General features: G+C 60.6%; 53 protein-coding genes, 2 tRNA genes and 1 pseudogene (2 of these 56 cut by a window edge). 27 read left to right on the forward strand and 29 right to left on the reverse strand.

Features of this window, described 5'->3' with window-relative positions; translation table 11 throughout:
• On the forward strand, window positions 1-453 hold the 3' portion of the coding sequence (locus tag HJD22_RS09570; protein WP_208654108.1) for an IclR family transcriptional regulator. 363 nt of this gene lie to the left of the window's left edge; the window shows 453 of its 816 coding nt (coding positions 364-816); its start codon lies beyond the left edge, outside the window; the stop codon is at window positions 451-453.
• 24 nt (window positions 454-477) lie between these two features.
• Here HJD22_RS09570 and lhgO read toward each other — a convergent pair whose 3' ends face one another.
• Window positions 478-1,677, reverse strand: coding sequence for an L-2-hydroxyglutarate oxidase (gene lhgO / locus HJD22_RS09575; RefSeq protein ID WP_208654107.1), 1,200 nt, complete (start codon window positions 1,675-1,677; stop codon window positions 478-480).
• Between the two features lie 147 nt (window positions 1,678-1,824).
• Here lhgO and csiR point away from each other — a divergent pair, with 147 nt between their 5' ends.
• Window positions 1,825-2,511 carry a DNA-binding transcriptional regulator CsiR gene (gene csiR, locus HJD22_RS09580; RefSeq protein WP_208656738.1) on the forward strand — a complete coding sequence of 229 codons (687 nt, stop codon included), beginning with the start codon at window positions 1,825-1,827 and terminating at the stop codon, window positions 2,509-2,511.
• Here csiR and HJD22_RS09585 read toward each other — a convergent pair.
• The 9 genes from HJD22_RS09585 to HJD22_RS09625 all read right to left on the reverse strand — a co-directional run bounded on the left by HJD22_RS09585 (window position 2,506) and on the right by HJD22_RS09625 (window position 12,984).
• Complete coding sequence (locus HJD22_RS09585) at window positions 2,506-4,353, reverse strand: protein kinase (RefSeq protein ID WP_208654106.1); 1,848 nt, start codon at window positions 4,351-4,353, stop codon at window positions 2,506-2,508. The two genes, csiR and HJD22_RS09585, sit on opposite strands and share 6 nt — an antisense overlap.
• Window positions 4,354-4,358: 5 nt before the next feature.
• A complete protein-coding gene (locus HJD22_RS09590; RefSeq protein WP_208654105.1) occupies window positions 4,359-5,663 on the reverse strand; it encodes a 2-oxo acid dehydrogenase subunit E2 in 1,305 nt (434 codons plus the stop codon).
• A gap of 27 nt (window positions 5,664-5,690) precedes the next feature.
• Window positions 5,691-6,668: an alpha-ketoacid dehydrogenase subunit beta gene (locus HJD22_RS09595; RefSeq protein WP_208654104.1), complete on the reverse strand. Its 978-nt coding sequence runs from the start codon at window positions 6,666-6,668 to the stop codon at window positions 5,691-5,693.
• The gene (locus HJD22_RS09600; protein ID WP_208654103.1) at window positions 6,668-7,873 is read right to left on the reverse strand and encodes a thiamine pyrophosphate-dependent dehydrogenase E1 component subunit alpha; all 1,206 of its coding nucleotides are present in this window, start codon (window positions 7,871-7,873) and stop codon (window positions 6,668-6,670) included. The genes HJD22_RS09595 and HJD22_RS09600 overlap by 1 nt, the downstream gene beginning before the upstream one ends.
• Before the next feature lie 117 nt (window positions 7,874-7,990).
• Window positions 7,991-8,680 carry an ABC transporter permease gene (locus tag HJD22_RS09605; protein ID WP_208656737.1) on the reverse strand — a complete coding sequence of 230 codons (690 nt, stop codon included), beginning with the start codon at window positions 8,678-8,680 and terminating at the stop codon, window positions 7,991-7,993.
• 44 nt (window positions 8,681-8,724) lie between these two features.
• On the reverse strand, window positions 8,725-9,681 hold the full coding sequence (locus HJD22_RS09610) for an ABC transporter ATP-binding protein (protein WP_208656736.1): 957 nt from the start codon (window positions 9,679-9,681) through the stop codon (window positions 8,725-8,727).
• A gap of 16 nt (window positions 9,682-9,697) precedes the next feature.
• Window positions 9,698-10,873 carry an ABC transporter permease gene (locus HJD22_RS09615; protein ID WP_208654102.1) on the reverse strand — a complete coding sequence of 392 codons (1,176 nt, stop codon included), beginning with the start codon at window positions 10,871-10,873 and terminating at the stop codon, window positions 9,698-9,700.
• Between the two features lie 25 nt (window positions 10,874-10,898).
• Window positions 10,899-11,789, reverse strand: a complete 891-nt coding sequence (locus HJD22_RS09620) for an ABC transporter substrate-binding protein (protein WP_283101626.1) — start codon at window positions 11,787-11,789, stop codon at window positions 10,899-10,901.
• A 94-nt stretch (window positions 11,790-11,883) separates the two neighbouring features.
• A complete protein-coding gene (locus tag HJD22_RS09625; RefSeq protein WP_208654100.1) occupies window positions 11,884-12,984 on the reverse strand; it encodes a methyl-accepting chemotaxis protein in 1,101 nt (366 codons plus the stop codon).
• A 183-nt stretch (window positions 12,985-13,167) separates the two neighbouring features.
• On the opposite strand from HJD22_RS09625, the gene HJD22_RS09630 reads away from it, so the two are divergent.
• Entirely contained in the window at window positions 13,168-14,196 is a 1,029-nt protein-coding gene (locus HJD22_RS09630; RefSeq protein WP_208654099.1) for a DUF1853 family protein, read from the forward strand.
• Here the strand turns inward: HJD22_RS09630 and cysS are convergent.
• Window positions 14,186-15,583, reverse strand: a complete 1,398-nt coding sequence (cysS, locus tag HJD22_RS09635; protein WP_208654098.1) for a cysteine--tRNA ligase — start codon at window positions 15,581-15,583, stop codon at window positions 14,186-14,188. The genes HJD22_RS09630 and cysS overlap by 11 nt on opposite strands.
• Before the next feature lie 14 nt (window positions 15,584-15,597).
• Entirely contained in the window at window positions 15,598-17,292 is a 1,695-nt protein-coding gene (locus tag HJD22_RS09640; RefSeq protein ID WP_208654097.1) for a glutamine--tRNA ligase/YqeY domain fusion protein, read from the reverse strand.
• Window positions 17,293-17,456: 164 nt separating this feature from the next.
• Between HJD22_RS09640 and HJD22_RS09645 the strand changes: the two genes are divergently transcribed.
• Complete coding sequence (locus HJD22_RS09645; protein ID WP_208654096.1) at window positions 17,457-17,954, forward strand: peptidylprolyl isomerase; 498 nt, start codon at window positions 17,457-17,459, stop codon at window positions 17,952-17,954.
• Window positions 17,955-18,021: 67 nt separating this feature from the next.
• The gene (locus HJD22_RS09650) at window positions 18,022-18,780 is read left to right on the forward strand and encodes a UDP-2,3-diacylglucosamine diphosphatase (protein ID WP_208654095.1); all 759 of its coding nucleotides are present in this window, start codon (window positions 18,022-18,024) and stop codon (window positions 18,778-18,780) included.
• A 44-nt stretch (window positions 18,781-18,824) separates the two neighbouring features.
• On the opposite strand, the gene HJD22_RS09655 is transcribed toward HJD22_RS09650, so the two are convergent.
• The 7 genes from HJD22_RS09655 to tig all read right to left on the reverse strand — a co-directional run bounded on the left by HJD22_RS09655 (window position 18,825) and on the right by tig (window position 28,442).
• Window positions 18,825-19,883: a GTP-binding protein gene (locus HJD22_RS09655; protein ID WP_208654094.1), complete on the reverse strand. Its 1,059-nt coding sequence runs from the start codon at window positions 19,881-19,883 to the stop codon at window positions 18,825-18,827.
• A gap of 76 nt (window positions 19,884-19,959) precedes the next feature.
• Entirely contained in the window at window positions 19,960-21,774 is a 1,815-nt protein-coding gene (locus tag HJD22_RS09660; RefSeq protein WP_208654093.1) for a SurA N-terminal domain-containing protein, read from the reverse strand.
• Between the two features lie 181 nt (window positions 21,775-21,955).
• Complete coding sequence (gene hupB / locus HJD22_RS09665) at window positions 21,956-22,228, reverse strand: nucleoid-associated protein HU-beta (RefSeq protein WP_208654092.1); 273 nt, start codon at window positions 22,226-22,228, stop codon at window positions 21,956-21,958.
• Between the two features lie 176 nt (window positions 22,229-22,404).
• Complete coding sequence (lon, locus tag HJD22_RS09670) at window positions 22,405-24,813, reverse strand: endopeptidase La (RefSeq protein ID WP_208654091.1); 2,409 nt, start codon at window positions 24,811-24,813, stop codon at window positions 22,405-22,407.
• A gap of 139 nt (window positions 24,814-24,952) precedes the next feature.
• Complete coding sequence (gene clpX, locus HJD22_RS09675; protein WP_208654090.1) at window positions 24,953-26,233, reverse strand: ATP-dependent Clp protease ATP-binding subunit ClpX; 1,281 nt, start codon at window positions 26,231-26,233, stop codon at window positions 24,953-24,955.
• 76 nt (window positions 26,234-26,309) lie between these two features.
• Window positions 26,310-26,930, reverse strand: coding sequence for an ATP-dependent Clp endopeptidase proteolytic subunit ClpP (gene clpP / locus HJD22_RS09680; RefSeq protein WP_208654089.1), 621 nt, complete (start codon window positions 26,928-26,930; stop codon window positions 26,310-26,312).
• Between the two features lie 150 nt (window positions 26,931-27,080).
• Entirely contained in the window at window positions 27,081-28,442 is a 1,362-nt protein-coding gene (gene tig / locus HJD22_RS09685; protein WP_208654088.1) for a trigger factor, read from the reverse strand.
• Window positions 28,443-28,748: 306 nt separating this feature from the next.
• On the opposite strand from tig, the gene HJD22_RS18095 reads away from it, so the two are divergent.
• From HJD22_RS18095 to HJD22_RS09700, 3 genes are all read left to right on the forward strand, one after another.
• Window positions 28,749-28,907 carry a SelB C-terminal domain-containing protein gene (locus HJD22_RS18095; protein ID WP_367947666.1) on the forward strand — a complete coding sequence of 53 codons (159 nt, stop codon included), beginning with the start codon at window positions 28,749-28,751 and terminating at the stop codon, window positions 28,905-28,907.
• 26 nt (window positions 28,908-28,933) lie between these two features.
• A tRNA-Sec gene (locus HJD22_RS09695) sits at window positions 28,934-29,029 on the forward strand.
• Window positions 29,030-29,165: 136 nt separating this feature from the next.
• A complete protein-coding gene (locus tag HJD22_RS09700) occupies window positions 29,166-30,005 on the forward strand; it encodes a 3-keto-5-aminohexanoate cleavage protein (protein ID WP_208655431.1) in 840 nt (279 codons plus the stop codon).
• A 266-nt stretch (window positions 30,006-30,271) separates the two neighbouring features.
• Here HJD22_RS09700 and HJD22_RS09705 read toward each other — a convergent pair whose 3' ends face one another.
• Entirely contained in the window at window positions 30,272-31,276 is a 1,005-nt protein-coding gene (locus HJD22_RS09705) for a 2-hydroxyacid dehydrogenase (RefSeq protein WP_208655430.1), read from the reverse strand.
• Between the two features lie 131 nt (window positions 31,277-31,407).
• On the opposite strand from HJD22_RS09705, the gene HJD22_RS09710 reads away from it, so the two are divergent.
• Both HJD22_RS09710 and HJD22_RS09715 read left to right on the forward strand, forming a co-directional pair.
• A complete protein-coding gene (locus tag HJD22_RS09710; protein WP_208655429.1) occupies window positions 31,408-32,280 on the forward strand; it encodes a sirohydrochlorin chelatase in 873 nt (290 codons plus the stop codon).
• Between the two features lie 83 nt (window positions 32,281-32,363).
• Window positions 32,364-33,620, forward strand: a complete 1,257-nt coding sequence (locus HJD22_RS09715) for a M20/M25/M40 family metallo-hydrolase (RefSeq protein ID WP_208655428.1) — start codon at window positions 32,364-32,366, stop codon at window positions 33,618-33,620.
• A 35-nt stretch (window positions 33,621-33,655) separates the two neighbouring features.
• On the opposite strand, the gene HJD22_RS09720 is transcribed toward HJD22_RS09715, so the two are convergent.
• Entirely contained in the window at window positions 33,656-35,746 is a 2,091-nt protein-coding gene (locus tag HJD22_RS09720) for an acyltransferase family protein (protein ID WP_208655427.1), read from the reverse strand.
• A 206-nt stretch (window positions 35,747-35,952) separates the two neighbouring features.
• Here HJD22_RS09720 and HJD22_RS09725 point away from each other — a divergent pair, with 206 nt between their 5' ends.
• Window positions 35,953-36,345, forward strand: a complete 393-nt coding sequence (locus HJD22_RS09725; protein ID WP_208655426.1) for an MAPEG family protein — start codon at window positions 35,953-35,955, stop codon at window positions 36,343-36,345.
• A 105-nt stretch (window positions 36,346-36,450) separates the two neighbouring features.
• On the opposite strand, the gene HJD22_RS09730 is transcribed toward HJD22_RS09725, so the two are convergent.
• Window positions 36,451-36,527 (reverse strand) — tRNA-Arg (locus tag HJD22_RS09730).
• Window positions 36,528-36,780: 253 nt separating this feature from the next.
• Between HJD22_RS09730 and HJD22_RS09735 the strand changes: the two genes are divergently transcribed.
• The gene (locus HJD22_RS09735) at window positions 36,781-37,596 is read left to right on the forward strand and encodes a cytochrome c5 family protein (protein WP_208655425.1); all 816 of its coding nucleotides are present in this window, start codon (window positions 36,781-36,783) and stop codon (window positions 37,594-37,596) included.
• A gap of 90 nt (window positions 37,597-37,686) precedes the next feature.
• Here the strand turns inward: HJD22_RS09735 and rep are convergent, their stop codons facing one another.
• The 4 genes from rep to pyrE form a co-directional block, all read right to left on the reverse strand.
• Window positions 37,687-39,750, reverse strand: coding sequence for a DNA helicase Rep (gene rep, locus HJD22_RS09740; RefSeq protein ID WP_208655424.1), 2,064 nt, complete (start codon window positions 39,748-39,750; stop codon window positions 37,687-37,689).
• A gap of 2 nt (window positions 39,751-39,752) precedes the next feature.
• A complete protein-coding gene (gene trmL, locus HJD22_RS09745) occupies window positions 39,753-40,241 on the reverse strand; it encodes a tRNA (uridine(34)/cytosine(34)/5-carboxymethylaminomethyluridine(34)-2'-O)-methyltransferase TrmL (protein ID WP_208655423.1) in 489 nt (162 codons plus the stop codon).
• Window positions 40,242-40,331: 90 nt separating this feature from the next.
• Window positions 40,332-40,886, reverse strand: a complete 555-nt coding sequence (locus tag HJD22_RS09750; protein ID WP_208655422.1) for a YfaZ family outer membrane protein — start codon at window positions 40,884-40,886, stop codon at window positions 40,332-40,334.
• A gap of 35 nt (window positions 40,887-40,921) precedes the next feature.
• Window positions 40,922-41,572 carry an orotate phosphoribosyltransferase gene (gene pyrE, locus HJD22_RS09755; RefSeq protein ID WP_208656864.1) on the reverse strand — a complete coding sequence of 217 codons (651 nt, stop codon included), beginning with the start codon at window positions 41,570-41,572 and terminating at the stop codon, window positions 40,922-40,924.
• A 117-nt stretch (window positions 41,573-41,689) separates the two neighbouring features.
• On the opposite strand from pyrE, the gene HJD22_RS09760 reads away from it, so the two are divergent.
• Complete coding sequence (locus tag HJD22_RS09760) at window positions 41,690-42,457, forward strand: exodeoxyribonuclease III (protein ID WP_208655421.1); 768 nt, start codon at window positions 41,690-41,692, stop codon at window positions 42,455-42,457.
• A 76-nt stretch (window positions 42,458-42,533) separates the two neighbouring features.
• Here the strand turns inward: HJD22_RS09760 and rph are convergent, their stop codons facing one another.
• Window positions 42,534-43,256 carry a ribonuclease PH gene (rph, locus tag HJD22_RS09765; protein WP_208655420.1) on the reverse strand — a complete coding sequence of 241 codons (723 nt, stop codon included), beginning with the start codon at window positions 43,254-43,256 and terminating at the stop codon, window positions 42,534-42,536.
• Window positions 43,257-43,400: 144 nt separating this feature from the next.
• On the opposite strand from rph, the gene HJD22_RS09770 reads away from it, so the two are divergent.
• On the forward strand, window positions 43,401-44,264 hold the full coding sequence (locus HJD22_RS09770) for a YicC/YloC family endoribonuclease (protein WP_208655419.1): 864 nt from the start codon (window positions 43,401-43,403) through the stop codon (window positions 44,262-44,264).
• Between the two features lie 744 nt (window positions 44,265-45,008).
• Here the strand turns inward: HJD22_RS09770 and HJD22_RS09775 are convergent.
• The gene (locus HJD22_RS09775; protein WP_208655418.1) at window positions 45,009-45,746 is read right to left on the reverse strand and encodes a FadR/GntR family transcriptional regulator; all 738 of its coding nucleotides are present in this window, start codon (window positions 45,744-45,746) and stop codon (window positions 45,009-45,011) included.
• Window positions 45,747-45,978: 232 nt separating this feature from the next.
• On the opposite strand from HJD22_RS09775, the gene HJD22_RS09780 reads away from it, so the two are divergent.
• From HJD22_RS09780 to HJD22_RS09825, 13 genes and pseudogenes are all read left to right on the forward strand, one after another.
• Window positions 45,979-46,983 (forward strand): asparaginase, encoded by a 1,005-nt coding sequence (locus tag HJD22_RS09780; RefSeq protein WP_208656863.1) that lies wholly within the window; start codon window positions 45,979-45,981, stop codon window positions 46,981-46,983.
• Window positions 46,984-47,116: 133 nt separating this feature from the next.
• The gene (locus tag HJD22_RS09785; RefSeq protein WP_208655417.1) at window positions 47,117-48,118 is read left to right on the forward strand and encodes a TRAP transporter substrate-binding protein; all 1,002 of its coding nucleotides are present in this window, start codon (window positions 47,117-47,119) and stop codon (window positions 48,116-48,118) included.
• 42 nt (window positions 48,119-48,160) lie between these two features.
• Complete coding sequence (locus tag HJD22_RS09790; RefSeq protein ID WP_208655416.1) at window positions 48,161-48,682, forward strand: TRAP transporter small permease; 522 nt, start codon at window positions 48,161-48,163, stop codon at window positions 48,680-48,682.
• A 15-nt stretch (window positions 48,683-48,697) separates the two neighbouring features.
• Complete coding sequence (locus HJD22_RS09795) at window positions 48,698-49,972, forward strand: TRAP transporter large permease (protein ID WP_208655415.1); 1,275 nt, start codon at window positions 48,698-48,700, stop codon at window positions 49,970-49,972.
• Between the two features lie 10 nt (window positions 49,973-49,982).
• Window positions 49,983-51,248 (forward strand): M20 family metallo-hydrolase, encoded by a 1,266-nt coding sequence (locus HJD22_RS09800; protein ID WP_208655414.1) that lies wholly within the window; start codon window positions 49,983-49,985, stop codon window positions 51,246-51,248.
• 1 nt (window position 51,249) lies between these two features.
• Window positions 51,250-51,720 carry a RidA family protein gene (locus HJD22_RS09805; RefSeq protein ID WP_208655413.1) on the forward strand — a complete coding sequence of 157 codons (471 nt, stop codon included), beginning with the start codon at window positions 51,250-51,252 and terminating at the stop codon, window positions 51,718-51,720.
• A 15-nt stretch (window positions 51,721-51,735) separates the two neighbouring features.
• Window positions 51,736-52,592: pseudogene (locus HJD22_RS17810) on the forward strand (amidase); the annotation flags it as partial.
• 104 nt (window positions 52,593-52,696) lie between these two features.
• Complete coding sequence (locus tag HJD22_RS17815) at window positions 52,697-53,134, forward strand: amidase family protein (protein ID WP_248730197.1); 438 nt, start codon at window positions 52,697-52,699, stop codon at window positions 53,132-53,134.
• A 147-nt stretch (window positions 53,135-53,281) separates the two neighbouring features.
• A complete protein-coding gene (locus HJD22_RS09815) occupies window positions 53,282-54,463 on the forward strand; it encodes an amidase (RefSeq protein WP_248730224.1) in 1,182 nt (393 codons plus the stop codon).
• Window positions 54,464-54,491: 28 nt separating this feature from the next.
• Window positions 54,492-54,926, forward strand: a complete 435-nt coding sequence (locus tag HJD22_RS17820) for an acetamidase/formamidase family protein (protein ID WP_248730198.1) — start codon at window positions 54,492-54,494, stop codon at window positions 54,924-54,926.
• A 133-nt stretch (window positions 54,927-55,059) separates the two neighbouring features.
• Window positions 55,060-55,200 (forward strand): acetamidase/formamidase family protein, encoded by a 141-nt coding sequence (locus tag HJD22_RS17825; RefSeq protein WP_254280834.1) that lies wholly within the window; start codon window positions 55,060-55,062, stop codon window positions 55,198-55,200.
• Window positions 55,170-55,436 carry an acetamidase/formamidase family protein gene (locus tag HJD22_RS17830; protein ID WP_254280819.1) on the forward strand — a complete coding sequence of 89 codons (267 nt, stop codon included), beginning with the start codon at window positions 55,170-55,172 and terminating at the stop codon, window positions 55,434-55,436. The genes HJD22_RS17825 and HJD22_RS17830 overlap by 31 nt, the downstream gene beginning before the upstream one ends.
• 124 nt (window positions 55,437-55,560) lie before the next feature.
• Entirely contained in the window at window positions 55,561-55,980 is a 420-nt protein-coding gene (locus HJD22_RS09825; RefSeq protein ID WP_248730199.1) for a DUF932 domain-containing protein, read from the forward strand.
• Window positions 55,981-56,387: 407 nt separating this feature from the next.
• Here the strand turns inward: HJD22_RS09825 and HJD22_RS09830 are convergent, their stop codons facing one another.
• Window positions 56,388-56,893, reverse strand: the 3' portion of a protein-coding gene (locus tag HJD22_RS09830; protein WP_208655411.1) for an oxaloacetate decarboxylase. 361 nt of this gene lie beyond the right edge of the window; 506 of the gene's 867 nt are visible here — the last part of the coding sequence; its start codon lies off the right edge, out of view; the stop codon is at window positions 56,388-56,390.

The following is a 56,893-nucleotide window of genomic DNA, read 5'->3' on the forward strand; positions in this document are numbered from 1 at the left end:
GCCGACAAGACCTCAATGGTCTATCTCGAGGCGTGTCACGGTAGCGGACCGTTGATAATACGGCTGGAAACAGGATCACGCCTACCCATGGCGACGTCTGCCATCGGCCGTGCCTGGCTATGCGGACTCCACGAAGAGCGCCGCGACGCCGTCATGAGGGAGCTCGCACAGGCGTATGGAGAGGAGTGGGCAACGCTAGAAGCGGGAATTCTAAAGAGTCAGGAGGAGTACGACCGCTATGGCTTCTGTCTCTCGGAAGGGGACTGGCAGACTGACATCAGTGCGGTAGCAATGCCGCTGATCCTTGAAGACGGTGCCGAAGTCATGGCGATCAACTGCGGCGGAGCCTCGGCTAGACTCAGCCATGACATATTAGTCAATAAGCTCGGCCCGCGCCTGAAGGGGATAGTGCAGCAGATCATAGCCGAACTCAAGCATGGCAGCCCGCGTTAGCCCTTTCCCACTCCACGCGCCTCGCTAGTTACCCTCCACCTGAGCCCTGACCTTGGCGACGATATAGGCGCCGATCGGCAGCGCCGAGGTGGCGGCAGGCGACGGCGCATTACAGACATTCACCGTGCGCGGCGTGTTGACGAACAGAAAGTCGTCGATGAGCCTGCCATCTGACGAGACGGCTTGGGCACGTACACCCGCCGGGTAGGGCTTCAGGTCATCGAGGGTCAGCATGGGGCAGTACTTGCGCACTTCATCGAGATAGCCCCGCTTGTAGAACGAGTTCTTCATCTCCACCAATCCTGGCCTCAGGTTGGCGCGCAAAACCTTGAGGATACCCGGATTGCTGAACATACTGGCCATGTCGGTCAGCGAGATATCACCCTTGCGATAGCCTTCGCGCTTGAAGGCCAGTACCGCATTTGGCCCCACCGTGACGCTGCCGTCGATCATGCGCGTCAGGTGCACGCCCAGAAACGGCATGGAGGGATCGGGGATCGGGTAGATCAAGTGGTTGACGATTCGGTCATGCTCGGCTGGCAGGCGATAATACTCGCCGCGGAACGGGCAGATGGTAAAGCCTGGCTGCTTGCCCAGCATTCTCACTACGCGGTCGGCCATCAGACCCGAACATGACACCAGGTAGCGGCTGACGAGCTCACCTTCACTGGTCTTGACGATGACTTCATTGAGGCGCTCCTGAATGCCGGTCACTTCAGTTGAAAAGCGAAGCACACCTCCCAGTCGCTCGAACTCTCTTCCCATTGCCCGGGCCACTTCAGCGTAATCGACGATGCCACTAGAGGGCACGAAGATCGCCCCCAAGCCAACGATATTGGGCTCTCGCTCTTGCAGCTCCTCGCCGGTCAGCCATTCGCGCTCGAGGCCATTGGCTTCGGTGCGCTCCCACAGCGTCTTCATGCGCTGCATCTCGAGGCTGCTGGTGGCGACAAGCAGCTTGCCGCACTGCTCATAAGCGATGCCATGCTCGTCACAGAATGTCTTGGTGGCGCGATTGCCCTCCAGGCAGAATCTGGCCTTGAGACTCCCGGGGGTGTAGTAGACCCCCGCATGAATCACACCGCTGTTATGGCCTGTCTGGTGACGCGCCAGGCTCGCCTCCTTCTCGACGACCACGATCCTGCGTTCGGGGTAGGCCTTGATCAGCTGCATGGCGGTGGACATGCCGAGAATGCCGCCCCCGATGATGATGAAATCGTTCATGCGTGCCTCGCCGAACTCAGGTAGAAGGCCGAAAATCAGAATGTTGATATTTTGTCACAATATCAGATCAACCGACCATCTTTCGCCAGCTGCGTCGCGATTGGTTATGATGCCGTCATACTCATATGGACCCCGTGCATGACAGCGATGACGGACACCCCACGTCAGAACCTTGGCATCAGCGCCTACCGGTGGCTCAAGCAAGACATCACTCGCGGCCACTTTCGCCCCGGTGAAAAGCTCCTGATGAGTGGGCTCAAGGAGCGTTACGCGTTGGGCGTCGGCCCCTTGCGCGAAGCGCTATCTCAACTGGTCGCCGACCGGCTGGTGGTGGCCATCAGTCAGCGTGGTTACCGAGTCGCGCCGATGTCGCTCGCCGAGCTCAATGACATCTACGATGCCCGCTCGCAACTCGAGGCGATGATGCTGACACTGGCCATCGAGCGCGGCGACGATGCTTGGGAGGCAGAAGTGCTGGCCAAGGCGCATACGCTCTCCAAGGTCATGGAAATCAAGAGTACCGATGACATGCTCGATGTCTGGGACGCCCGCCACAAGGCCTTCCACACTGCCATGGTGGCTGGCTGCAACTCTCCTCACTTGATGCAGATCCGTGAAACGCTCTTCGATCAGGTGGAGCGCTATCGTCACCTGTGGTTGCGCGAAACGGTCTTTTCGGAGCAGGCGCTCGAGACCAAGCGCCGGGAGCACGCTGCGCTGATCGACAAGGTGCTTACCCGTGATGCCAAGGGCGCCAGCGAAATGATGCGCGAGCATTTGATGACACCGGTGCCGATCATTACTCAAGCAATGCGCCAGCAAGGGTTGCTATAGATCGAAGGTGGCTCTCGGGTTACGGGGATAGTAGCGCTCGGGCATGCTCTGCACCCGAGTAAAGAACTTGGTGTCCTTGTAGGGCATCTTCATGAACCCCGAGACGCCCAACCCCTCGATCTGATCCACCACCGACAGAATATCGTCCAGACGCCTTCTGAACTCGATCTCGCGGGCGGGATCGAGCAGCCGGTAGTAGCTGTGGATCTTCAGGTGGATAGGCAGCGCCTCGAAGATGATCATGCCGGTGTGGTGGATGGCATTGAGCGCCGTCAACGAAGCAATAATGGCGGGAGGCAGCACCAGCAGTTCCTCCGGGTCGGGTCCATCCTCGAAGTAGGAGTGCACCCGGGTCTGGTCCTCCAGCTCGGGGGCGACACTGACCTCATAGGGCAGGCGCATCCCCGCACCGAGCGTGAATGGCTGCGCCGGTCCGTCGCGGTCGATGTGCAGCGTATCGCGCGCGTTGAACAGGCAGCTCTTGAAGATTCCTTGGCGATAGATCGCCCTGGCCAGATTGACCATGTTGTTGACCGACGCCACGAACGCGGTCTTGAGCGCTGGGTTGTGAAGGTTCAGTGAGGTATCGATATAGACGCCATCGCGCTCCCAGCGCACCGCCAGACCACCGACCACCGGATAGCGTCCCAGGCGGCTGACTGCCGCCAGGAAGGCCTTCTCCGTCTCGCCCATGCCCTGCATGAAGTTCTTGTAGTAGCGGTCGAGCTGCACATCGTTGACATCATTGAGCGTCTCTGGCGCGCCCTCTTCACGCAGGAAGGCCTTGCGCGAGCTGTAGACGACGGTATCGATCTCGCGTTCGGCGCGCCGCACCCATACCGGCACCTGCGGCACGAGAGGGGGCGATGGCAAATCGATCATCACGGTACGCGCCATGCGTGCCATATGAGCAATGAAGTAGTCGCCGGCGCGGGCCCGGGTCTGCGCATCGCTTGCCAGCATGCCATCCAGCACACGGGCGAACTCGCGAGGCAGCCCCAGGGACGCTGCCGGAATTGCACCGGCCCCGAAACGGCACGACTGCCCCGAAGCAAGAGCATAGAGCGTGGCGGCGGCGCCCTGTTCATCGAAGCGCGGCGACGAGAGCGCGCCGTTGAGCTGCTCCTCGCCAATGAAGTAGACATCCCCCAGCCGCGCGTTGGTCTGCTGCAGATTGTCCGACATCAGTTCCATGACGCATGTCGTAACGAACTGCTGCTGGGTGTCGAGCTGCGCGAAGACCGACGAACCCCAGTCGATCAGCGCGATGGACTCGCTTTTAGGATCGAACACCAGGTTGGAGGGCTTGATGTCCCCATGCACCAGCGGTCGACCCGCTGGGCTCGCCTCGCGACGCAGAGCACGCAGAATATCGGCCAACTGCGCGGCGATGCGCACCACCAGTCGTGGCGAGAGCGGCCCTTCTTGCAGTGACACCTCCTCCAGATTCAGGCCCGGGGCGCGCTCCATGACGAGGATCGACTGATTGCGCACCCGTTGGTAGGCGATCAGTCTCGGCACCCGCGGATGATCGACCTGCTCGAGCATGAAGGCTTCCTCTTCAAGCCTCTCCTGCAGGTGCGAGGGCAGCGTCACGCGGGTGAACTTGAACACATACCCCGGCCCGCCATTCATGGCCGTATCTCCTGCGCCCGCGAGGCCGCCGAACACGAAGCCGTAGGCCCCCTTGCCGATCAGCGTTATTTCTCGATAACCCAACTGCTCGAGCTGAGTCTTGCACAGGGCGACCCAATCCTTGAGCTTCTTGGCATCATGATGGCTGAGCAGGTAGATCGACTGCTCTTCGGGAATATAGAACTGCTGGAGCGACTGGGGCGCCATGCCCGCTATCCGAGTCTGAGCAGCATGGTATGTGGCGCCTCGAGGTACGCCTTCCAGCAGTTGCAGAAGCGCGCGATGGTACCGCCGTCCAGTACCCGATGGTCCCCCGACCAGGTGATGGTCATGATCGCCCGCGACACGACCTGCCCCTGCTCGTCGAAGCGCGGCAGCCACTGGGTTCGACCGATAGCGACGATCGCCACCTCCGGCGCGTTGATGATCGGCGTGGCGTATGTCCCGCCCAGGGCACCGATATTGGAGATGCTGATGGTACCCTCCTTGAGGTCACCCTGCTCGACCCGCCCCTGCCGCGCGGCCTCGGTCAGCCTTGCCACTTCCGCAGCGATCTCGAGAAGTGTCAGACGCTCCGTTCGCTTGACGTTGGGTACCATCAGCCCGGCCTGTCCATCCACCGCCATGCCGATATTGCAGTGTGGCTGATAGCGAATCTCGGATGCCTCTTCGTCCAGTCTGGCATTGAGCAGCGGGTAATCCTGAACCGCCAGTGCCATGGCCTTCAGCAGCAGCGGCATCAGGGTGAGGCGTACACCGTAGGTCTCTGCCTGTACCTTGAGCTGCTCTCGCAGCGTCAGCAGCGCCGTGACATCGATCTCGTCACCGTAGGCGAAGTGGGGAATGGTGCTTGACGACTCCACCATGCGCCGGGCCATCACCGCGCGCATGCCCTTGAGCGGTTCGACCCGCGCGCTCAGCCGTGGAGCGCCCCCCCCGCCTCGCTCATCGGGCGATGGCTGCTTCGGCCGTTCGTCACCCTGGAAAATGGCGTTAGCCCGCTGCCAGGCCAGCACATCCTCCTTGAGTACCCGCCCCTCCTTGCCCGAGCCGGGAATCCGCTCAAGCGACACCCCGAGTTCTCGTACCAGTCGCCGGACCGCCGGACTTGCCGGTATGCGCGCAGAGGATCCCGCACCGCCGCTTTGGGAAGCTCGCAGCACGTCGGCATCGGCATGGCGAACGTCAGCGTCGTGAGGTGCGGCCGGCACCTCGTTGGCTGCGCGCTCGCTGGCCTCATTGTCACGCGCGGCGTGCGATCCCGTGCCCGGCGCAGACTCATGGAGCGACTCATAGGCAAACAGCGCCGAATGAACCTTGGCGCTCTCGCCCTGGGCATAATAGAGCCGTGTGACCTGGCCAGGCTCCGGGGCGGTGATCTCGACCAGCGCCTTGTCGGTCATCACCTCGACCACCGGCTGATCCTCCTCGATGGTCTCGCCCTCGGCGACCAGCCATTTCACCACCTCGCACTCCACGATACCTTCGCCGATATCGGGCAGCATAAAATCGCTCATCGTTGCTCTCCTCTGCAGATATCGGCGTCAGAATTCGACGCTACGCTTGATCGCTTCGAAAATCTTCAACGCATCGGGGAGATACTCCTTCTCCAGCGCCAGCGGGAAAGGGGTATCGAGGCCGGTGACTCGTACGATCGGAGACTCCAGATAGAGGAAACAGCGCTCCTGCATCGTGGCGGCAATCTCGCCGGCAAAGCCGCCGGTGAGCGGTGCCTCATGGCTGATCAACAAGCGCCCGGTCTTGAGCACCGAGCGCTCTACGCTTGCCACGTCCCAGGGCAAGATGGTGCGCAGGTCGATCAGCTCGCAGGAGATGCCTGCCTTTTCCGCCAGCTCCGCAGCCTGCTGCAGTACCTCCATCTGCGCCCCCCATCCCAGCAGCGTGATATCGCGTCCCTCCTTGATCACCTCCGCCTCGCCTAGCGGAAGCTGGTAGTCGCTGTCGGGGACGTCGCCGGTGGAGGCGCGATAGAGGCGCTTGGGCTCGAAGAACAGTACCGGATCGGGATCTCGTATGGCGGCCAGCAGTAGACCCTTGGTCTGGTGAGGGTTGCGTGGCACCACCACCTTGAGCCCAGGCGTATGCGCGAAGTAGGCCTCAGGCGACTGGGAGTGGTAGAGACCTCCGGAGATGCCGCCGCCGTAGGGCGTACGAATGGTCAGGCTGCCGACATTGAACAGGTTTCCCGAACGGTAGCGGAACTTGGCCGTCTCGTTGACGATCTGGTCGAAGGCGGGAAAGATGTAATCGGCAAACTGGATCTCGGCGATCGGCGTGGAGCCTTGAGCCGCGAGGCCATTGGCGAAGCCGATGATGCCCTGTTCAACCAAGGGGGTGTTGAAGCAGCGCGCCCGTCCATACTTCTCTTGAAGGTGGCTGGTGGCGCGGAAGACCCCGCCGAAGATGCCCACGTCCTCACCGAAGCAGACCACCCTGTCGTTGGCGGCCATGGCAATATCCAGTGCGTTATTGATCGCCTGGAGCATGTTCATCTGGGTCATCAGGCTTCCTCCCCACCGGTTGTGCGCTGGGTCTCCAGCGAACGCGCTCCCCGCGGGTAGTGCTCGGGATAGCGGCGGATGTGCGCCTTGAGATGTTCAAGCTGCCGCGCAAGCACCGGTGGTACGTCATGGTAGACGTCGGTCACCAGGCTATCGAGCGACGGCGGTGGACGCTTCTCGGCGCGCTTCATGGTCTCCAGCACCTCGCGCCGCAACGCCTCCTGCAGGGCTTTCTCCTCAGCCTCGCTCCACCACTGCTGGGAGATCATCCAGCGCTGCATGCGCAGGATCGGATCCTTCTCGCGCCACGCCTCCTCTTCCTTCTTGCTGCGATAGCCAGAGGGATCGTCTGACGAGGAGTGCGCCGCCAAACGGTAGGTCATCGCCTCGATCAGCACCGGCTGGTTGAGCTCGACGGCGATACGGCGCGCTTCACGCGTCGCCGCATAGACTGCCAGAAGGTCATTGCCATCGACGCGGATCACTCGCATCTTGTAGCCGAAGGCACGCGGAGCGATACCATCGGCAGCGAACTGCTCAGAGGCCGGCGTGGAGATCGCATAGCCATTGTTGCGACAGAAGAAGATCACCGGTACCTGGTGTACCGCGGCCATGTTCAATGCGGCATGGAAGTCACCCTCGGAGGCGGCCCCCTCGCCGAAATAGGTGATGGTGCAGCGCCCTTCGCCGGCCAGTTTCTGGCCGTAGGCGTAGCCGGCCGCCTGAGGGATCTGGGTAGCCAGAGGTGAGGAAATGGTCATGTAGTTGAGCTTGGCCGAGCCATAGTGCACCGGCATCTGGCGCCCCTTGCCGTAATCGAGCTCATTACCGAACAGCTGGTTCATGAACTCCTCGCAAGAGAAGCCGCGGTAGGCCAGTGCCCCCTGCTCGCGATACTGCGCCATGATCATGTCGGCATCGTCGAGAGCAGCAGTACTGCCGATGATTGCCGCCTCCTCGCCAGTGCACTGCATGTAGAAGCTCAGTCGTCCCTGGCGTTGCGCCGCCATCATGCGCTCGTCGAGTACGCGGGTGAAGATCATCGTCTGATAGATTCGCCGCGCGGTCTCCCTGTCGATATCGGGTGCCTTGGCCCCATCGTAAAGGGTGCCCTCCTGAGCCAGTAGCATGAAGGTAGGGATAGTGAATTCGTCACCGTTCATAAAGGTCGGGCTATGAACGGCAGATCCCGGCGTTGTTGTCATGATCCTCTCCGTCGGCTCCATTTAACGTTAACGTAAGATTGAGCCAAACAGGTCGGCATTACCAGAACAGAACACTACGACAATAGTCGAGCCAGGGAGAATTCTCTGTCAGATACCTCAGTGGCGCTGCATTCTCTCGAAAAGACTATCGACACACAGCGCCAATAGCGCAATCAGCAAGGCGCCCTGGAGAATGAAGGCCGTATTGCCATTGACGATCCCGGCAATGATCGGATCGCCCAAGGTTTGTGCGCCGATGGTCGAACCAATGGCCGCAGTGGCGATATTGATGGTCACCGAAGTACGAATGCCTGCGAGTATCACATGCCGAGCCAGAGGCAACTCGACCTGCCAGAGGATCTGGCGCTCGGTCATCCCCATGCCACGTGCCGCCTCGAGTACCGAAGGGGCCACCCCCTCGATGCCGACCAGGGTATTGCGCACGATGGGCAACAGCCCGTAAAGCACCAGCGCCACGACGGTGGGCAACGTGCCGAACCCCAGTGCCGGTACTGCCAGGGCAAGTACCGCGACTGGCGGGAAGGTCTGGCCGATCGAGGCGAGCTGGCTGACCAGCGGCAGAAAGTCGCGCCCCCAGCGCCGTGTCACCAGGATCGCCGCGCTCATGCCGACCACCGTCGCCAGTAGCGAAGCGACGCTCACCACCAGCAGGTGGCTAATCAACAGGGCGGCGAAGGTATCCCGTGAATAGATGACCACCCGGGTGTTGGGCTGCACCCATCGAAACACTCCTTCGAGGTGCGGCAGCGTCAGCACCAGCAGCGCGAGCAGGGCGCACCAGAGCATCGGCAGCAGGAGCGAACGTCCCCCCGATTCGACAAGCCAAGCCTTCAAGCATTCTCTCCCATGACCAGATCATGCAGCCCCAGGGTACCGACGACTTCACCATGACCATCGACCACCGTCACGCTATCGATGGCGTGCCACAGCATCAGCGACATCGCCTCGCGCAAGCTCGCCTGCTCCGATACCGTGATGGTGCCACCGGGCGGACCACCTGCCGACAGCTTCGCCAGGGGTCGCATGCGCTCGGCTACGCGCAACAGTGCCGCCTGCTTCAGGCCACGGTCGCTCCCTCCCAGCAGCGACTCGACGAATTCATCCGCCGGGGCTCTGAGCAGTTCATCAGGAGTGCCCTGCTGCACGATACGGCCAGCGTTCATGACCACGATACGGTCGGCGAGCTTGAGCGCTTCATCCATGTCGTGGGTGACGAAGACGATGGTCTTGTGCAGCCCTCCCTGAAGCCGCAGCAACTCCTCCTGTAGATGGGTGCGGGTGATGGGATCCAGTGCCCCGAACGGCTCGTCCATCAACAGGATCTCTGGATCGGCCGCCAGCGCCCGGGCCACGCCGACACGCTGCGCCTGGCCACCCGACAGCTGATGCGGAAACTTGTCGGCGAACTCGTCTTCGGGCATGCCCAGCAGCGCCATCAACTCGCTGACTCGCGCCGCGATTCGCTCCTTGGGCCAGTCCAGCAGACGCGGCACCAGCCCGATATTGCGTGCCACGCTCCAGTGGGGGAACAACCCGGTACTCTGGATGACGTAGCCGATACGCCGCCGCAACCGCTGCTCGTTGAAGCTGCGTATCTGCTTCCCCTCGATACGTATCTCTCCGTCGCTATGCTCGATCAGGCGATTGATCATGCGCAGCGTCGTGGATTTGCCACAGCCCGAGGTTCCCACCAGCACGCACAGCTCACCGCGCGGAATGGCAAGTGAAATGGTGTCCACCGCCAGCTCCTCGCCAAAGCGCTTGCTCACCCCATCCAGCTCGATCATCGCCGCTTCGGCACCGTCATGCATGTGCACGCCCTCGTCGCAGGTAGGTGGCCAGGCCATTCATCGCGGCATCGACGATCAGCGCCATGAAGATGATCGGCAGGGCGCCGAGCAGCACCAGGTCCATCGCCGCCTGGCCCAGGCCCTGAAAGATGAAGGTGCCAAGCCCGCCGGCACCGATCAGTGCCGCGACCGCCGCCAGGCCTATCGCCTGTACCGCCGTGATGCGGATACCTTCGAGCATCACCGGCAATGCCAGTGGAAGGCGAACCTGCCAGAAGACCTGCAAGGGACTCATGCCCATGCCCCGGGCGGATTCGATGATGCCCGGTGCCACGCCCTCGAGCGCCACGAAGGTATTGCGGGTCATCGGCAGCAGGCTATAGCCGATCAGGGCAATCAGCGCCGGCGCCCAGCCGATGCCGCGCACGCCGAGATCCGCAAGCCAGTCGAAGCGCGCCGCAAGGTAGGCAAGCGGGGCCAGCAGCAGGCCGAACAGCGCCAGGCTGGGGATGGTCTGAATCACGCTCAAGAGCCCGAAGACGCCCTTCTGCAGGCTAGTCCAGCGACGCATGCTCAAGGCCAGCAATGCTGCCACGGCAAGGCTGATCCCCACGGCAGCGCCGACCAGCCCCAAATGGTAGCGCACGGCGGCACCGAACTGTCCGCTACGGCCATGGTACTCGCGAACCAGCGACAGCGCGTCGAGCCCGCCACTGGCGATGGCAAGCATCAAGGAGACAAGCAGTGAGAGGCCCAGCAGCCAGCGCCACTTCATGGTAAGCGTCAGGCGGTTCCAGAGTTCGACGAGGGCAAGCAGCAGCACGAAAAGCAGTCCCCAGGTCCCGGAACCAATGCCAAGGCGTGCATGGGGCAATTCGGGATCGATCAGCAAAGCGGCCGTCGCACTCATTGCCCATGGCAGGAGCAGCAAGCCAGCGGCAGCCATCGCAAGCAGTGCGCGCAGCTGCGCACGGCGAGGCCGCCAGGCAAGCGCCATGCCCGCCAAGGGCAACGCCGTCACAAGCGCTGCCCCACCTGGCCCAGCCACGCCGAGCAGCCCGACACCCTCGCCCGGGGCAATGCGATTGGGTTGAACGCTGACCAGATCGAGCATCCAGAGCGCCATCAGTCCCAACGTCATCAACACCAGAATGACACTATTGGCCGGAGGGATTGCCTCGTCGCGCATCGTGCCGCCCTGCCTGGGGCTGCTCTCAGTCAAGCGAATCGAGGAAGTCGGAAGCGACCTGGCTGGGGTCGGCGCCATTGACGGCCACATCGCCATTGAGCCGCTGCAACGTCTCAATATCGAGCGCGTCGAACACCGGTTCGAGCAGCGACTCGATCTCGGGATAGGCCTCGTACACGCTCTCGCGTATCACCGGCGCCGGCTGGTAGACCGGCTGTACGCCCAGGGTGTCCTCGAGAACCACCATATCCAGCGCACTCAGACCGCCATCGGTACCGTAGGCCATCGCTGAGTTCACGCCACTGGTCTGCTGTGCGGCGGCACGCAGTGTTGCCGCAGTATTACCTCCGGAGAGTACCACCAACTGGTCGGATGAGAGCGTAAAACCATATGCCTCATGGAAGGCAGGCAGCGCGGCCTCGGAATCGACGAACTCGGCACTGGCAGCGAAAATGAAGTCGCCCCCCCGCTCAAGATAGTCGGCCAGATCCTCAAGCGTCTCGAGCCCATGTTCGCGTGCTAGGTCGCCCCGCACGCTCATCGCCCAGGTGTTGTTGGCATTGGCCGGCGCCAGCCACACCAGGCGATTGGCCTCGAGATCTCGCTGCTTGACCTCGGCATGCGCCTCTTCGGCATCCTTCCAGACATCGCTATCGGCCATGTCGAAGAAGAAGGCGCCGTTACCGGTGTACTCCGGATAGAGATCGATCTCGCCGGCGATGATCGCTTCACGCACGATACTGGTGCCCCCCAGCTGCAGGCGATTCTCCACCTCGATGCCGCCCCGCTCGAGGGCCTGCATGATCAATTCGCCAAGCACCGCTCCTTCGGTATCGATCTTCGACGATACCACCACCGGATCGTCGGCCTGTGCCACGCCCAGCGTCAGTACTCCCCCTGTCACTACCGCGCTCATCCACCTCAACGTCCTGTTCATCGATACCGCTCCGGTGTCTTATGGGTGTGAGCTCAGTATAAGGAATGCAAGCGTATGTGTCAGACGCGCATTGTCACGTTGCCAATCCAAGTCGGTGAATCAACTCGGCCTCCTTCTCGTTACGCTGTACCACGACGCCAAACCAGCCAAGCCCGTCGTACTCTTGATAGCCGAGCGTCCGGGCGAAGGACACGGTATTGCCTAGGTCGTCCTCATAGCTGCCACTGGCACGCCCATCTTCCTTGAGCGGCCACTGCGTGAACATGAGTTCGGGAGAGGTCGAGGCGATCACCCGCCGATCGCCATCAAGCAGCAGGATGGTGGTGCGCTGCTTGATCTCGGGAGGTAACGCCGCCTCGGTGTCGACAATGGTCGCCCCTTGACGCTCCCAGTCGAAATAGACGCCAAGCGTGCCCAGCACCTTGCCATTCACGTCGCCCTTCTCGCGCACTGCGGCGGCATAGACCAGCACCTTGCGCTGCTGATGTGCCTTACTGGGCTTCACACTATCGACAACGTAATCGTCGCCTGACGAGGTCTGCCGGGCCCGCTGCCACCAACCCTCCTGCGCCAGAGAAGTCCCGCGCAGCTGGCCGCGAAACTCGGGATTGGCGGAAGCGATCACCAGCCCCTGGCTGTCGGTCAATAGCAGGTCGCTATAGACCGAATAGTAGCGACTGATGGTTTCGAGTCGTCTGGAGGCGTGGGCAATCGAGGCGGGACTCTGCTCATTGAGCGCCTGCCACAGCGCGGAATCGGTCGCCCACCAGCGCACGTCTGCGGTGCGCTCATACAGGTTGCGCACGATGAGCTGAACGAGGGTTCTGGCCAGATCGACCTGCCTCACTCCCTCCAGCTCGCTCACCAGGCTCTCCGCCATGCAGCGAGTCATCTCGATGCGCCCAAGAACATTGGCTCGAAATTCCGAAGCCGCCGTGGCGGCACTGCCGGCCAGGCGCTGCACCTCGTTGGCCACCACGGCGAAGCTGCGTCCCGCTTCACCGGCGCGGGATGCCTCGATGATGGCATTGACGGCCAAGAGCCGCGTCTGACGCACGATCAGCTCACTGGTCGAGGTGTAACGCTGCAGCTCACTGCTGATGGCATCGAGCACCACACGCATGGCGCGTGGTGATACATTGATGCCTTGCTTATCCCTGACAGATGATGGCATTTATTGTTTTCCTTCTTGAGGTTTGCCGACCTGATACATGGGTTTGTTCCACCTGACGAACATGTAGGCAGTCGGCGAATAATCATTGTTATCGAGTGTCTTTCGGACAGTCCGCTGCGCTACTGGCTGACCTCAGCATCATCATCGGCATCTGGCATGAAAACATGAGGATATTGCAGCGCCATGATCTCTTCAGGCGATACAGACGAGCGCTACTCCCATCCTCTGGTACGGGATCTGGAGTGGCTATTGTCGGCGCCCGACCTGCTGGCCATGCCCTGCGGTGCTCGCCCCAATCATCGCGAGCTAGGGCTGAATGGCGAATCCCAAAGAAGCCTGCTGGACGATCTCGAGCGTGATCCGCTTGCGCTCGAAACATTCATGGCAGCAGCCAGGCAGGCTCGGCTGGGTCTCTACCACGAGCGCCTATGGCAGTTTCTGCTGAGCAAGGCGCCAGGCACTCAGTTGCTGGCCCATAATCTTGCCATACGGCGCGAGAAACGCACCCTGGGCGAGCTGGACATGCTCTATCGGCGACGCAGTGATGGCGGTCTGGTGCATCTGGAAGTGGCGATCAAGTTCTATCTAGGTCTGACGTCAGGGCCTGGCGAGCCGACCAGCCAGGCACGCTGGATCGGTCCGGGCAGTCTCGACAGCCTGGCCATCAAGCGCGAGCGCCTGCAGCGCCATCAGCTGCCACTGCTTGAGCTGGACGAGACGCAAGCCGCACTGCAGGCGCTGCGTATAGAGCAAGGATGGGACAAGGGCGGGCGAGCGGAGGTGAGAATCGAGCAGCGGGTGGCACTGCCTGGCGTGCTCTTCTACCCTTGGCAGGGTATCGCCGGTCCAGACAGTTCTGCCTCACAGCCACGGTGGATGGCGCCTCCTGACGAAGCCACATTAAATCATCTACGTGGCACTTGGCTTGCATGGTCGCAGTGGCCAAACTTCATTGATCATGCTTCCACCCGCATACGCGGCGCCCAGCTCAGCAAGCCGCACTGGCTGGCGCCACCGATCAAAAGCACCCTCGTGTCGCTGGATACCTTGAACGGCACACTTTGCAAGTACTTCAAGCAGAGTGAACGGCCTGTACCGCTAGTGCTGTTCGATGCCGCAGAACCAACATGGCAACGGATCTTTGTGGTGGGAGACGGCTGGCCGCGCCAGGTGTCACTGCCGCCCTGGACGGCCAGATCGCTCACTCGCTAGCGGATACCTTCTCGACGACCCAGGTCGTTCCCTCCCGCGAGTCCTTGAGCACGATTCCAAGTGCCGCCAGTTCGTCACGGATCTGGTCGGCACGCGAGAAGTCCTTGGACTTCTTGGCTTCGGTGCGTTCGGTGATCAATGCCTCCACCTCCGACTCGGAGAGCGGCAGGGCCGATACACCGGCCTGAAGGAAGGCTTCCGGGATCTGCTCGAAAAGCCCAAGCAATCCCCCCAAGCGCTTGAGTTCGAAAGCCATTGCCGGTGCCTGTTCGGGTGCCTCCTTGCGGGCACGATTGAGCTCGCGGGCAAGGTCGAAAAGCGCGGCCAGCGCTACCGGCGTGTTGAAATCGTCATCCATGGCGGCGATGAATCGCTCATGGAAACGTGCATCCACCGCCCCTTGAACGGGACTGATTCCATCCAAGGCGTTATAGAAGCGCTCCAGCGACTTGCGCGCCTCATCGAGGGCATCCGGGGCGTAATTGATCGGGCTGCGGTAGTGGCTGGCCACCAGCAGGAAGCGCACCACTTCCGGGTCGTGGTGCTCGAGCACCTCGCGAATGGTAAAGAAGTTGCCCAATGACTTGGACATCTTCTCCTGATTCACGCGTACCGCACCGGCATGCATCCAGGTGTTGACGTAGGGTTTGCCGGTCGCCGCCTCGCTCTGAGCGATCTCGTTCTCGTGGTGGGGAAAGGTCAGGTCAGGTCCGCCGCCATGAATGTCAAAGGTGTCGCCCAGGCAGCAGGTGGACATCGCAGAGCACTCGATATGCCAGCCCGGCCGCCCCTCGCCCCAGGGGGAGGACCAACTCGCCTCGCCGGGCTTGGCCGCCTTCCACAGCACGAAGTCCAGCGGGTCCTCCTTGTGTGCATCGACCTCGACCCGCGCACCGCTGCGCATCTCGTCGAGATCGCGATTGTTGAGCTTGCCGTAGCCCTCGAAGCGTCGCACGCGGTAGTAGACATCGCCATTGTCGGCCGCATAGGCGAAACCCTTGGCGATCAGCGTTTCGATCATCGCCACGATCTCGGCAATATGCCCGGTGGCACGCGGCTCGTGGTCGGGGCGCAACACGCCAAGCCGCGTCTCGTCCTCATGCATGGCCGCGATCATACGCTCGGTCAGAACATCGAAAGACTCGCCATTCTCCTCGGCGCGCTTGAGGATCTTGTCGTCGATGTCGGTGATGTTGCGCACATAGGTGACATCGTATTCCCGCCAGCGCAGATAGCGAGTGATCACGTCGAAGGCGACCATGACCCTGGCATGACCGATATGACAGAAGTCATAGACGGTGATGCCGCACACGTACATGCGCACCTTGCCCGGCTCGAGTGGCGTGAAGGGCTCCTTGCGCCGCGTCAGCGTATTGTAGATCTGCATCGTGCTCTCCCGGCTTAGCCCTTCTTCTGTTCGTCTTTCTTCTGAATACGGGCCCAGCTGTCCTTCAAGCCTACGGTACGGTTGAACACCAGCTTACCGTCCGCGCAGGCATGGCGATCGGCGCAGAAGTACCCCACCCGCTCGAACTGGAAGCGCGATTCGGGCCCGGCCTCGGCCAGGCTCGGCTCGCCGATGCCCTGTACTACCGTCAACGAGTCGGGATTGAGGTGCTCGAGAAAGTCGATGTCCTTGTCCCGATCCGGCTGCTCGACCTGGAACAGATTGTCGTAGAGGCGCACCTCCACCGGCACGCCACGGGTTGCACTGACCCAGTGGATGACCCCCTTCACCTTGCGCCCTTCGGGATTCTTGCCCAGGGTGTCGAAGTCCACAGAGCAGTGCAGCGCCTCTATACTGCCGTCGCTCCCCTTGATCACCTCGTCGCAGCGGATCACATAGGAGTTGCGCAACCGCACCTCCTGGCCAGGTGCCAGCCGGAAGAACTTCTTCGGCGGCTCCTCCATGAAATCCTCGGCGTCGATGTAGAGCTCACGGGTAAATGGGATCTGGCGCATTCCCATATCCTCTCGGGCCGGATGCCCTGGGACCTCATAGACCTCGTCATGGGCCTCGGGAACGTTGGTCAGCACCACCTTGATCGGGTTGAGCACGCACATCGCACGCGGCGCGTTGTCCTCGAGGTCGGCACGTATCGCGTGGTAAAGCATAGCGATATCGACCAGTCCACCGTCGGCCCGGGTCACACCGATCATGTCGCAGAACTTGCGCAGCGAGGCTGGCGTGTAGCCCCGCCGACGCATCCCGGAGATGGTGGGCATGCGGGGGTCGTCCCAGCCATCGACGATCCCTTCGTCCACCAGCAGCTTGAGTTTACGCTTGGAGGTCAGGGTGTAGTTGAGATTCAGTCGTGCGAACTCGATCTGGCGAGGCTTGCAAGGCACCGGCAGATTATTCAGGAACCACTCATAGAGGGGGCGGTGATCCTCGAACTCCAGCGTGCAGATCGAATGCGTGACACCCTCGATGGCATCGGATTGGCCATGGGTGAAGTCATAGGAGGGGTAGATGTTCCACTTGTCTCCGGTCTGATGATGATGAGCATGGCGGATACGATAGAGAATCGGGTCGCGCAGGTTGATGTTCGGGGAGGCCATGTCGATCTTCGCCCGCAACACCTTCTCCCCTTCGCCGTACTCGCCAAGGCGCATACGCTCAAGCAGGTCGAGGTTCTCTTCGACGCTACGCTCGCGCCAGGGGCTCGGGCGTCCGGGCTCGGTGAGGGTGCCGCGATACTCGCGGATCTCCTCAGGCGAGAGATCATCCACATAGGCCTTGCCTGAGCCAATCAGATGCTGGGCCCAAGCATAGAGCTGATCGAAATAGTCCGACGCGAAACGCACCTGACCCGCCCACTGGAAGCCCAGCCACTCCACATCGGCCTTGATGGCATCGATATAGGCCTGCTCTTCCTTGGCCGGATTGGTATCATCGAAGCGCAGGTTGCACTCCCCACCGAACTGCTCGGCGATGCCGAAGTTCAGGCAGATCGACTTGGCATGACCGATATGCAAAAAGCCGTTGGGCTCCGGCGGAAACCGGGTCACCACACGATCGATCTTGCCCGACTCACGATCCTCGAGAAGCTGGTGACGGATGAAGTTCGGCGCGCTGTTACTTTCAATGCTCATGGGCGTCTGGGAACCTCTGGTTGGCCGCAATGACGGCAAACGCGCTGACGGACGGAAATGGTCGATGCCGCCGGGTTCGCGTGCCGATGCAAAACGGCTATTATAGCGTGACGTAGTCGCGCTACGCCAAGGCGCGCCCTCAATGACCTTCCGGGAAAGCCTACATGATCGTTCTGCAAACCAACTTCGGCGATATCACTGTATCGCTCTATCATGACAAAGCGCCAAAATCTGCGGCCAATTTCGAACAGTACGTCAAGGATGGCCACTACGACGGCACGCTCTTCCACCGGGTCATCAACGGCTTCATGGTGCAGGGTGGCGGTTTCGACGCCGACTTCGAGCAGAAGCCGACACGCGAGCCGGTCGAGAACGAGGCCGACAATGGGCTCAAGAACGTGACGGGCACCTTGGCCATGGCACGAACCCAGGACCCCCACTCCGCCACCGCCCAGTTCTTCATCAACGTCGCCGATAACGACTTCCTCAACCACCGGGGCAAGACCCTGCAGGGATGGGGCTATTGTGTCTTCGGCGAAGTGGTCGAAGGCATGGACATCGTCGAGCGGATCAAGGAGGTCGCCACCACCCGCCGCGGCATGCACGCCGACGTACCGGCCGAGGACGTGGTGATTCAGCGCGCCTATATCAAGGACGCCTGATCGGCCGCCCTACCTCGCCACGCCCACTCCCCGTGGGCGTTCGTCTTTCGCTCGTGCAGGTTCCTACATGTCCACACTGTTCATCGCCGATCTTCATCTCTACCCCGAGGCCCCCGAGTTTACCGACGCCTTTCTCGCCTATATCGAAGAGCAGGCCTGTAATAGCGAAGCTCTGTACATTTTGGGAGACTTCTTCGAGACCTGGATAGGGGATGACATTCTCGATCTTGCCGGTGCCGACCCCACCGGTAACGCCGCACTGGCCGAACTCACCAGTACCGCGCTCAAGAGATTGAGCGAGTCGGGCACACGCATCTACCTGATGCACGGCAATCGCGACTTCCTGCTTGGTGAACGCTTCGCCGAGGCCTGTGGCGCCACGTTAATCGAAGAGCCACAGGTCATCGAGGTCGGAGCAGAGCGCCTCTTGCTGATGCACGGCGATACCCTATGTACCCGCGACGAGGCCTACCAGGCATTCCGACTCCAGGCGAGAAATCCGCAATGGCAGGCACAGATCCTCTCCATGCCGATCGAGCAGCGCATCGAATTGGCCAAGAGTCTACGCATGCAGTCTGGTGAAGCGATCTCCAACAAGTCGCAGGACATCATGGACGTCACCCCAGAAGAGGTGGTCCGCGTGATGGCGGAACACGGCGTCACCACCTTGATTCACGGCCACACCCACCGCCCCGCCGTGCATGAGCTGACGGTCAATGGCGCAGCCGCGAAACGCTACGTGCTGGGCGACTGGCAGGCCCGGGGCTGGGAGTTGCGTGCCGACCGGCAGGGATCACTGCATCTGCGCGACTTTCCTATCGCCTGAACTTTCCCATCGCCTGAGCAGTATTAGCGGCGGGGTATTGCGTATCATTCGTTGAGCAGGCAGTCGGCAAGTCGAGCTTCCAGGGCCTCGCCATCCGGCAAGGCCCCCTGCTCGACGATCACCTCCAGGCGCGAGTCACGCCGCCAGCTGCTGCCACTCAATTCGGCACGACCATCGCCTCGGTTATAGCAATACCACCCGCCAGCGGTATGCCATATCCCCTTTACCCTGATCGCCGACGGCAAGGCATCCAGCACCCGCGTCAGCTTGTCCAGGTCGAATAGCTCATCGGCGTGCCAGCGCCAGCTTGTGCTGGCATGTCCCAGTGTCTGGCCGCTATCCCGTACGGGGCTTCCCGGTAGCGGTTCGCGATAGGCGATGTCGAGCTCGACCATGGGCCTGCGTTGAGGATCCTGACACGAAGGATCGTGAGGACGATCATGTCCCGGCACTGGCTCCGGCAAGTGATCGATCAACCCCGACGTACTTGTCCTGGCGCCAACAAGACGTTGAATTTCGATCGCGCCATGCGGCGCCTCGACTACCCAGCGCTTGGCCGGCCACAGCCCGTCGAGATGACGATAAGCATCGTCGCACTGCGCACCGCTTGCCAGGTCTGTCATGGTCAAGGCGACACCATCGGCCATCGACAGCTGATCATGGAAGGTCTCGCTCGCCATCGTCCGCGGGTCGCTCAGGCGTCGCGGATCGAGCAGCGCGATGACGTCACGCACCTCGAGCACGTCGCGAAAGGCCTCGCCTCGCAGCAAGTCGAGCAAGCCGGCAGGATGACCAAGTCCCGAAGGCTCGATGATCAGCCGGTCGGGACGTGAGCGCTGCAACAGACTGATCAGCGAGGCCTGGAGCACGAATGCCAGCTGACAGCATAGGCAACCACCCGGCAATCCCTTGACGACCACCTCGCGGCGTTCCTCGAACATCGCCTGGTCGATACCCACCTGCCCAAATTCGTTGATCAGTATCGCCCAGCGCTCGCCACTCGGCTTGTTATCGATCAGATGGCGAATCGCACTGCTCTTGCCACTGCCGAGAAAGCCGGTCACCACGTGCACGGGAATCCTTAGCCCCTCGTCACGCGTCATGAGACACCTCCCTCCCGTTAAGCATAAAAAAACGCGCGACATGATTGTCGCGCGTTGTCTTCATCGCTGAGCTGCGTTATAGGCGCTCAATATCGGCGTTATCGCGCAAGTACTCGAGCAGCCCCTGGATGGCGGTCTGAGCCCGCAGTCGCTCGGACATCTGGGCAACGAACGACTCGACCTCACCATCCACTTCACCCGCCTGTACCCCATCCAAGGCGATCACCGCCACATTACCTTCGCTAGCGGCATGACCAAAGACGGTGCCATTATCCGGCCTGGGCAGGCGGAAGGCGGCCTGAAGCACTTCACGCGGTGCACTATTCGACTGGCGATCCGCCTGCTCTACTGTCTGCCATTCGAACACCGCCTCCTGACCGTCGCGCAGCTCGGCCACCTGCCGCTCGGCGAGCGTCTGCAAGGCCTCTTGCAGTAGGCGCCGCTCAACGGATGCCGTTACCTGGTCTCGCACTTCATCCAGAGAGAGGGTGGTTGCCGGCCGGTGCTCGGCGACACGCAACACCATGCGCCGCTCTTCGTCGAGCTCGATCACCTCACTGTTGAAGCCCTCCTCCAGCACATCGCCGCTGAAGGCTGCCTCCATCACTCCCGGCTCGGAGAGCCCCCCCTGCGCCCCCTCGCGGGATACCCAATCGCTCTCGTGAAGCGGGGTGCCAATGCTCTGTGCCACGCTCTGCAGATCATCGGCGGCAAAGCTTTCGTCGATCAATTGCTGAACGCGACGATTGAAGTCACTACCTACCGCTTCCAACGCCACTTCGTCATGCAACTCCTCGCGCATCTCTTCGAACCCAGGCATGTCGAGCTCGGTGGCCTGGATCAGGTGCAAGCCATTGCTGGTTTCGACAATGTCGGAGACCTGCCCCGCCTGAAGCGCGAAGGCCGCCTCTTCGAACGCCTCATCGAAGAATCCGCGGCTGATATAGCCAATATCCCCGCCCGCCTCGGCGGTCGAACCATCGTCGGAGACTTCAGCGGCAAGTTCGGCAAAGGAGTCACCTTGCGCAAGGCGTTCGCGTACCTGCGTGAGCAGCGCCTGGGCCTCGTCACGGGTGCGCTCACCGTTGAAGTCGACCATGATGTGAGAAATACGGCGCTCGGCATTGGCAGCGCGCTGACGATAGGCATCGCGCAATAGCTGCTCATCGACCTCATGCTCTTGGGCCATCAGCTGGCGGTCGACGATGACATACTCCAGGCGCACCTGCTCTGGACGCTGGTAATTGGCTGCATTGGCTTCGTAGTAGCGCTCAATCTCCTGCTCCGACACCTCGATCGGCGCATCGAGGTCATCAGCCGTCAGCTGCCGATAACGGAACGTACGCGTCTGTCGTTGCAGCTCACCGAGATGCTCGCGCTCTTCGGGAAGTGTGAAATCACTGAAAGCCAGGCCCTGCTGCAGCTGCTGGCGGCGCATGTCATCACGCAGCTCTTCACGGAAGGCGAGCGGCGTGTAGCCCGCGCTGGCCAATCGATTGCGAAACAGGTCGGCAGAAAAGCGACCATTTTGATCCTGGAATTCCGGGATATTGATGATGATCTGGTCAAGCTGACCATCCGACATGTGCAGCCTGCCCCGCTCAGCGTAATCATTGAGCAGCGCATCGGTAATCAGGTCGTCCAATACCTGGTTGCGCAGCGATCGCTCCTGCTCGGGCGGCACCTGCCCGCTGCGAATCGCGCGCTGCACCTGCATCTCCACCTGTTGACGAGTGATCGTCTGTCCATTGACGTTGGCAACGTCATCGGCACCGCTAGTGAATAGACCAATCAACGACTCGACGCCGAACAGGGCCATGGTGACGATGATCGCCCCGATGATGATCTTGGCGCCCCAGCTCTTGGAGCGATCCCGAATATTCTGCAGCATGCTGGCCTCAGCGATAAAATTTGCACGAAACGCGACGTATTATACCCAGCACAGACTGATGTCGGCCATCCGACGATGTGTCGCCTATCGCTCTGGATACCTTAACCCAATAAAAAGGCGCACCGCTTTCGCGATGCGCCTGGTGACAAGACGGTCATCTCGCTGGGAGCTGGGCCCTAACTTAGTTGACCGAATCCTTGAGGGCCTTGCCGGCCTTGAAGCTGGGAACCTTGGCTGCACTGATCTCAATCGGCTTGCCCGTCTGCGGATTGCGACCGGTACGTGCGGCGCGGTCCTTGACGGTAAAGGTACCAAAACCCACCAGAGAAACGGAATCGCCCTTCTTCAGGCTTTCGGTCACGCTCTCGACCATGGCATCAAGCGCACGGCTTGCCGCTGCCTTGGGAATATCCGCAGATGCGGCGATAGCTTCAATCAGCTCGGATTTGTTCACACTTCACCCCTTGACTGTTACGTAAATTGACTTCTAATCGGCGCGGTTTTCGGGTGGCTTGCTCGATCATATCACGGCGCAGTTTATAGCAATGCTGTGAAAGTTATGTCAAGCAACCTTTGGCGCCAGCCCCCGCTACAAGGGATTTCACTCCTTGTCATTCGGGAAAATTATCGTTAATGAGTACTTATCATCGAACGAGAAGAAGCAGGATCATCAGGCCGCTTTTCCTCGCCTTTAATGTCTGGCTTTCCTACCAATGCGGCTTCCAGCACTTCATCTATCCATCGAACAGGTCTGATTTCCAAGGCTTCCTTAATGTTGTCAGGAACCTCTTTGAGATCACGACGATTCTCTTCGGGAATAAGCACCATCTTTATACCACCGCGGCGAGCCGCCAGCAATTTCTCCTTGAGCCCGCCAATCGGCATGACTTCGCCGCGAAGATTGACCTCACCAGTCATGGCAACGTCACAACGCACCGGCCTCTCCAGGTAGGCCGATACCATGGCGGTGACCATGGCGATACCCGCGCTCGGTCCATCCTTGGGTGTGGCACCCTCGGGGACGTGGATATGCAGGTCCTCCTTTTCGAAGCGCTCGGGATCGATTCCCAGCTGCAGGGCGCGCGCCCGAACCACGGTTTGCGCAGCACTCACCGACTCTTTCATGACATCGCCCAGCGAGCCGGTCTTGTTGATGCGCCCCTTGCCGGGGGTGACGACCGATTCGATATTGAGCAGCTCGCCGCCTACTGAGGTCCAGGCAAGGCCAGTGACACGCCCTACCTGATCCTGCTTGTCCGCCAAGCCGTAACTGTAGCGGCGTACACCAGCGTACTTCTCGATCTCCTCGTCGCTCAGCACCTCGGGCGGGTGACCACCCTCCTTGCCCTCCGCCTCGAGGCGCTGTCTAAGCACCTTGCGGCATACCTTGGCAATCTGCCGCTCCAGCTCACGTACCCCCGCCTCGCGGGTGTAGTAGCGAATCAGTTCCAGCAGAGCGTCATCGGCCAGGCTCAGCTCATCCTCCTTGAAGCCATTGGCCTTGAGCTGCTTGGGCATCAGATAGCGCTTGGAGATGGCCAGCTTCTCGTCCTCGGTATAGCCCGGCAACCGAATGATTTCCATTCGATCACGCAGCGGTCCGGGAATATTCATCGAGTTGGCGGTACAGATGAACATCGTTTCCGACAGGTCGTAATCCAGCTCCAGATAGTGATCGCTGAACTTGTCATTTTGCTCGGGATCGAGCACCTCGAGCAGCGCCGAGGCGGGATCGCCACGATGATCCATGCCGATTTTGTCGACCTCGTCGAGCAGGAACAGGGGATTCTTGACGCCCGCCTTACTCATGCGCTGGATCAGCTTGCCTGGCAACGAACCGATATAGGTGCGCCGATGACCGCGAATTTCGGACTCATCGCGCACACCGCCGAGTGCCAGACGCACGTACTTGCGGTTGGTCGCTCGGGCGATGGATTGTCCCAGCGAAGTCTTACCCACCCCGGGCGGACCCACCAGACACAGCACCGGTCCCTTGAGCTTCTTGACACGCTTCTGGACGGCGAGATACTCGAGGATACGCTCCTTTACCTCGTCGAGCCCATAGTGATCCTCGTCAAGCACCTTGGCAGCATGGGCCAGGTCATGCTTGACCCGGGTGCGTTTCTTCCAGGGCACAGAAATCAGCCAATCCAAATAGGAGCGTACCACGGTCGCCTCGGCCGATGTCGGCGACATCATCTTGAGCTTGCCAAGTTCCTGAGCAGCTTTCTCGGCCGCCTCCTGGGGCATGCCCGAGTCCTTGATTGCAAGCTCGTACTTCTCCGCCTCGTTAGGCACGTTCTCGAGCTCGCCCATCTCCTTCTGGATGGCCTTCATCTGCTCGTTGAGATAGTACTCGCGCTGCGACTTCTCCATCTGGTCCTTGACCCGCGAGCGGATTCGCTTCTCGACCTGGAGCAGATCGATCTCCGACTCGATCAGTGCCATCAGGTGCTCGATCCGGTCACGTACGCGATCCATCTCCAGCAGCTGCTGCTTGTCGCCGATCTTCAATGAGAGATGTGCGCAAATGGTATCGACCAAGCGGCTGGGATCCTCGATACCTGACAGAGAGCTGAGGACTTCGTTGGGCACCTTCTTGGAGAGCTTGACGTACTGCTCGAATTGGTTGAGCAGCACCCGCACCAGCGACTCCTGTTCACGCTCGCTGAGTGGCTCGCTCTCGCGCACCGTCACCAGGGCATGGCTATAACCGTTCTCGGCAACCGTGACCTCGCCGACATCCACGCGAGAGGCGCCTTCGATCAATACCTTCACGGTACCGTCCGGCAACTTGAGCAATTGCATGATCTCGGCCACGGTACCGACAGAGAACATATCCTGACGATCCGGGTCGTCCTGCCCAGCCTCGCGCTGGGCTACCAGCAGGATGCGCTTATCCGCCTCCATCGCGGCTTCCAGGGCCTGAATCGATTTTTCTCGCCCCACGAACAGCGGAATGACCATTTGCGGATACACGACCACATCGCGCAGGGGCAGTAGGGGCAGACTCAAGGTCTGTACGTCGTTCTGCTGCATAGCAGACGGTCCTCAAGATCGGAAGATAGTCAGGTGATGGGGGCACCGTCCGGGCATTGCAATCCCGAACCTGGCATTCCGCCAGGCCCAAGCAACGAGCAAAGGGCCGCTTTGCGGCCCCGGACGAACAGCGGACTGATTACTTGTCCTTGCCAGCCACCTTGCTCTCTTCCTGCTGCGAGTAGATCAAGAGTGGCTCACTGTCACCGGCGATCACCGACTCATCGATGACAACCTTGGTGACCCCTTCAAGAGAGGGGATTTCATACATGGTATCGAGGAGCACCGATTCAAGAATCGAGCGCAGACCACGCGCGCCGGTCTTGCGTGTCATGGCCTTGATCGCCACCGCCCTCAGCGCATCCTCACGGAAGTCGAGCTCGACGCCCTCCATCTCGAACAGCTTGGCGTACTGCTTGACCAAGGAGTTCTTGGGCTCGGTGAGTATCTGTACCAAGGCATCCTCGCTGAGCTCGGTCAGTGTCGCGATGACCGGCAGACGACCAACGAACTCGGGTATCAGACCGAACTTGACCAGATCCTCCGGCTCGACATCGGAGAGCAGAGCACCGACGCCCTTGTTCTCGTCCTTGCTCTTGACCGTGGCATTGAAGCCGATACCACCTTTCTCGGCGCGATCGCGAATCACCTTGTCCAGCCCGGCAAAGGCACCGCCGACGATAAACAGGATGTTTCCGGTATCGACCTGCAGGAACTCCTGCTGGGGATGCTTACGCCCACCCTGAGGCGGTACCGAAGCGGTAGTGCCCTCGATCAGCTTGAGCAATGCCTGCTGCACCCCCTCGCCCGATACGTCACGGGTAATGGATGGGTTGTCCGACTTACGAGAGATTTTGTCGATCTCATCAATGTAGACAATGCCGCGCTGAGCCTTCTCCACATCGTAGTCGCACTTCTGCAGCAGCTTCTGGATAATGTTCTCGACGTCTTCACCCACGTAGCCCGCTTCCGTCAGCGTCGTGGCGTCGGCGATGGTGAAAGGAACGTTGAGCAGACGAGCCAGAGTCTCGGCCAGCAGTGTCTTGCCGCTTCCGGTGGGGCCGATCAGCAGAATATTCGACTTGCCGAGTTCGACATCGCTGGACTTAATGTCGGCACGCAGGCGCTTATAGTGATTGTAGACCGCAACGGACAGCACCATCTTGGCGCGATCCTGGCCAATCACATACTCGTCCAGGGTATGACGTATTTCGCGCGGAGCCGGAAGGCGATCTTCATCGCTTTCTGCGTCGGCTTCGAGGACTTCCTCGCGAATGATGTCGTTGCATAGATCGACACATTCGTCGCAGATATAGACGGACGGGCCTGCAATCAGCTTACGGACTTCGTTCTGGTTCTTGCCGCAGAACGAGCAGTAGAGCAGCTTGCCGCTATCGTCCTTGCCTTTGCCGTCGGCCATTCGCGTACCTCGTTACGTACGGCGGCCGCAAAGCCGCCGAATTGCCTATCGTGAATTCAGTGATGAAGTCACGCTATCAGGATGCCGGACGCTTATCCAGCACGGCATCGATCAAACCATACTCCACCGCCTGCGCGCCTTCCATGAAGTTGTCGCGATCCGTGTCCTTGGCGATGGTTTCGATATCCTGACCGGTATGGTAGGCCAGGATACGATTCAACTTGTGGCGGATATTGAGAATCTCCTTGGTATGGATCTCGATATCCGATGCCTGCCCCTGATACCCGCCCAAGGGCTGGTGGATCATCATGCGAGAGTTGGGCAGACAGTAACGCTTGCCCTTGGCGCCGCCAGCCAGCAGGAAGGCGCCCATGCTTGCGGCCTGACCGATACAAACCGTCGACACGTCCGGCTTGATGAACTGCATGGTGTCGTAGATCGACATGCCAGCCGTCACGGAGCCTCCCGGGGAGTTGATATACAGGTGAATATCCTTGTCAGGATTTTCAGACTCCAGGAACAGCAACTGCGCGACCACCAGATTGGCCATGTAATCCTCGACCGGCCCCACCAGGAAGATGACGCGCTCTTTGAGCAGACGAGAATATATATCGTACGCTCTTTCGCCGCGAGCGCTCTGCTCGACGACCATCGGCACCAGGCCACCGGCGTTCTGAATATCGTAATCGTTACCCATCAGTGATGTCCTTTATCCGATGACTCATGTCACGCTCATGCGTCCGCAGAAACGTGGCTATATTAGGCCAGGCTATATAAACAACCTTCGTTACCAATCTAGTCCGACAGGCCCGGCTCATGCCAGGCCTGGACGATCGGCAACAATGGCTCAGGACTTGGACGCCACCTCTTCCTCTTCATTCTCGCCGGCATCGTCCCCCTCGGCCTGCTGCTGGGCTGCCTGCATCGCTTGTTCGTAGCTCATCTCGGCATCGGCAACGTTGGCCTGACCCAGCAGCACATCCACCGCCTTCTCTTCGAGAATCGCCGACTTGACTTGGGTTTTGAGCTGATCATTGCTCAGGTAATATTCGACGACCTGTGCCGGATCCTGATACTGCTGCGCCAGCTCCTCGACCTTCGCCTTGATTTCATCATCGGAAGCGTCAAGCTCATTGGCCTTGATCACTTCAGCGAGCAGCAGACCGACCTGAACACGGCTCTTGGCCTGATCAGCGAAGAGCTCGTTAGGCAACTGGGAGACATCGAAGTCTTCACCAAGGCCGAACTGCTGAGCCGCCTGACGCTTGAGCGCATCGGTCTCCTGCTGCACCAGGGCCTGCGGAACAGGCACGTCATTGGCGTTCTTGAGCGCCTCGAGCACCTGTTGCTTGACACGGTTATCGACGGCTTGAGCCGCCTCACGGGCCATGTTCTTCTTCACTTCGGCGTGAAACTTTTCGACATCGCCATCCTCCACGCCAAAGCGCTTGATGAACTCTTCATCTACCGCTGCCAGCTCCTGACCGCTGACCTTGTGAACCTTGACCTTGAAGGTGGCTTCTTGCCCGGCAAGATTCTCAGCTTGGTAGTCCTCCGGGAAGGTCACCTTGATCTCGGTGTCGTCACCAGCCTTGGCGCCCACCAACTGCTCCTCGAAGCCGGGAATGAAGCTGCCTGAACCCAGCACCAGACTGTGGCCCTCGGCGCTGCCGCCTTCGAAGGGCTCGTCACCCAGAAAACCCTTGAAATCGATGGTGACTTGGTCACCATCGGCAGCGGCACGATCAATCTCCTCCCATGAGGCGTTTTGCTTGCGCAACGTCTCGATCATCTTCTCGACATCGGCGTCCTGAATCTCGACGACGGGACGCTCGACCTCGGCACCTTCGATGCTCTTGAGCTCGACTTCAGGATAGATCTCAAGCGTAGCAACGAACTCGAGATCCTTGCCGGCTTCGTTGACCGTCGGCTCGATTTGCGGGAAACCTGCGGGATTCAGGCTCTCCTGAGTGATTGCCTGAACATAGCGCTCACGCATCACCTCACCCACCACTTCATTGCGCACGTCGTGTCCGTAACGTTGACGGACCACAGCCATCGGCACATGACCCTTGCGGAAACCGTTCAAGCGAATATTCTTGGCGGTATCCTTGAGGCGGGCCGCGACGGCCTGATCGACCTCATCCGCCGGCACCTGAACCTTGACGCGACGTTCGATCTGGGAGGTCGTTTCGACGGAAACTTGCATGAATAGTCCTCTACCGACTGGGGGCGTTGTGTTGAATGCGTTGAATGCTCAAGGGGGGTAATTCTAAGAACCCCGCTGCGCGCTGGCAAGCGCGCCTTGTCTCGACTATGGGGGCTTGTTGTCTCATCACAAGGGGAAAGGGGTAAATAACCCGCGCCATGGGACGAATCGTCCTGTACGCCATCAAACGACACGATCCCAGAGCACTGGAAAGAAAAGGTCAGCCATAGCCAGGCCGATACTCAACGACACAAGAGGGATAGATATAAAGAAGGGGAACAGCACGTTCAGGTAATGGGGTGGATGATGGGGATCGAACCCACGACCACCGGAGCCACAATCCGGGGCTCTACCACTACCGGGCGCAAACTGGCGATACAAATCCTTGAATTCTTTGATAGGCTAGGCTTCACGCGTCGGGTGAAGGATGAGCGTGTCATACGCCGCGCCGATATGTGGCGCTAGGCGCCTCGCATCTTGCCCGCACTCATGGAAGAGGATCGACCCCCGGTGGGGCGGCCAGACTTCAACTCTGGCAGGGGCTGCCAGCGGTCCCTGGTGGGTTCGACTCCCACGCTCTTCCGCCACGCCCGCTTCCCGGTGCACTCTGGCGCGTCTCCCCTCCCGGCCGTATGCGGCTACACTTTGCGATATCGATCGCATCGACAGATGCTGGCTTGCGTGGCTCATGTCGCGCGCACCTCACGGCCAAAGGAGCCCATCATGTCCAATCCCTGCATCATCTGCGTTGCCATCACCGGCAGCGTGCCTCGCAAGGAGCACAATCCCGCGGTCCCCATCACCATCGAGGAGCAGATCGAGAGCACCCAGGCGGCTTTCGAGGCTGGCGCCGCCCTTGCCCACTGCCATGTCCGCAACGACGACCAGACGCCAAGCTCGGACCCCGAGCGTTTTGCACGGCTGGTGGAGGGGCTCAAGAAGCACTGTCCGGGTATGATCATCCAGCTTTCGACCGGTGGTCGCTCCGGCGCCGGTCGCGAGCGCGGTGGCATGCTGCCACTCAAGCCCGACATGGCAAGCCTCTCGGTGGGCTCCAACAACTTTCCCAACCGGGTCTACGAGAACTCACCGGAGCTGGTGGAGTGCCTAGCCGAGGAGATGCTGACGCACGGCATCAAGCCCGAGATAGAAGCCTTCGACCTGTCGCATCTCCACCAGGCCGTGAGCCTGTCGAAACAGGGCAAGCTCAAGACACCGCTGTACGTGCAATTCGTCATGGGCGTCAAGAATGCGATGCCGGCCGACAAGCCGACCTTCGACTTCTATATCGAGACGCTCCAGCGGCTGGCCCCCGCTGCCCAGTGGTGCGGTGCGGGGATCGGGGCGAACCAGATCGTTCTGAACGAGTGGTCGATTGCCGCGGGCGGCCATACCCGGACGGGGCTCGAGGACAACATGCGCCTTGACCGCGATACCCTGGCACCCTCCAACGCCGCCCTGGTCGAACGCACCGTGGCGCTTTGCGACAAGTACCAGCGGCCGGTGGCGAGCTGGCAGCAGGCCCGCGACATGCTTGGCCTGACCTACCCCGAGCACACCTAGTCCTGCTTGCATATGGACAAAACGACGAAAGCCCGGCCTTCCGGCCGGGCTTTCATCACAGCATCCGCTGCTCTTCTTCCGCGAACCTCCTGTCCGCGCTTCCTTGGCTCTTCTGGGCCTGCTCTTCCCTGATTGAACTGCCCCTCTTCCTTGATTGAGCTTCCTGCTCAACATGACAATATATTGATTCAGGTCATGAAATTCCAAGGGCAAACAATGTAAGAAATTATTCATATTTCCTGTAAGAAATATCTTACATAACTTCATTAGTCAGCCCGCACGAGGTTGGGGCACTCATTTCCCTCAATGAACGCCGCAAGATTGCCAAGCGTGGTTTCGGCAATCTCGGTCAACGCCTCACGGGTGAAGAAGCCTTGGTGGCCGGTAATCAACACATTGGGAAAGGTCATCAGACGCACGAACAGGTCGTCGTCGATGAAGTCCGCGGAGCGGTCCTCGAAGAACAGCGGCTCCTCCTGCTCATAGACATCGATCGCAAGTGCCCCTAACTGGCGGCTCTTGAGCGCTTCGACCACCGCCTGGGTATCGATCAGGCCCCCCCGCGAGGTATTGACTAGCATCGCGCCTCGCTTCATCCGAGCAAGCGAGTCGGCATTGATCATGTGGTAGGTGGGCTTGAGCAGTGGGCAGTGCAGGCTGACCACATCCGCCTCCTGCAACAGCCGTTCCTGCGAGACGATCTCGCCGTACTGGGAAAATGCCGGGGCGGGAGAGGGATCGGCGCCCAGCACCCGGCAGCCCATGCCGTGGAAGATGCGTGCCGTAGCAAGGCCAATCTTGCCGGTTCCCACGATACCGATGCACTTGCCATGCAAGGTCATGCCCAGCAGCCCCTCGAGCATGAAGTTGCCCTCGCGCACACGGTTATAGGCACGGTGCGTATGACGGTTCAGCGCCATTACCAGCGCCAGGGTATGTTCGGCCACCGCCTCGGGGGAGTAGGCTGGAACACGGGCCACGAACAGCCCGAGCCGCTCGGCGGCCTTGAGGTCGACGTTGTTGAACCCGGCACAGCGCAGCAGGACCGCCTTGACGCCGAAATCGGCAAGTCGTTCGAGCACCTCAGCGTCGAGCTGGTCATTGACGAAGACGCATACGGCGTCACTGCCGTCGGCGAGCGCCACCGTCTGTCGGGAGAGCGTCGCGCGCTGATAGACAAGTTCCGCCTGATCCTGCATGGCGAGCCTTTTCGCCACGCTATCGAAGGAGCGCTGGTCGTAGGGCTGGGTACTGAAGAAGGTGACCTGCATGTCGGCACTCCGGTTGGGTCGTCATCGTCTTCCCAACATAGGGTTTCGGGCTGCCGGGCGCAAAGAGGCGATATGATGAACATGGGCGGTACGCAACGATGTCAATTCTCACCATGGACCTTGGAGGGACTATGCGTTCGGTATTTCTCGTCGATAATGGCTCCTTGCGCCCAGAGTCGACCCTGAATCTGCGGCGCGTTGCCGCCGCCCTGGGCGAACGGGCCGGCATGCCGGTCGAAGCGGCTTCGCTTTTGCACTCCAACAAGGTGCCGGCCGATGCGCTCGATGGCATGCCCGCCGCCACTCTTGGTCCTGCTGCCGCCCGGCACGCCGAGGCGGGCAGCCGTGAGGTCGTGATCCTGCCCTTCTTCTTCGGCCCCAGCCGCGCGCTTACCGGTTATTTGCCCGAGCGCATGGCAACGTTGCAGGAGCGCTACCCTGATCTCCATGTGCGCGTGGCCACGCCACTGGTCAATCTGCTCGGGCCGGTCGATCTGAGACTGGCGAGAATCCTGTGTGACGGCGTACGCGAGCGCCTGGTGCCAGGAACGCGCCCCCGCGTGGCACTGGTCGATCATGGCAGTCCCATTCCCGAGGTCACGGCGGTGCGCAACGTGCTGGTCGGCCAGTTGAGCGCCCTGCTCGAGGGTGAAGTAGCGTGCGTGGCGGGGGCTTCCATGGAGCGACGTGAAGGCGACGAGTACCGCTTCAATGAGCCGCTGCTCGATACGCTGCTGGACCAGCCCGGCTTCGATCAGGGAGAGGTCATTGTCTCGATGCTGTTTCTCTCGCCCGGGCGCCATGCCGGGACCGAAGGTGACGTGGCCGCCATCTGTAGCGGGGCCGAGACGCGCCACCCCGGCTTGATCACCACGATGACTCGTCTTGCCGGTGAGCATGACGGCATGCTGGACATCCTTGTCGAACGTCTTCACCAGGCGCTGTCAGGAGAGGGCTATCTGCTGGACCTGCCCTCCAGCGAGCCCAACTTGCACGTCCCTTGAACGCTGACTGAGGCGATCGATCAAGCCATCGATTGCCTGAATCGACTACCATTCCCTGACCGATCAACGTGAAGAGTGAACCCATGAGCGAGACGAATCAGTCCTGGTCCCAACCCATGCCGGCACAGCAGTTCGAGCTGATGCGCAGCATTCTCGACGCCCCGAGCCCGGTGGGGCTGGAGGGGGCCATGACCTATGGCGTACTCAAGCCCTACTTCGATACCTTCGCGCCCAGCGACTGGCACATGCACCAGTTCAAGGGGCATGCCGGCGTGGTATTGGACACCCATCCGGGCCGGGACGACCTGTTCAAGGTGATGATCATCGGCCATGCCGACAAGATTCGTATGCAGGTGCGCAGCATCGGCGACGACGGCAAGATCTGGATCAATACCGACTCCTTCCTGCCCACGGTGCTGATCGGTCATGAGGTCAAGCTGTTCAGCGAGGACCCGGAGAAGCCGGGCAGCTATCGGATCATCGAGGGTGGCACGGTGGAGGCGCTGGGTGCCATCCACTTCTCCGACCCGGCCGTCCGCACCGGCGAGAAGGGTATCAAGAAGGAGCAGATCTATCTCGATCTGCAGATTCACGGTAAGAACAAGAAGCAGCAGGTGCTGAACCTGGGCGTTCGCCCCGGGGATTCGATCATCTTCAATCGCCCCATCCGCCCCGGGTTCAGTCCCAACACCTTCTACGGTGCCTATCTGGACAACGGCCTGGGCTGCTTCGTCACCGCCGAGGTGGCACGCCTGATCGCCGAGTCGGGCGGCACGAAGCAGGTGCGCGTGCTCTTCGCCATAGCAAGCTACGAGGAGATCGGCCGCTTCGGCAGCCGGGTATTGGCCGGCGAGCTCAAGCCGGACGTGGTCATCGGCGTGGACGTCAACCATGATTATGTCGCCGCACCCGGTATCGGAGACCGGCGCATGCAGCCGCTGGAGATGGGCAAGGGCTTCACCATGTCGGTTGGCGCCATCGCCAGCGAGCAGCTCAACCGGGTCATCGAGAGCACGGCAAGGGAACACGGCATCCCCCTGCAGCGTGATATGGTGGGCGCCGATACCGGCACTGACGGCATGGCCGGCGTACTGGCCGCCGTGGACTGTGCCGCCACGTCCATCGGCTTCCCGATTCGCAACATGCACACGATCTCGGAAACCGGCAACACCCAGGACCTGCTGGCGGCGGTACATGCCCTGACCTACACCGTCCAGGCGCTGGATGCACTGCCCGACCCCCACCGCGAGTTCCTCGACAATCACCCGCGCCTCGATCAGGCAGGTCCTCTGTCACACCAGGGCTCGGCCAAGCTCGATGAGGAGCAGAAAGAGAAGTAATTAGCACCTCAAATCATTGAAGCACCCGATAGAGGTTATCCACGGCCTCTATCGGGCAGTACCGCCATGTGATGGGCATCGTTATCGGTCTGCCGATCATGAGGCGCCGTGCGGTCAGCCTGCATACCCAGCCGGTGATCGGTGGTAAGCCCCAGATTTTCGAACATGGGGATCAGCTTACGATTGCCGTATTCCGAGATATGGCCACTGTCATAATAGAGGGGCCTGCCCGCTTCACTGCCATAACAGAACGTCTCATCGCATAAATACGCGGCGGTATCTAGCACCTCGACATTACAGGAAACATCCACGATATCCTGTACCTCCCAAATCGCCATAGTATCCTCGACATACTCATCACGCGTGATACGCATCTCGCCATCCAAGCCCAGCAATGCCCGCCTGGCCATCACTCTGGGCACATCACCTGGCATCGCCGGTATTGGTCGCAGAAGGTACACAGCGTGGTCAGCTGCCAAGCGGCAGGTACTCGCAATCATCGCTTGCTGATACTCCCGAATGAACTCCGGCGTTACCTCTTCATGGGGCTTGTCGAAATAGACCGTAGGCTTGAGCGTCTCACCAACGTCTGGGATCTGAAAGTACCCCCCACTGTTGACGATGATCACCGGGATCGATGCCGGCAAATCGGCAATCTTTTCGGCAAGAAAGTCATTGAATTTCGCGCAGGTCCAATCGTGAGTCTCTCTTTTGATGTCGAAAAGGGTAGGACAACTCGAGTGGCTACTGTAGAGGATTCCGGGGCTATGGGGGTCGGCATCATCACCACCCAAGGCCGCCTGAACCGCCGTGACGACCGAGGCGGCATGACTGTCTCCCACCACTATTGCGCGAATATCATTCCCGCCGAAGGTACACCACGGAAAATCCTCCCCCTTGCTATGGTGGCACTCCTCACGCCGCTGGTTGATATTGAAGGTTTCGGCATAGATCGACTCCACCTCCTGGGGCATGCGCCCATCGACACCCTCCATGTGATAAATGGCCAGTGCCGGCGTTGCCACCAACAGAGCGAAGGCCGCGATCAATGCCGGCTTCTTGACCAAACCATCATGACTGATCCAGTGACGGCTCGTATTCTCGATCAGGTGATAGGAGAGCGCCCCCAAGAGCAGTGACAACAAGAGGCCAATGCCGACCGCCAAGGCGCTGCCATTGATCTCGAGATAGTACAGGCCCACGAAGACTGGCCAATGCCATAGATAGATCGAATAGGAGCTCAAGCCCAGCCATTGCACCATGCGAAGCGTGGCCCATGCCGACTGTCTGGCACTCAGCAAGACCAGCATTGCCCCGACAACCGGAAGCAGCGCGTTGGCGCCAGGCCAGGGCGTGCCCCCATCGAACAGAACAAGGGCAAGCCCAATGCACCCAAGACCGATGATCTCCAGCCAACGTGCCTGCACTTGCCGGAGCGTGACCTTATCTGCCAACAGGAAGGCCAGCCCCCCGGCCAACATCTGCCATGCTCGAGTCGGCAGCATGAAGAAGCCTGCCGAAGGGGAGCGCTCGGTGGCCCATATCGATAGTGCCAGAGAGGCAGCGATACCCGCAGCTAACACGTACAGCAGCATCACTCGACCTGGCCTCAGCCGCCAGACCAGCATCAGGACCACGGGAAGCAGGAGATAGAACTGCCACTCCACCGAGAGTGACCAGGTGTGCAAAAGCCATTTTTCATGTGAAGCCGTATCGAAATAGCCTGCTTCACGCCAAAAAATCACATTGGAGAGAAAGGTCAGCGCTGAAAAAGCGTGCTTGCCCAGAGCGCGATACTCCCCTTGCGGCAGAAGCCACCATCCAACGATCAGCAACACCAATAGCAGGAACAGGAGTGCCGGCAGGATACGTCGAGCTCGAGCCACATAAAAATGCCATAAAAACGTTGTCGCACCTCGGTGGAGCTGGCTACCCCTTCGCTCCAATCCCTTTACCAGAATCGAGGTCATCAAGAACCCCGATAACACGAAGAACACATCGACTCCGACGAATCCCCCGGCGAAGCCCGGCACATTGAAGTGAAAAAGCACCACGGCCACGACAGCAATGGCTCTAAGTCCATTGATGTCATAACGAAACGACGGCGTATCGGCTAAGGCAGTCACGATTATGCTCCTGTAAGGAACAGCAATGACCTGGAAGGAGAAAAGGGGAATGCATTGTCACCCATCAGCAACTATGCGTGATTATAACTAATTTTGAAAAAATTAAATTAGCTATCATTACTAAATGTCAGCGCACTTTAATATTAGCCAATAAGTATTGCTTGCTGACAAATGCGGACGCTAGAGGCTTAAAGGAGAAGAGCTCAATGACCACGGAACTAACGCTGCTTGGCTGGACCCTTGCGCTGGCCATCGTGCAGACCCTGCTTCCGGCCATGTGGCGAAACAGGGAAACCGGCATGACCTACAATGCCGGCCCACGAGACGCGTCGGGGCCGCCAATGGGCAAAGTCACGGGGCGGCTGTTTCGTGCCCAACGCAATCTGTTCGAGACGCTGCCACTGTTTATCGGTGCGATACTGATCGCCCACGTGGCCGGCCAGAACGGCACATTGACACTATGGGGCGCTTGGCTCTATTTCCTGGCCCGGGTGGCTTATGTCCCGCTGTATGCGCTGGGCATACCATGGATACGCTCGCTGGTGTGGATGCTTGCCCTGCTGGGACTCTGCCTGGTGTTGCTGGCTGTGCTCTTCTGATCCCTTGAATCTTTTGTTGGCGTAGCCAGGTATACCAGTGGGTCTGAAAAACATACGCTGGAAAAGAAAAGGCCTGCGATTGCTCACAGGCCCTTTGGAATTCGTTGGCGCGCCCAGCAGGATTCGAACCTGCGACCCCTGCCTTCGGAGGGCAGTACTCTATCCAGCTGAGCTATGGGCGCGTATCCATGGCAACGCTGTACCACGGCGGCCACAATGCTAACCGTCTGTCTGACGAGTGTCCAGCGCCCCCCGCTAAGGCAAGCTGACCAATCTTGCCTGCGTTAGTCGAAAGCCGCTTCTCAGAGCATTTTCCTGTCCAACCGCTTGCCGGTATACTACCCGCCATGCAGCATGGCGTTAGCGTGTCAAGAAGCGCCCAATCACAACAGCATCAACGCGTTTTCGAATGCAGACCGTAAAGAGGTGGTGAGAGTGAATTCCAAACTGATCATGGGGTGTCTGGCCACCCTCGGCGTGGCTTTTGGGGCTGCTACCGTCCATGCCAACGTAGACCGCGATGCGATGGCCGAGCGTCTCAGACCAGTCGGCCAGCTCTGCCTTCAGGGCGAAGAGTGTGGCAGAACCGCCGCCGCTGCGGCAGCCCCCGCCAGTGACGCTGGCGGCATCGATGGACCAGGCATCTACAACAGCGTCTGCATGGCGTGTCACGAAACGGGTGCCGCCGGTGCGCCGGTGCGCGGCACCGAGGACGACTGGGCATCGCGCATCGATCAGGGCATCGAGACGCTCTATGAGCATTCGATCAACGGTATCGGGGCCATGCCCCCGCGCGGCGGCAACCCCAACCTCTCCGACGAGGAAGTGATGGCCGCGGCCAACCACCTGCTCGAGCCGGTGATGGACGATCTGCCCGAAATCGGCGGCGAGGAGGCCACTGCCGAAGAGGGCGCAGCCGAGGGTGAGGCTGACATCGCCGCGACCGAGGGCGAAGCTGACGCCGAGGCAGCTCCGGCCGAAGAAGAGACGGCCGGAAACGGCAATGGTCTCGACGGTGAAGCGCTCTACGCCGGCGGCGGCTGTGCCGCCTGCCACGGTACCGGAGCCGCCGGAGCGCCGCGGCTGGGCGAGGCCGGTGACTGGGGCGAGCGTCTGGAGCAGGACATCAGCGAGCTCTACGCTCACGCCATCAACGGTATCGGTGCCATGCCGCCCAAGGGGGGCAACATGTCGCTCTCCGACGAGGAGGTCGAGGCGATCGTCGACTATATGGTCGCCGAGTCCGAATGATGACCTGAGTATTGACGGTCATTGCTTTGAGGGGCGCCTGATGGCGCCCCTCTTGCGGCAGGGCCGCTCACCCTGGCATTGCGAGAGCGCCTAGTTCAACAGCGAGCGAATCCCGGCCAGGGCGTCCTTGCCGCGCGCCTGTTTCTTTTCCGGATCCTCCTTGTCGGCGCGCCCCTCCCAGTCGAGATCCTCCGCCGGCAGCTCATCGAGAAAACGGCTTGGTGTACAATCCATCAACTCGCCGTAAGCCTTGCGCTGGCGGGCCAGGGTCAGCGTCAGGGTGCGCCGCGCGCGGGTGATGCCGACATAGGCCAGGCGGCGCTCCTCCTCTACCGTGCCGGCCTCGATGGCGTTGCGGTGCGGCAACAGCTCCTCCTCCCACCCCATCAGGTAGACATGCGGAAACTCCAGTCCCTTGGAGGCGTGCATGGTGAGCAGCTGCACCCGGTCGGAGTCATCCTCTTCGGCCTGCTGCTCGAGGATATCGCGCAGTACCAGCCGTGCGATGGCAGCCTCGACACTGTCGGTCTCGGTCTCCTCACTGGCACTGAGCTCCTCGCCTCTCTCTTCAGGATCACGCTGCATCGACTTCTCGAGCTGATCGATCAGGATCCACACGTTGGCCATGCGCCGCTCGGCGATGGTCGGGGCGCTGGCGTTCTGGTAGAGCCACGCCTCGTAGTCCATTTCATGCAGCATGCCGCGAATGGCAGCGATGGCATCGCCGCTGTCCATGCGCCGGCGCACGCCATCGATAAAGTGGGTAAACCTGCCTAGCCTCTCGACTGCCCGCACCGGCAGCTGCTGCTCGAGCCCCAGCTCATGGCAGGCGGCAAACAGCGAACAGCCGCGCTCGGTGGCGTAGTTGGCGAGTTTCTCCAAGGTGCCGGGGCCGATTTCGCGGCGCGGCACGTTGACGATGCGCAAAAAGGCGTTGTCGTCGGCGGGATTGATCAGCAGCCGCAGGTAGGCCATGGCGTCCTTGATCTCGTTGCGCGAGAAGAACGAGGTGCCGCCGGAGAGCTTGTAGGGAATCTGGTAGTGCTGCAGCTTGAGCTCCAGCAGCCGGGCCTGGAAGTTGCCACGGTAGAGCACCGCGAAGTCGCGCCAGGAGGCTGACTCCTTGATGCGCCGGGTGAGGATCTCGCTGGCCACGCGCTCGGCCTCGGCCTCCTCGTGGCGATTGACCACCACACGGATCGCCTCGCCCTGGCCCATCTCCGACCACAGCGTCTTGTCGTAGACGTGGGGGTTGTTGGCAATCAAGGTGTTGGCGGCGCGCAGGATGGTGCCGGTGGAGCGGTAGTTCTGCTCGAGCTTGACCACCTTGAGGCGCGGGAAGTCCTCGCCCAGAGTCACCAGGTTTTCGGGGCGCGCCCCGCGCCAGGCGTAGATCGACTGATCGTCGTCGCCCACCACGGTGAAGGTCGAGCGCTCCGCCATCAGCAGCTTGACCAGCAGATACTGGGTGACGTTGGTGTCCTGGTACTCATCGACCAGCATGTAGTGGATCTTGCGCCGCCAGCGGGCCAGCGCCTCGGGATCGCGCTTGAGCAGCACCACCGGCAGCAGGATCAGGTCATCGAAGTCGACGGCGTTGTAGGACTTGAGGTGACGGCCATAGGCTTCATAGACCCGTGCGGCATACTGCTCGTCCTCATCCATGGCATGGGAGAGTGCATCACCCGGCATCACCAGATCGTTCTTCCACTGCGAGATCTGGCCCTGCACGGCGTTGATCTGCTCGGCATCGACCTGGGCGTCCTTGTTCATCAGATCGCGCAGCAGGGCCTTGGCGTCCTCGGGGTCGAACAGCGAGAAGCCCGGCTTGTAACCGAGCGCCTTGAGTTCGGCGCGAATGATGTTGAGCCCCAGGGTATGGAAGGTCGAGACGGTGAGCCCGTGCCCCTCCTTGCCCTTGAGCATCTGCCCCACCCGCTCCTTCATCTCCCGGGCCGCCTTGTTGGTGAAGGTCACCGCGGCAATGCGCCGGGCGCTCATGCCGCACTCCTGCACCAGGTAGGCAATCTTGGTGGTGATCACGCTGGTCTTGCCGGAACCGGCCCCGGCCAGTACCAGGCAGGGGCCGTCGATATAGCACACCGCTTCCTGCTGGCGCGGGTTGAGCTTGGCGAGGCGTTGGCGGATCGACATGCTTACTCCTTGTCGGCGACACCGACATCGACGGCACCCGCGAAACCGAACTGTCGCCAGGCTTCGAAGGCGATCACCGCACAGGCATTGGAGAGATTCAGGCTGCGGCTGTCAGGCAGCATCGGGATGCGCAGACGCTGAGATTCGGGCAGCGCATCGAGCATCGCCTGGGGCAAGCCGCGGGTCTCGGGGCCGAACAGCAGGGCATCGCCTGGGCGGTAGGCGGGCTCATGGTAGCCGGTGCGGCCCCGGGTGGAGATGGCGAAAACTCGCTGGGGCGCCACGGACTCCACGAATGCTGACCAGTCGCGGTGGACACGCACCGCGGCCCACTCATGGTAGTCGAGCCCGGCACGGCGCAGCCGCTTGTCGTCGAGCACGAAGCCCAGCGGCTCGATCAGGTGCAGGCGAAAGCCGGTATTGGCGCACAGCCGGATCAGATTGCCGGTATTGGGCGGGATCTCGGGTTCAAAGAGCACCACATCAAGCATGGACAGTCCTGCTGGATCGGAGTGTCCCGACACAAGCCGGGAACGTACACGGGCCCCGCAGGGGCACGTTGGCGTATCCGGTCGATGCGATCAGAAATTCAGGCGCACCCCGGCATGGGCACCGCTATCCAAGGTTTGCGTGCCTGGCGAAGTGTCGAAATCGGCGCGCAGGCGACGGTAGCCGAGGTAACCATCGACATTGCGCGTAAAGGCGTAACGCGCCCGCAAGCCATACTCGAAACTGTCGTCAAGGTCGCTGCTGGTGACCACGCTTGGCGTGTAAAAACCGTAACCGCCCAACGAGACGCCTGGCATCTGCGGCAGGTAGACATAACCATAGCCACCCAGGCCCAAGCCGCCGCCATCGCCATAATCGGTCTCGAACTGGCTCCACCGCGCACCGACACCGATATCGATATCGCTATTGCGCTCCACACCCAGCAGCTGGATATGGCCCATGGTCGCGTCTTCACGGTACTCGCTATGCAGAATGCCGCCGCCAAGGGCAATGCCCGGGGCGAGCTCGCCTGCCGCCTCGAACTGCACGGCGTCGCTGCTCAGGTTGAGATCCAGGCTCGAAGCGATGACACCCTGGCCGAGCATGGCGCCGAGCAGCGCCGCACTCCATAGAGACAATTTCTTCATCGTTCATCCATCCAGTCAGCGTATTGGTCGTGTATTCAGGATCCGATGCCGTATTGCGCCCGGTAGGCGCGAATCGCCTCGGCATGCTGCTGCAGCGCGCCGTCATGCTGCTCCAGGTAGGTCAACACCATGTCCAACGTCACGATACTGACCACCGGCATGCCGTAGGTGGCCTCAACCTCTTGAATGGCGCTCTTCTCGCCATTGCCACGTTCCTGACGGTCCAGGGCGATCACCACTCCGGCGGCCTGGGCACCGGCGGCCTCGATCAGCGCCATCACTTCGCGGATCGCGGTGCCGGCCGTGATCACGTCATCGATGATCAGAATGCGTCCGGCAAGCTCGGCCCCGACGATATTGCCACCCTCTCCGTGCTGCTTGGCCTCCTTGCGGTTGAAGGCGAAGGGCAGGTCGCGGCCATGATGTTCGGCGAGCGCCACGGCGGTGGCCGCCGCCAGCGGAATGCCCTTGTAGGCGGGACCGAACAGCACGTCGGCCTCAAGCCCGCTGGCCTCGATCGCCTGGGCATAGCAGCGCCCCAGCCGGGCCAGGGCGGCACCACTTTTGAACAGGCCAGCATTGAAAAAATAGGGGCTGACCCGACCCGACTTCAGCGTGAATTCGCCGAAGCGCAACACGCCCTGGTAGATAGCGAACTCAATGAATTCTCGCTGATACGCCTGCATGCCGTTCGATTCCCCCCTACTCACGCTAAGTCCCCTATCATGATCATTAGCTCAGGCCATTTACCTAAACGTCGAAACGTCGGGTATCATACAGGCGCGACGGAAAAGGGACCATGTATGAAAATCGCCAGCATTAATGTCAATGGCATCCGCGAAGCGGTCGGACGAGGCTTTCTCGACTGGCTGGCCAACCAGGATGCCGATGTCGTCTGTGTGCAGAATCTCAAGGCCAAGAGCTTTGAACTCGACGACGCCATCCTCTACCCGGAAGGGTACGAGGGTTATTTTCTGGATGCCGAGCAGGACGGCTTCTCCGGGGTCGGCCTCTATTGCCGCAAGATTCCCAAAGCCATCATGTACGGCCTGGGCTTTGAGCAGTGCGATCATGAAGGGCGCTTCCTGCAGGCCGACTACGACCGCTTCAGCATCGCCAGTTTCCTGATGCCCGACGGCAGCGATCCCGGTGCCAAGGAAGCCTTCATGGCGCAGTATCAGGAGTACCTGGGCAAGATGGCGCGCAAGCGTCGCGAATACATCATTTGCGGCACCTGGCACATCGCCCACAAGACCGTCGACCTGGCCAACTGGGCCGACAACCAGACCACCCCCGGCTTCAAGCCCGAGGAGCGTGCCTGGATGGATCAGGTATTGGGCCCGACCGGCTTTATCGACACTTTCCGCGAGATCAACCGCGACGCCGGCGAACACACCTGGTGGCCAGCGCTGGATCAGGATCAGCAGCGTTCGCGTCAGGAGGGGTGGCGTCTCGACTACCAGATGGTTGGCCCCAACTTCCGCCGTCACGTGGTCGATGCCTGGATCGATTACGACGCGACCTTCTCCGAGTTCGCGCCGCTGATCGTCGAGTACGACCTAGAGCTCTAAGCTCACCCCCTGCGTTCCGTCAACATGACGCCGGCTTCCGCCGGCGTCATGTGTTTGCGTGGGTGGCTTGCGAACACTAGCCCCGAATGCCCAACGCCTCGCGTTGATGCTCGAACAGCTTGGCCCCGGTCTGCTCCGCCAGATCGAGCATGGCGTTGAGCTCACCACGCGAGAAGGCCGCCGTCTCGGCGGTCCCTTGCACCTCGATCAACTCCCCCGACTCCGTCATCACCACGTTCATGTCGGTTTGCGCGCCGCTATCTTCCGGATAGTCGAGATCGACCACCGGCGTACCGCGGAAGATACCCACCGACACCGAGCTGACCAGCTGCTTGTAGGGGTCCTGCTTGATCAGCTTCTTGCGCTGCAGATAGCGGATCGCATCGATCAGCGCTACACAGCCGCCAGTGATCGATGCCGTGCGCGTACCGCCATCGGCCTGGATCACATCGCAGTCGACAGTGATGGTGAATTCACCGAGCTTCTTGAGATCCACCGCCGCGCGCAGCGAACGGCCGATCAACCGCTGGATCTCGAGCGTACGGCCGCCCTGCTTGCCACGGGCCGCCTCACGGCCGCCCCGAGTATGCGTGGCGCGAGGCAGCATGCCGTATTCGGCCGTCACCCAGCCCTGGTTCTTGCCGCGCAGCCAGCGCGGCACGCCCGCCTCCACACTGGCGTTACACAACACCTTGGTGTCGCCGAATTCGACCAGCACCGAGCCCTCGGCATGGCGGGTGTACTCTCGGGTCAGGCGAATCTCGCGAGCCTGGTCGGGCCGTCGTCCACTGGGGCGCATATATCCTCTCGAAACAAACATGCTACGGTTCACTAGCCGCCAAGGCGGTACCAGGCGCCATTCTACACGTTCACGCCCGTGAATCGGTTACACTGGCGCCCTTCTTCCGATGCATGATTTGGCCACAGCGCACCAGGAGCCAGCATGGTTCACAGCATGACCGCCTTCTCCCGACACAGCCACGAGGCCGCCTGGGGCAGCCTTCATCTCGAGCTGCGCTCGGTCAATCAACGCTATCTCGATCTCCATTTCCGGCTGCCCGAGACCCTTCGCGATCTCGAACCCGGCTTTCGCGATGCCCTGCGCACCCGTCTGGCGCGTGGCAAGATCGAGTGCACGCTGCGCTTCGAACCCGCTGCCGGCGGCGAAACCCTGGCCATCAATCACGAGCGTCTCAAGACGCTGGCACGCATCCTGGTGGAAGTGCGCAGCGAGCTGCCAGGCGTCGCCATGCCCGACGCGCTCGCCATGCTCGAACACCCTGGGGTACTGGAGAGCCATGGCCTCGATCTGGACGAGATCAAGGCCGCCGCGCAAGCATTATTCAGCCAGGCGCTGGATGACCTGATCGAAGGCCGCGCCCGCGAGGGCGAACAACTCGCCGAGCTGATTCGCACGCGCCTGCTCGGGGTGCGCGAGCAGGTCTCTGAGGTGCGCCGCTTGCTGCCTGGCATCCTCGAGCGCCAGCGCAGCCTGCTCGTCGAACGCCTGGAGGCGGTCCGTGCCGAGCTCGACCCCCAGCGCCTGGAAGCCGAGCTTGCGATGATGGCCCAGAAGGCCGATGTCGACGAGGAGCTCGACCGGCTCGACACCCACGTCAACGAGGTCGAGCGCCAACTCAAGCTGCAAGGCCCCGTGGGCCGCCGCCTCGACTTCCTGATGCAGGAGCTCAACCGCGAGGCCAACACCCTCTCCTCGAAGTCCGTCGTGGCCGAAAGCACCCGCTGCGCGGTGGAGCTCAAGGTGCTGATCGAACAGATGCGTGAGCAGATCCAGAATATCGAGTGATGTCCTCGCTCATCCACCAATATCCACAAGCAGTTATTTTTTAAGGAAATTACCGAGGACGTTGTCTAAAGCCATCTATGGAAGTCTAGCTTAAGCTCTCGCCAAGTGGGAGTACACTGGGGTACTCCCCACTATAAAGGCGAAAATCCCCTATGAGTACTCCCCACTTCAAACGCTGCCAGCTCGCTGCTCGCCCTCAATCGAAGGGCAGCACGTTGACGACTCCACGATTTATACCCTTCTGATCAATTATTTGCCGGGCAACACAGCATTCCGCCTGCCGTAAATTTACACAATCGTTTCAAATATTCTTCGTTACGTTGAGAGGGGCCAATGGGTAGCTTAACTGCAAAGAAGATCCAGTCCCTAATCAAGGAAGGCACACCGGGGCGCTACGGCGATGGGACGGCCTGTACCTCAAGATCCCTAGGAAGGGTGCCCCCCCTACTGGATGCATGACATGCGCCGCACCTGCCGCAGCTTGCTGGCTGCCGCTGGCGTGCCGGGGCATGTGGCGGAGCGCTGCCTGAACCACAAGCTGAAAGGTGTCGAAGGCATTTTACGACCGTCACGACTACTTCGAGGAGCGGAAAGAGGCTCTGACCCAGGTGGCAGCGTTGATTGAGCCGGCTATCAATACCACTTCAATCGAGTGCTCAGAGGAGCATGAACAATGGCAATCGCATGACTTTCCGATTCTAGCTTAGATAAATCTGGAATGTGGCCCAGCGATTAGTGCCCTTTTCAGGTACCGTCGACATAGGTCAGGTTGGTCTCCCAGCTCTCGCTGCTGACCTCAATGGCCGCTTTCACCGCGTCCTCATCACCTGCCTGGAAGGCCGCGTAGATAGCTTGATGGTCCTTGAGGGCGACCTCTGGCAGCGTCTGCATTGACGTTTCCAGTGCCGCCTCGATCAGCTGGATCAAGGTCTCGCCTACACGGATGGTCATGGGGTTGTGGGTGGCGTGGAGAACCGCCCGATGGAAAGCGACATCGTGGCGAGCTGTCTGCTCACCGTTGGCGATAGCCGATGCCATCGCCTCGATGCTTTGCTTGATGCGGGCATGGTCCTCGGGCCGGGCATTCTGCATGGCCTGCAGGGTATAAGCAGGTTCAAACATCTTGCGGAACTCGAGCACGTCGCGCGTCATGCCCCGGGCCAGAATCATGCCAAATGCCATTGGATCCACCAGAGGATCGCCAGGTTCGCGACAGATCCTGGTGCCCTGACCCCGCTTGACCTCCACGATGCCGATAGCCTGAAGCATCTTGATGGCCTCACGAACACTCGACTTACCGATCCCGAGCGTATGGGTCAGTTCGGTTTCCGATGGTAGGTAATCGCCGGGCTGGAGGTCACCGCGTATCAATGCCCCCTTGATGCGCTCCAGCAGCTGCAGGGCAACGGAGCTGCGATCGATGGAGCTGCCGAAACTCTCCATGGTGGTGAGCGGCAGGGTGGGCTGACGTTTCAGACTCATTCTTGCGTCTCATGGTGGTGTGGCGTGCTGCATTGAAAAAGTCATGGTCTGCCAATTAATTACCTGCTGGGCAACCAGTTCTTTAATACCGGATAGTCGGTCGTCCTGTCATTTCCCGCTTGCAGACGACTCGAAACTGAGTCTAGCATGAGCACAAACAACAGACATCAGATGTCTGAACACTGAAACGGCATGACAAACAACAGAGCCCATGCCCGACATGGTGACAACAATGACAAGAACCAAAATTGTAATCCTTACCACCGGCGGAACCATTGCTAGTTGCCCGGATGATTCAGGCCGGAACCGGTCCGGTGCGCTGCAGGGCGAAGACCTGATGAGCCGGGTCTCGCTGCCGGCAGACGCGAACATCGACATTGAGGTCCGCTCCCTGCTGCAGAAGCCCAGCAACGCCATCACGCTTGACGACCTGCTGATCTTGCATCTTGAGTGCCAGACCCTGGCGCAGTCTTCCGAGGTGGCGGGGATCGTCATCACCCATGGCACCGACACCCTCGAGGAAACAGCTTTCTTTCTCGATATCACCCTGCCCACCCGCCCCAACGCTCCGACAGTTGTGGTCACCGGGTCACAGCGTGCTCCCCACGAGCCCGGTACGGATGCATTTTGCAACATAGCGGACGCAGTTCTGGTGGCCGCCAGTGATCAGGCACGCGGCTTGGGTGCCCTAGTGGTGTTCAACCAGTCGATCTTCGCCGCACGGCAGGTCCGCAAGGTCAGCAGCTTCCAAATAAATGGCTTTGCCGCACCCGAGACCGGGCCGCTCGGCTATATCGATGGGAAACGGGTGAAGGTATCGGTTCGCCCCGCTCGTACGATGGACTGGGACTTCCCCGCCGACGCCACACTGCCGAGGGTGGATATCCTACCCGCCTATCTGGATGCCTCCCCGAGCCTGCTTGAGTCCGCCGTCGAAGATGGCGCCACCGGCCTGGTGATTGATGGCTTGGGGCGCGGCCATGTACCGCCGGGATGGCTGGACGTCATACCACGCATTACCGCAAGAGGTATCACGGTGGTGATAGTCAGCAGCTGCCCTACCGGGCCGGTCCATGCGAGCTACGAATTCATGGGAAGCCTGGCGAGCCTTGAGGCGGCTGGCGTCATCGCCGTGCCCGACCTGAGCGCCCGCAAGACTCGCCTTGCCCTCGCGGCCGTTCTCGCCTCATCGCCATCCGGCGAGGTGGCCACATTACTGCGAACCCTGACGGCCTGAGCATGGCCGGCAACATGCTCCGCCTAGCAGCGTCAGGCTGAAAGAGCCCGTACCGCGTACGGGTGACGCCGGGTGAAACCGGTGTCAAACACAATGCAATGATGCACACCAATAACCTAATAAGGTGCTGACAATGAAAAGTAAATTGACCCAAGTGTCACTGGTAGCCGCAATAGCCGCCGCATCCTTCGGTATGAGCCAGGCCCAGGCCGCCGAGCATACCTTCAGCTTTGCTCACGTCTTGATCGAGAGTACCCCCAACGGTCAGGCAGCCCTTCGCTTCAAGGAGGAGGTTGAGGAGAAATCCGAGGGGCGCATCCAGATCAATGTACTGCCGGCGGCTCAGGTCGGCGGCGATGTGGAGATCATCGAGCAGATTCAAATGGGACTCGTCGACATCGGCATTCCCCCCTCGGCAACGCTTGGTAATTTCGAGCCTCGTCTGCAGATATTGGACTTGCCGTTTCTGATCTCTGATTACGACACGATGGTCGAAGTGCTGGATGGCGACGTCGGTCGAGAGATTCTCGACACCCTAAGTAACCACAACATGTACGGTGTCAATTTCTGGGGCGCCGGCTTTCGTCACATGACCAATAACGAACGCCCCATAACCGGGCCAGAGGATCTCGAGGCAATCCGCATACGTACCATGCAGGCTCCCATCATTATCTCGACCTACCAGAACTTCGGCGCCAATGCCACGGCCATGGCCTTCACAGAGGTCTACAACGGCCTCCAGCAGGGCGTGGTAGCCGGCCAGGAGAACCCACTGGCCAATATCTACACGATGCGGTTCCATGAAGTGCAGGACTATCTATCACTGACCAACCATGCCTATCACGCCTACGCCGCAGTAATTAATGAAGACTCTTGGAACTCATTACCTGAGGATCTACAGGAGATCATGCTTGAAGCCTTCGACAACGGGCGGACTACATCTCGCGAACTCACTCTTCAGGACGAAGAGACAATTCTCGAAGCTATTCAGGGCGAGATAGAGATCAACGAGATCACTCCCGAAGCGCGCGAGGCATTTATCGAGGCAAGCATGCCGGTTCACCAGGAGTACGAAAGCGTGGTGACCACCGACCTCCTTCACAAAGTGTATGACGTGGTGGGTATCGATTATTGATATCTGATTCCATTGACGCCTTCCTAACTTATTGGAATTACCATGTTCGAAGCGCTCAATAAATTGATTGATCGCTTGGAAAGCGTGGCGATGGTTGCGTTCATGTCGATCGCAACCATCATCACCACCATCCAAGTAATCTATCGCTACGGCTTCAGCGGCTCGCTCTTTTGGGCCGAGGAGGTCGTCATTTACTCTATCATCTGCATGAGTTTTGTGGGTGCCAGCATGGGGGTCCGCCACGGCGTGCATATCTCCGTCGACGTGCTGAATGCCCTCGTTCCTCCTTCTATCAATCGCTGGCTGCACATCATTTCAGCGCTGCTGGGCATCGCCTTTGCTGGATTCATGACTTACTACGGCTTCCAGCTCTATTTCAACACGCTGGGACGTGGCCAATTGACCGCTGCCCTTCGCCTGCCAATGGCCTGGTTCTACCTGCCTATTGCAGTGTCGGGGGTGCTGCTGATCATTCGCTACCTATGGGTGATCCGTGAAGCCTGGACCAAGCCACCGGTCAGCTTCTCCGAAGAGCTCGCCGCCGAAAAAGACAAGCTCGTCTAACGACTGGAGACCCTCATGATCACGGCACTTCTTCCCATCTTCTTCGCGGTGCTGCTGCTGGGGCTGCCGATTTTCGCGGCGCTGGCCTTCTCCGTGTTCCTGGCCATCGAATTCTTCGGTACCACCAACCCCGTCATCGTGCCGATGCGCATGTTCACCGGCATGAACAACTTCTCGCTGATGGCCATCCCGTTCTTTATCCTGGCCGCTGAGCTGATGCGCATCGGTGGGCTGTCGGACAAGCTGATCAATTTGGCCAAGGCGCTGGTCGGCTGGGTGCCGGGAGGCCTGGCGGCAGCTACCGTCCTCTCCTGCCTGTTCTTCGGAGCGATCTCGGGCTCCAGCCCCGCCACGGTCGTCGCCATCGGCTCGATCATGTTCCCGGCCCTGGTCGCGGCCGGCTACGACAAGCGATTTGCCATCGGCCTGATTGCCACCTCTGGCACTCTTGGGCCCATCGTCCCCCCCAGCATCGCTTTGATCATCTACGGCTCGGTGACCGGCACCTCAGTCGGCCGGCTATTCGCGGCAGGCCTGCTACCGGCCATTCTGATCGGCTCACTGCTGATCGCCTACTGCATCGTCTACTCGTCTTTCAAGGGGTACGAGCGTTCGCCGTTTCCGACACTGCGTCAGGTGGGAGCCGCCTTCAAGTCGGCCGCCTGGGGGCTGGGCCTACCATTCATCCTGCTCGGCGGCATTTACAGCGGCATCTTCACACCCACCGAGTCTGCCGCAATTGCCTGCATGTACGGGCTGTTCGTCGGCATGGTGGTCTATCGCACCATCAACTTCCGCACCCTACTCGGCACCCTGCGCAGTTCAGGTCTGATATCGGCCACCCTGCTGTTGATCACCGCTGGCGCCTCGGCCTTTTCATGGCTACTGGCGATCACCGGCACCCCGACCCAGTTGGCCAGTCAGGTACTTTCCCTCACCGACGACCCGTTCCAAGTGATGGCCCTGTTCAACGTGGTGATGATCATTGCCGGCTTTTTTCTCGACAGTGCCTCGGCCATCATTGTGCTCTCGCCTTTGCTGCAGCCTATCGCCGCCCAAGTCGGCGTGGATCCTGTGCACTTCGGCATCATCACCTTGGTCAACTTCTCTGTCGGTATGATCACCCCGCCAGTCGGACTCAACCTGTTTGTGGCCATGGCGATTTCAAAGATGTCGCTGCAGGAAGTATTCAAGGCCTGCCTGCCGCTGATTCTGATCATGCTGATCGCTCTGATCGTCATCACGTACATGCCTTGGATCAGCACCTATTTGCCATCGCTACTCTACTGAGGAGATGCTTATGCCGACGAATTCATCCCTGGCATGCGCAGTCGACGGCGAGTGTTTCTGGGCCGATGTCGAGGCCCAGTCGAAGATCGGCGCCCTGTCACCTCGCGGCATTCGCCGCTTGGCCCTGGACGATCAAGACAATCGAGCCCGGCTGTGGCTGATGGATCAAGGTCGGGTGCTCGGCTGCAGCACGCATTACGATGCCTTGGGCAATGTCTTCCTGCGGCGGGAGGGGCTGAATCCCTCGCTGCCACCGCTGCTGATCGGCAGCCATCTCGACAGCCAGCCCCATGCCGGGGCCTATGACGGCAGCCTGGGCGTGGTGGCTGGCCTGGCCGTGCTGCGCGTTCTTGCCGAACGACAGGTCACCCACGCGCGCCCGGTCGAGGTAGTGTCATGGACTAACGAGGAAGGTGCGCGTTTCGCGCCTGGGGCCTCCGGTTCCTCCTGGTTCGCTGGCCGGCGCGACACCGAAACGATCCTCGCTGCACAGGACGATGACGGGGTGACGTTCCAGGACGCGCTTGCCGACTGTCTGGCGCTGCTTGAGGCTCACGGGGCCCGCTTTCGGCCAACGCCGGTCGTTCCCCACGCCTTCCTGGAATTGCATATCGAGCAGGGCCCGGTATTGGAAGCTCAGGGGGCACCGGTCTGTGTCGTTACCGGTATCCAAGGCGTTAACTGGTATGAGGTGGAGGTCAATGGTCAGGCCAACCATGCGGGAACCACGCCGGAGGCCTCGCGTCAGGATGCATTCATGGGCGCACATGCATTGATCGGCGCCCTTAAGGAAGCCGTGGCGGCGCAGGATGACCAGGTACGCTTCACCATCGGCAAATTTGCCCTATCACCCAACTCGGTGAACACCATCGCTCAACAGGCCCGCTTTACCATCGACCTTCGACATCCCGACCCGGCGGTGCTGGACACCTTGGATACGCTGTTTCAGAAACTCGCGTCTCGAAGCTGGTCCGGCTGCACGGCCCGGCTGGAAGCGACCTCACGAGTGGCCCCGGTGGCCTTTGACGACCATTTGGTCGCTCTCCTCGACGCCAGCGTCAAGGTCTTCTGGCCACAAGCTCCGCGGCTAGTCTCTGGGGCTTTCCATGACGCCATCCACCTCGCCCACCTGTGCCCCACGGCGATGCTCTTCGCGCCCTGCCGTGCGGGTATCAGCCACCATCCCGATGAACACATCGAGCGTGATGACGCCGAGGTCGCAGTCCGCGCCCTGGCGCACGCCGTCGAGCAGCTTCTTATGACAAGGAATAATTGATATGACCCAGACCATTGAAGCGGCCGTAGCGGCACAGGGCCTAACCATCCCCGCCATCCCGCGTCCCCGCGGTGCCTTCCTGCCCTGGTCACGACTGGGCAACCAGCTGTTCCTGGCCGGCCAGATCTGCGAGCGGGGCGGAGAGGTCCTCTATCCGGGTAAAGTGGGCGCCGAGTTCGACCTCGAGACTGCCAAGCTGGCCGCCCAAGCCTGTGCCCTTAACCTGCTGGCCTCGCTCAGCGATGCTGTCGAAGGCGACATGAACCGAGTTGTACGCTGTGTACGTATGAATGGCTTCGTCAATGTGGCCCCCGGGTTCCACGACGTACCGCTGGTAATCAACGGCGCCTCCGAGCTCTTCATCGCCCTGTTCGGCGAGAACGGACGCCATGCCCGCACGGCCATTGGTGTCGCTACCTTGCCCGGCAATGCGGCCGTCGAAGTCGAATCGATATTCGAAATTCGCGACTGACCCCGGAGCCACGACATGACCGACTCACCTCTGAAGCGCCCACTGCGCGAGCTGTACGCCGAACTGCGAGGCGGCAAGCTCACGGCAACCGCCCTGGCCGAGGCCTCCCTGGAAGCTAACCGTATCCGCTGTCAGCATAACCATGCCTACCTGACCTGGAACGGTGAGGCTGCCCCGGCCTTTGCCCAGGCCACCGATGCCGTGATCTGCCAAGGCGGGGATGCAGGCGCACTGATGGGCATTCCCGTCTCGGTCAAGGACATCTATGCCGTGCCTGGCTTGCCGACCTATGCCGGCTCATCCCAGCGACTGCCCCTGCAGTGGGAACAGCCGGGACCCATGATCGAAGCCCTGCTCGCCCATCTACCCAGTGTTATGGGCAAGACCCACTCGGTAGAATTTGCCTTTGGAGGCTTGGGACAAACGCCCACTGGGGCACACCCCGTAACCCCTGGGATCGACAAGCCCATCGAACGCCCGGCGGCTCCAGTTCCGGAGCCGGAATCTCTTTGATCGGCGGTACCGCAAGCCTGGCCCTCGGCACCGACACCGCCGGCTCGGTACGCATTCCGGCCGCCATGACCGGCGTCGCCGGCCTCAAAACCACTGCCGGCCGCTGGCCGACAAACCAGATCGTGCCGCTCTCCACCACCTTAGACACCCCAGGGTTGCTAGCCCATCGTGTGGACGACCTGGCCTTTGCTTTCGATGCCCTAGACGGCACGCTGACACGTCACTCCGCTCGTGTCCCTTCGCCACCGGTGCTGGCCGATCTCACCTTCGGGGTCCCTGGCGCCTTCTTCTGGGACGACTGCAGCCCCGGCGTCGCCGAAGCCGTCGAGGCAGCCATCCACCAGCTCGAGGCCGCCGGGGCTCGTCTGGTCACACTGGAATTGCCCCATACTGATGAGGCCTACGCGTTGTTCCAGCAGGGGGGCTGGCCGCGGCCGAGCTGGCAGCATTCCTCAAGACCGAAATGCCCGAGATGCTTGAGGCCCTGGATCCCAATGTCGCCGCCCGGGTCAGCGCGGCCGATGATATGCCAGCCTGGGAGTATGTGCATCGCCGCACGGTCATCGACAAGCTCTACATGGCTGCCGCGACGCGCCTGGCAGATGTAGATGCCATGCTCACGCCCACCGTGGCCCTAACCCCGCCCACCCTGGAGAGCCTGCTCCCTGAGGGGGCCTATGTCAGAGCCAATATGCACGCGCTACGCAACACCGTGATGGCCAACTTCATGGGGCTCTGCGGGCTTACGATGCCTGTGGGTAAGGACAACACCGGCATGCCGGTCGGGCTTCAGGTTCTGGCCGGCCCTTGGCAGGAGGCCCGGCTGCTGGCTATCGGCCAAGCCATCGAGGTGCAGCTGGGTACCGGCATTTCCCTGCTCGGCGACCCCCCGGCGCCCTGATCGACCGCTCGGCTGCGGCATCACTGGTCCACCTTGAGCCAGCAGGACAGCTTGGAGCTAACCCGAATGACCGATTGGAATCGCATGACCATAGCTTGCTTTCAGCTTGGGCTCGCTGAGGGAGAATTCTCACCGCTTGACTGGTGGATGGCTTGCCGGGAACGCATCGATGCCTTGGAGCCGGACATCCAGGCCTGGGAATGCCTGGCCCCCGAGCCCGTCATCACGAGGTATGATGGAGGTGATCCATACCCTACTTTGTGTGGGGTCCCAGTAGGTATCAAGGATATCATCGACACGGCACGCCTACCCACCACTTGGGGAACCCGAGGATATCACCGGGTCAACGGATCCGACATGGACGCCGCCGTTATCACTCAACTCAGTCAGCTCGGCGCCCTACTCATGGGAAAGACGGTGTCGACCGAGTACGCCTATTTCCAGCCTAGCAAGACCCGTAATCCCCGTGACCCGTCACGCACCCCGGGTGGCTCCTCGAGTGGTTCGGCTGCGGCCGTCGCCGCCGGCATGGTACCGGTGGCCCTTGGCACCCAGACAGTGGGGAGCATCATCCGTCCCGCCAGCTACTGCGGCGTGGTGGGATTCAAGCCTACCCACGGTACGCTAAGCGTCACCGGTATTAAGGCACTAGCCCCGTCACTGGACACCCTGGGTTGGTTCACTCGGCACATGGATGACACTCGCACACTGTTCACTACCCTAGCCGGCAGTGATCCGATCACCATCTTGGAGCGGCTCGATGGTGTGCGCGTCGGCCTATGCCGGCTACCAAGCACTCCCTTACTATCATCGGACGCTACTGCCGCCTTGGAAAGTGCCGCCTCCAAGATGACCTCGCTGGGTGCCCACATCAGCTCCGTCGATCTAGGCGCTTCATTCGATAACCTCGTGACGCACCAGCAAAACATTCTGGCTTATGAAGCCGTGCGTGCCCTGGCCAGCGAGCGTACCCACTTCGAAGCATCAATGAGTCCGGCCCTGAAAGGTCTGCTCGATGAGGGACAAGACCTCTCACTGGAACGCTACTGGCAGTCACGGCAGGCTGCCGATCGCGCCAGGCTTGCGCTGTCACAGCTTGCCGAGCGCTTCGACGTGATACTTGCACCCAGCGCCCCGGGCGTTGCACTCAAGGGTCATGAAAGTACCGGCGACCCGATCTACTCACGCGCCTGGACGTTGCTAGGAGTCCCCTGCGTGAACCTGCCGCTTTACTGGACGCCCCAAGGCCTGCCGGTCGGCATACAACTGATTGCCGATCGGTATCAGGATCAACGGCTTTTGAGTATCGCCAGCGCGCTGATGCCTTGATTCATTTCAATAACAAGGAGATGACGAAATGGCCCACCCTATGCCCATCAAGTCCGTTCACGGCCAGCATTGCCACCATGGCTGGAGCAACGCCAACTCACCCGCAGAAATCGTGGCTCCCGGCGCTACCCTCACCTTCGAGTGCCAGGACGCCGCTGGTGGCTACTTTACCCGCGCGTCAAGTGCCGCTGACGTCGATGCCATGCCTTTCGAGCGCCTGAACCCCGTCACCGGTCCAATCTTCATTGATGGCGCCCAGCCAGGAGACGTACTTAAGATCACGATCAATGAATTTCGCCCTTCGGGTTTCGGCTGGACAGCGATAATTCCCGGATTCGGGCTTCTAGCTGACCAGTTCACCTCACCAGGCCTGTTCCTCTGGGATTATGACACCACTTCCCGGACACCCGCCGCCTACGGCGGCCAGGCGCGCATTCCCCGCAAACTTTCGCTGGCACAATAGGCTTGGCCCCCGCGGCACCGGGCATACACTCCATCGTACCGCCGAGGCGAGTCGGTGGAAATCTCGACATTCGTGACCTAAGTGCCGGCAGTACATTTATCTGCCAGTAGAAGTTGCCGGAGCGCTGTTCTCAATCGGGGATACCCATGCTACCCAAGGGGATGGCGAGGTCTGCGGCACAGCCATAGAATGCGCTATGCAGGTCAGCGTCACCCTCGACCTGATCAAGGATACCCCCTGGCCATGCCGCGCTTCAGCACCTCAAGGCCGGTGACGCGCCACTTGGATGGTGCTGGCTATGAGGTATTCACGGGCATAGGACCCGACCTGATGACTGGCGCTCGCCAAGCGGCGGAAGGCGCCATCGACTGGCTGGGCATGACGCACAACCTGCCGGCCGATCAGGCCTACATGCTCTGCTCTGTCTGCGGCGACCTGAGGATCAGCGAAATCGTAGATGCACCCAACTGGGTAGTGGCGTTCTATCTACCAAGAATTATTTTCGAATAGTCTAATTAGACAAGTTATGTATATCACTCCTGTGAGCTGAGCCCACCCTGGGCTTGTTACACCTCACAGGAGTTCCAATATGCCTCCACCCTGCTCGCGCTGTGTCTCGCAGCGCTAAAAGGTCGTGCAGCCGGAGAAGGTGCTGGAGTTCTACCGGGACCTGACCGATTACGCCAGCTATGAGCTGGAGACGGCTGGCGTGCTCAAGGGCGGCGGTCGCAAGTTCTGGGCACTGGCCCGCAGCGGCTGGAGGAGTGCTTTGAAGGGGCAGGATCAGGTCAATGCCTATCTGTTGCTGGCCACGTCCTGCGATGGGTCGCTTGCCACCGTGGCTACGCCAACCTCGGTACGGGTGGTCTGCAACAACACCCTGACCATTGCCGTGGACGGCATAAGTCAGGGCGTGAAGGTCTCGCACAGCACCGAGTTCGATCCCAAGCGGGCCCGCAGCAACGACTACCGCATGGGGGCTCCGCCTGGTTCAGCCAAGGGGCCCAGCCTCAAGAACAAGGCGCTAGAGTCGACCTTGGCGCTGGTGGCCTGATCGACTGCGGATGTTGAGAGACCGATCACAACCATCACGAGAAGTGGGTCAAGCAGACTCTGGCCTGCAATGTTGCAGCGGTGATGCTGTCCACATCCCCTCAGCAATCCTGAGCAGAGCAATGACGACCAGAATATTACATAGCACTTGTAAGACGATTGGGTTAATTGAGGTAAGAGTGTTCCTTCATATCGCCACCGCTTTCGAATTGCACTCGCCCTCCCTTGTTACCATACAGCTTTTCGGTGGAGTGGTGGTAATAGTTGAAAGAGCCCAGCTGTTTCCGGCCAGGCTCTTCTAGTAAATATATTGGGCTACAATTCGCCAGGTAATTCAAAATTGAACAACAGGTCGTCCTGAGCGTCCATCCCTGCCAACTAAAGTAACCGACACTCGCGAAAATGGCGCTATTTTGCTGAATAACGCTCTGCAGTTGCCAACATCTCCGGCAACCCAATCGCCTCATTGAGTTCATCGAAAGCCGCCATGCGGTCGCGAAAGGGTTCGGTGGTGCCGTGAGCCTTGAGGCTCTCGAAGTAAGCCGTCACCTGGCGAATCACTGCGCGAGCCAGCCCACCGGGGAAAATCACCAATTTGAAGCCTAAATCGGCGAGCTGTTCGGCGCTGCCCGCCGGGGTGCGACCACCCTCGACCATATTGGCCAACAGCGGTACACGATGTTTAAAATGCTCGGTAATCATTAACTGCTGTTGCCGGCTCTGGGGCGCCTCGATGAATAGCACATCCGCCCCCGCTTCCAAATAATGCTCGCCACGCTCTATGGCCGCTTCGATCCCTTCCACAGCTATACCATCGGTCCGCGCGATGATCTGTGTCGCCTTGCTATGGCGTGCATCACAGGCCGCCTGGATTTTACCTACCATTTCATCGGCACTAATCAAGGTCTTGCCAC

Source organism: Halomonas sp. TA22 (genome assembly GCF_013009075.1).
Taxonomy (GTDB): Bacteria; Pseudomonadota; Gammaproteobacteria; order Pseudomonadales; family Halomonadaceae; genus TA22.

Excerpts from the sequence above, each read along its gene's own strand:
- HJD22_RS09785 (WP_208655417.1), top strand. The coding sequence starts at position 47,117 with ATGAAAAGTAAATTGACCCAAGTGTCACTGGTAGCCGCAATAGCCGCC.
- rph (WP_208655420.1), bottom strand. The coding sequence starts at position 43,256 with ATGCGCCCCAGTGGACGACGGCCCGACCAGGCTCGCGAGATTCGCCTG.
- lhgO (WP_208654107.1), bottom strand. The coding sequence starts at position 1,677 with ATGAACGATTTCATCATCATCGGGGGCGGCATTCTCGGCATGTCCACC.
- pyrE (WP_208656864.1), bottom strand. The coding sequence starts at position 41,572 with ATGCAGGCGTATCAGCGAGAATTCATTGAGTTCGCTATCTACCAGGGC.
- HJD22_RS18095 (WP_367947666.1), top strand. The coding sequence starts at position 28,749 with ATGGGGATCGAACCCACGACCACCGGAGCCACAATCCGGGGCTCTACC.
- HJD22_RS09660 (WP_208654093.1), bottom strand. The coding sequence starts at position 21,774 with ATGCTGCAGAATATTCGGGATCGCTCCAAGAGCTGGGGCGCCAAGATC.
- HJD22_RS09710 (WP_208655429.1), top strand. The coding sequence starts at position 31,408 with ATGCGTTCGGTATTTCTCGTCGATAATGGCTCCTTGCGCCCAGAGTCG.
- HJD22_RS09750 (WP_208655422.1), bottom strand. The coding sequence starts at position 40,886 with ATGAAGAAATTGTCTCTATGGAGTGCGGCGCTGCTCGGCGCCATGCTC.
- HJD22_RS09770 (WP_208655419.1), top strand. The coding sequence starts at position 43,401 with ATGGTTCACAGCATGACCGCCTTCTCCCGACACAGCCACGAGGCCGCC.
- HJD22_RS09595 (WP_208654104.1), bottom strand. The coding sequence starts at position 6,668 with ATGACCCAGATGAACATGCTCCAGGCGATCAATAACGCACTGGATATT.
- HJD22_RS09600 (WP_208654103.1), bottom strand. The coding sequence starts at position 7,873 with ATGACAACAACGCCGGGATCTGCCGTTCATAGCCCGACCTTTATGAAC.
- csiR (WP_208656738.1), top strand. The coding sequence starts at position 1,825 with ATGACGGACACCCCACGTCAGAACCTTGGCATCAGCGCCTACCGGTGG.
- HJD22_RS09715 (WP_208655428.1), top strand. The coding sequence starts at position 32,364 with ATGAGCGAGACGAATCAGTCCTGGTCCCAACCCATGCCGGCACAGCAG.
- lon (WP_208654091.1), bottom strand. The coding sequence starts at position 24,813 with ATGCAGCAGAACGACGTACAGACCTTGAGTCTGCCCCTACTGCCCCTG.
- HJD22_RS09630 (WP_208654099.1), top strand. The coding sequence starts at position 13,168 with ATGATCTCTTCAGGCGATACAGACGAGCGCTACTCCCATCCTCTGGTA.
- HJD22_RS09640 (WP_208654097.1), bottom strand. The coding sequence starts at position 17,292 with ATGAGCATTGAAAGTAACAGCGCGCCGAACTTCATCCGTCACCAGCTT.
- HJD22_RS09700 (WP_208655431.1), top strand. The coding sequence starts at position 29,166 with ATGTCCAATCCCTGCATCATCTGCGTTGCCATCACCGGCAGCGTGCCT.
- HJD22_RS09655 (WP_208654094.1), bottom strand. The coding sequence starts at position 19,883 with ATGACGCGTGACGAGGGGCTAAGGATTCCCGTGCACGTGGTGACCGGC.
- trmL (WP_208655423.1), bottom strand. The coding sequence starts at position 40,241 with ATGCTTGATGTGGTGCTCTTTGAACCCGAGATCCCGCCCAATACCGGC.
- HJD22_RS17830 (WP_254280819.1), top strand. The coding sequence starts at position 55,170 with ATGCCGCGCTTCAGCACCTCAAGGCCGGTGACGCGCCACTTGGATGGT.
- HJD22_RS17820 (WP_248730198.1), top strand. The coding sequence starts at position 54,492 with ATGGCCCACCCTATGCCCATCAAGTCCGTTCACGGCCAGCATTGCCAC.
- tig (WP_208654088.1), bottom strand. The coding sequence starts at position 28,442 with ATGCAAGTTTCCGTCGAAACGACCTCCCAGATCGAACGTCGCGTCAAG.
- cysS (WP_208654098.1), bottom strand. The coding sequence starts at position 15,583 with ATGCAGATCTACAATACGCTGACGCGGCGCAAGGAGCCCTTCACGCCA.
- HJD22_RS09795 (WP_208655415.1), top strand. The coding sequence starts at position 48,698 with ATGATCACGGCACTTCTTCCCATCTTCTTCGCGGTGCTGCTGCTGGGG.
- HJD22_RS17815 (WP_248730197.1), top strand. The coding sequence starts at position 52,697 with ATGCCCGAGATGCTTGAGGCCCTGGATCCCAATGTCGCCGCCCGGGTC.
- HJD22_RS09650 (WP_208654095.1), top strand. The coding sequence starts at position 18,022 with ATGTCCACACTGTTCATCGCCGATCTTCATCTCTACCCCGAGGCCCCC.
- HJD22_RS09800 (WP_208655414.1), top strand. The coding sequence starts at position 49,983 with ATGCCGACGAATTCATCCCTGGCATGCGCAGTCGACGGCGAGTGTTTC.
- HJD22_RS09620 (WP_283101626.1), bottom strand. The coding sequence starts at position 11,789 with ATGAGCGCGGTAGTGACAGGGGGAGTACTGACGCTGGGCGTGGCACAG.
- clpP (WP_208654089.1), bottom strand. The coding sequence starts at position 26,930 with ATGGGTAACGATTACGATATTCAGAACGCCGGTGGCCTGGTGCCGATG.
- HJD22_RS09585 (WP_208654106.1), bottom strand. The coding sequence starts at position 4,353 with ATGGCGCCCCAGTCGCTCCAGCAGTTCTATATTCCCGAAGAGCAGTCG.
- HJD22_RS09805 (WP_208655413.1), top strand. The coding sequence starts at position 51,250 with ATGACCCAGACCATTGAAGCGGCCGTAGCGGCACAGGGCCTAACCATC.
- HJD22_RS09590 (WP_208654105.1), bottom strand. The coding sequence starts at position 5,663 with ATGAGCGATTTTATGCTGCCCGATATCGGCGAAGGTATCGTGGAGTGC.
- rep (WP_208655424.1), bottom strand. The coding sequence starts at position 39,750 with ATGTCGATCCGCCAACGCCTCGCCAAGCTCAACCCGCGCCAGCAGGAA.
- HJD22_RS09815 (WP_248730224.1), top strand. The coding sequence starts at position 53,282 with ATGGCTTGCCGGGAACGCATCGATGCCTTGGAGCCGGACATCCAGGCC.
- HJD22_RS09615 (WP_208654102.1), bottom strand. The coding sequence starts at position 10,873 with ATGCGCGACGAGGCAATCCCTCCGGCCAATAGTGTCATTCTGGTGTTG.
- HJD22_RS09775 (WP_208655418.1), bottom strand. The coding sequence starts at position 45,746 with ATGAGTCTGAAACGTCAGCCCACCCTGCCGCTCACCACCATGGAGAGT.
- HJD22_RS09780 (WP_208656863.1), top strand. The coding sequence starts at position 45,979 with ATGACAAGAACCAAAATTGTAATCCTTACCACCGGCGGAACCATTGCT.
- HJD22_RS09610 (WP_208656736.1), bottom strand. The coding sequence starts at position 9,681 with ATGATCGAGCTGGATGGGGTGAGCAAGCGCTTTGGCGAGGAGCTGGCG.
- HJD22_RS09645 (WP_208654096.1), top strand. The coding sequence starts at position 17,457 with ATGATCGTTCTGCAAACCAACTTCGGCGATATCACTGTATCGCTCTAT.
- HJD22_RS09790 (WP_208655416.1), top strand. The coding sequence starts at position 48,161 with ATGTTCGAAGCGCTCAATAAATTGATTGATCGCTTGGAAAGCGTGGCG.
- HJD22_RS09760 (WP_208655421.1), top strand. The coding sequence starts at position 41,690 with ATGAAAATCGCCAGCATTAATGTCAATGGCATCCGCGAAGCGGTCGGA.
- HJD22_RS09605 (WP_208656737.1), bottom strand. The coding sequence starts at position 8,680 with ATGCTCTGGTGCGCCCTGCTCGCGCTGCTGGTGCTGACGCTGCCGCAC.
- HJD22_RS09725 (WP_208655426.1), top strand. The coding sequence starts at position 35,953 with ATGACCACGGAACTAACGCTGCTTGGCTGGACCCTTGCGCTGGCCATC.
- HJD22_RS09705 (WP_208655430.1), bottom strand. The coding sequence starts at position 31,276 with ATGCAGGTCACCTTCTTCAGTACCCAGCCCTACGACCAGCGCTCCTTC.
- clpX (WP_208654090.1), bottom strand. The coding sequence starts at position 26,233 with ATGGCCGACGGCAAAGGCAAGGACGATAGCGGCAAGCTGCTCTACTGC.
- HJD22_RS09625 (WP_208654100.1), bottom strand. The coding sequence starts at position 12,984 with ATGCCATCATCTGTCAGGGATAAGCAAGGCATCAATGTATCACCACGC.